Raw genomic sequence first — 57,671 nt, 5'->3', positions numbered from 1 at the left:
TATATTCTGCGCCTGGTGTTACAAGTGGTCCAATCGCTGGAGGAAGATCTGAAATTACAGGTTCTTTTGATGTAGCTGAAACGAAAGATTTAGCAAACGTATTGAATGCAGGTAAATTACCAGCTTCTGCTGATATTATTCAATCAACAGTTGTTGGTCCATCTTTAGGACAAGCTGCTATTGATGCAGGTACAATTTCTTCTGTATTAGGATTCTTATTAGTTTGTGTTTGGATGGTATTCTATTATGGTAAAGCGGGTTGGTATGCAAACCTTGCATTATTATTGAACTTACTATTCTTATTCGGAATTATGGCAAGTTTTGGTTTCGTATTAACATTGCCAGGTATTGCAGGTATCGTATTAACATTAGGTACTGCCGTAGATGCGAACATTATTATCTACGAAAGAGCAAAAGAGGAATTGCGTGAAGGAAAATCACTTTCTGAGGCAGTTCAAGCTTCTTACGGATGGCATGGTGCAATGCGTTCTATTATTGATGCTAACGTTACTCACGTTTTGACTGGAGCTATCTTGTTTATTTTTGGTACAGGTCCAATCAAAGGTTTCGCATTAACATTATTAATTGGTATCGTAACTTCGTTGTTTACTTCTATCTTTATTGCTAGAATTTTCATCGACAGAAATATTTTAGGAAAAGCAGATTTGACTTTCTCTACAAACATTACTAAAAACTGGTTTACTAATTTCCACTTTGACTTTATTAAAGTTAAAAAATTCACTTATATCTTCTCTTCTATTGTAACAGTAGTAAGTTTAGTTTCTATCTTCTTCGTTAACGGATTAGATGAAGGTGTGGATTTTGTTGGAGGTAGAACTTTCCAGGTTAAATTTGAAAAAGCTGTTGATGCTACTGCAGTTTCAGATGAATTATCTGCTGCTTTCGGTACTCCAGTTGAAGCTAAAATTTTAGGTGATGATGATCAATTGAAAATCACAACTAAATATAAAATTAAAGAAGATGGTGTAGCTATTGACGAAGAAGTGAATCAGAAATTATATACTGCTTTGCAGAAATATTTCCCAAATACTTCTTATGATAAATTCATTAACTCTTACAACGGTAAAACGGTTGGGGTATTACAAGCTTCTAAAGTTGGAGCTTCTATCTCTGAAGATATCAAAACTAACTCATACTGGGCAGTTCTTGGAGCAATGGCAGTTATTTTCTTATACTTAATGGTATCTTTCCGTAAATGGCAGTATTCATTAGGTGCGATTGCAGCTGTTGCGCACGACGTAGTATTCGTATTAGGAGTTTATTCATTATGTTATAAATTCATGCCTTTCCACATGGAAATGGATCAGCACTTTATCGCTGCTATCTTAACTGTAATTGGTTATTCTATGAACGATACGGTAATTGTATTTGACAGGGTGAGAGAATTTATCATCGGAAACCGTAAAGGAAGTTTCGAAGATATCGTAAACGCTTCTATTAATACTACATTATCTAGAACATTGAATACTTCATTAATGATGATTATTGTATTGTTAACAATGTTTATCTTCGGTGGAGAGTCAATTAGAGGATTTATCTTCGCGATGTTAATCGGTATTATTGTAGGTACTTACTCTTCATTATTTATCGCTACGCCAGTATTGGTAGATACGATTTCAAATGATGAGAAACACACAATTGAAGACAAACACAATAAGGCATAATTATAAACCTTGTTTTTAATACTAAAAAGATCCAGTGAAAACTGGATCTTTTTTTTATGTTTGTATTACCTCAAAAGCGATTTATGATTCCAAAACGAATATTCTTTATTCTTCTTTTGTCTACAGTCTTTCAGCTTCAAGCACAAGAGAAAAATGATAACTACAGATTAGGTATCAGTTATGGTTTTGGAAGTGAATTTAATAATACAGATTATACTTTTACAAACCATTTTTATAAAGCGCAATTCTATTGGAAAATTAAAGAAACCAAAAATTTCCATTATGAAATTTTAATTGAGCCCGAGATTAATTTTGGTAAACATCAGCTTTTGAATTTGTATTTTGTAAAACCCGAAACGCCTAATTTTGAACAGAAACGTATAGAGTATATGCGGTTAAAAAATATACATGAATATGTTCTTAATTTTGGTTTTATAGTTAGAAAGCCAATTGGAAAGATTTGTTCTTGTTATGTCTTAGGAAGTATTGGTCCGATGATTACGGACACTGAAACCGAAAGAATGTCAAAAGGGTTTTCTTTTGCAGATGTTTTTGCGCTTGGGTTTACAATAGATTATAATAAGTTTCGTTTTGATGTCCGTCCGAATGTAAGGCATGTTTCTAATGCAGGCTTGGGAAGTTCAAACGCAGGTTACAATACAAGAAATATTGAATTTGGTATCTCGTGTCGGTTATAAAAAGAAAACGCCCAATATTAAAGATAGTGGGCGTTTTTATATGTTGTAAAGAATTTTTATGATTCTGCTAAAGGATTTCTTTGTGCTCTAATGATGAAGAATAATCCGATGATGATAAATGGTATGCTCAACCATTGTCCTGTAGAGAAATAACCTAAATTCTCTTCGATACCGCCTTGACTTTGTTTTACAAATTCGACAATAAAGCGTACTACGAATAAAAGAACTAAGAATAATCCAAATAAATAGCCTGATTTAAGTCTGGTGTTTGTTTTCCAGTATAAAAAGTATAAAATAGCAAATACAAAAATATAAGAGAATGCCTCATACAATTGTGCAGGATGTCTCGCTGGAACTTCTGCTAATAAATTTGCAAATTTTGGATTAGTAGCAATGGCATTATAAGCTTCTTTTGGATCTGCAATTCCAGTTTTTTGTACCGCTTCGTTTTTGCTGAATGCATCATGTAAAAAACGAATTCCAAATGATGATGTTGTTTCGTTTCCAATAATTTCTGAATTAAAGAAATTCCCTAAACGCACAAAAATAGCACCGCTGGCAACCGGAATAACAATACGGTCTAGAATCCATAAAAGAGGACGCTTTAAGATCTTTTTACTGTAGTAATACATTGCAACAATGATAGAAATTGCCGCTCCGTGGCTTGCTAATCCTTGGAATCCAGTAAACTCAAATTTTGGTTCAAATCGAAATGGAAGGAAGATTTCTAATAAATGATTTCTGAAATATTCCCAATCGTAAAAGAAAACATGACCTAAACGTGCGCCAATTAAAGTGGCAAGAACTGTCCATACAAATAAAGAATCGAGTTTTTCAAGTGATTCATTTTCTCTCTGGAAAATCTTTTTCATCAAAAACCATCCTAAAAGAAAAGCAATTACAAACATTAAGCTGTAAAAACGAATCATAAAAAATCCTAAATTGATTCCTTCTGAAGGATTCCAAACAAAATTTAAGGCGTGTGTCATGTAAAATGTTTTATATATTGTAAAAATAAATATTTAATGTAAAGTACCGTTTTATAAAAGGTTAATGTTTATGATTGCATTTCTTTTCCGGCACAGGATCATAACCGCTTCTTCCCCAAGGATGACAACTCAAAATACGTTTAATTCCCAAAAATCCGCCATAAAACAATCCATGCGTTTGTAAAGCCTGAATCATGTAACTAGAGCAGGTAGGTTCAAACCTGCAAGACGCCGGTGTAAACGGAGAAATTGCGGTTTGATAAAAACGCACTAAGAGTACAAAAGGGTATATTAGAATCTTGGATAGCTTCATTAAATAGTTGTTTGATTTTTCAAACTCTTTATTTGTTGTATAGAAATGAATTCTGTTACATCCAAAATTTTATTTTCTTATTGGATGCTAAACGAAGTCCCTTCTTTTCCGTCTTTAAGCTGAATTCCTAAAGCAATTAATTGATCTCTAATTTGATCAGAAAGAGCAAAGTTTTTATCTGCTCTGGCTTGATTTCTCATTCCAATTAGCATATTGACTACACCTTCTAATTTATCATTGTCGCCATCAGCGCTTTTTTCATCGCTAAGACCTAAAACATCAAATACAAAAGCGTTTACAGATTTTGTAAAATCTGCTAGATCAGCCGGTGAAATAGTTTCTTTGCCATCTTTTAATAAATTGATGTAACGAACGGCTTCAAATAATTGTGCAATTAAAATCGGCGTATTGAAATCATCATTCATTGCATCGTAGCAAAGTTGTTTCCATGCGGCAAAGTCAATAGAACTTGTATTTCCAGCTGTAATGTTTGGTAAAGCATCAACAGCTTCCATTAATCTTTTGTATCCTTTTTCGGCAGCAACAATAGCATCATCAGAAAAATCCAAAATACTTCTGTAATGTGCTTGAAGCATAAAGAAACGAGTTACAGAAGCAGAAAATGGTTTACTTAAGATGTTGTTGTCGCCACTAAGAATTTCGCCTGGAAGAATATTGTTTCCAGTCGATTTAGCCATTTTCTTTCCGTTTAAAGTCAGCATATTGGCATGCATCCAGTAATTTACAGGAGCCTGACCCGTGCAAGCTTCATTTTGAGCGATTTCACATTCGTGGTGAGGGAATTTTAGATCCATTCCGCCTCCATGAATGTCAAAATGATTGCCAAGATATTTGGTGCTCATAGCAGTACATTCTAAGTGCCAGCCTGGAAAACCGTCGCTCCAAGGTGAAGGCCATCTCATAATATGTTCTGGTTCTGCTTTTTTCCAAAGAGCAAAATCCTGCGGATTTCTTTTGTCAGATTGTCCATCAAGATCACGAGTATTCGCCAGCATATCGTCAATGTTTCGACCGCTTAAAATACCGTAATTATTGGTTTCGTTATATTTTACAACATCAAAATAAACGGATCCGTTGGCAACATATCCGATACCTTTATCAATTATTTTTTTGATGATTTCGATTTGTTCAATTATATGTCCGGTCGCAGTCGGTTCTATACTTGGCGGTAAAAAGTTGAAAGCTTTTAGAATATTATGAAAATCTACAGTATAACGCTGTACTACTTCCATAGGTTCCAATTGCTCTAAACGTGCTTTTTTAGCAATTTTATCTTCACCTTCATCCACATCATCCACGATATGTCCTACGTCGGTAATATTACGAACGTAACGAACTTTATAATCCAAATGAAGAAAATACCTGAAGATTACGTCAAAAGACATAAAAGTTCTCACATTTCCTAAGTGAACATTACTATATACTGTAGGTCCACAAACATACATTCCAACATTTCCATCATGGATGGGTTTGAAATCTTCTTTTTCACCAGATAGTGAATTGTATATTTTTAAGGGTTGACTGCTATATAGTGGCATATTTTTAACTTAAATGTTTGTTGTTTATGGTTTGTTGTTTATTGTTTTTGGTTGAAAATGTTATTTAAACTTTAATCCTTTGATTTCGCAATTATTAAGGTAGTTCATCATTGCTCCAATTTTGTTTTTTACTAGTTCAACACTTTCATTTAGTTTTAAATGTTGTTCTTCAGAGATCAGTTTTTTGTCAAAAGCTCTGTAAGATTGCGATTTAACCTCGCCAGCGGAACCTTTTGCCATACTTAAAAAATTGATGAATTCTCTATTTCCATTTCGTTCAAAACCCTCAGCAATATTATCCATAACTGAACCTGAACTTCTGTCGATTTGATCTTTTAGAGAATAGTTTGTTTTTAAGTTCGTATTTTGAATTAAAAATTCGATTTGCTGACAGATTTCTCGTGCCAGTCTCCAAATTTCCAAATCTTCAAATCTTTCTATTTTCGCCATCAGAACAATAAACTATTAACAAAAAACAATAAACTTTTTAAAATTGAGTATCTAGTTTAATGTAATCAAGAAATTCTCTTTTTGTTTGTGGATCTTTGAATTTTCCGCCGAATTCAGAAGTTACCGTACTGCTTTCAATATCTTTAATTCCGCGTGAATTTACGCAAAGGTGTTTTGCATCGATAACGCAGGCAACATCTTCTGTTCCTAAAGCTTTTTGAAGTTCCTGAACAATTTGCATTGTTAAACGCTCTTGTACTTGAGGTCTTTTTGCATAATATTCAACAATACGGTTCATTTTTGATAAACCAATAACTCTTCCGCTTGAAATATAAGCAACATGAGCGCGACCAATAATTGGCAATAAGTGGTGTTCGCAAGTAGAATAAACGGTAATGTTTTTCTCTACCAGCATTTCGCCATATTTGTAGTTGTTGTCAAAAGTAGAAGCTTTTGGCTGTTTTGCAGGATTTAATCCTCCAAAAATCTCTTTTACAAACATTTTAGCAACTCTGTTTGGAGTTCCTTTAATACTATCATCAGTCAAATCCATTCCAAGAGTTTGAAGAATGTTTTCGACATCTTTTTTTATTTTTTCTATTTTTTCTTCGTCAGTGATATCAAAAGCATCTGCTCTTAAAGGGTTTTTCGCATTACTGCTGAAGTGACTGTCACCAATTTCGTCTAAAAAATCTTCGTTATTTATCATTAAAAACTGCTATTATAATGGGTATATCTTTTTAAGGCGGTAAAGATAATTAATAAATGGGAAACCTTTTCTATGGTTTTTACGATTTAATTGTTCCTTTTTGGATATAATTTAAAATTGTTTCAAAATACAAAAGACAATAACGAAAATGATTATTGTCTTTTGAGTGTTTAAGTTTTATTGTTTTTTATCTGTTGTTGTAAACTTGTAAAGCTTCTTTTAAAATATTTACAGCAGTAACCAGATCTTTTTTATTCAGTACATAAGCAATACGAACCTGATTTAATCCCATTCCAGGTGTTGAGTAAAAACCTTTTGCAGGAGCAATCATTACCGTTTCGCCGTTTAGATTATAACTTTCTAAAAGCCATTGTGCAAAATCATCAGAATCTTCTATCGGAAGCTGTGCAATACAGTAAAAAGCTCCTTTTGGTTTTGTTACAATAACTCCGTCAATTTTATTAAGTTCAGCAATTAGAGTGTCGCGTCGCTCTTTATATTCAGAAATCACTTCGTCAAAATAACTTTGAGGCGTATCGATTGCAGCTTCGCAGGCAATTTGTTCAATTGTCGGCGGGCTCAAACGTGCCTGAGCAAATTTCATTACAGTTGCTAGAACTTCTTTGTTTTTAGTTACCAAACAGCCAATTCTAGCTCCGCACATACTGTAACGTTTAGAAACAGAATCGACCATGATTACGTTTTGCTGTACATCTTCCAGATTCATAACAGAAAAATGCACTTCATCTCCGTCGTATAAAAATTCACGATATACTTCGTCAGCGATTAAATATAAATCGTGTTTTTTAATTAAACTCGCTAATTGTTTAATTTCGGCTTCAGAATATAAATATCCAGTCGGATTTCCAGGATTGCAAATCAGAATGGCTTTTGTTTTTGGTGTAATTAGTTTTTCAACTTCTTCAATGCTTGGCAGTGCAAATGCAGTTTCAATAGACGAAACTAAAGGAACTACTGTCGCACTTGTAGAAGATGCAAACGCATGATAATTAGCATAAAAAGGTTCAGGGATAATGATTTCATCTCCAGGGTCTGTAATTGTGGCCAGCGCAAATAGTAAGGCTTCAGAACCACCAGTAGTTACAATGATGTCTTCTGTGTTAACGTTTACGTTTTGACGCTGGTAAAAATGAGCTAATTTTTTTCTATAGCTTTCATATCCGGCAGACGGACTGTATTCTATAAGAGTTAAATCAATACTTTTTACCGCCTCGATGGCCACTTCCGGTGTCTTGATATCCGGTTGACCAATGTTTAAGTGATACACCTTGTGTCCTTTTTGTTTTGCTAAATCAGCAAAAGGAGCCAGCTTGCGTATCGGAGATTCGGGCATGTTTCTTCCCTTGTGTGAAATTGTCGGCATGAGTATAAATTATTGAAGTGCAAATTTGCATTTTTTTTTCGAATTTAATGTAAACAATACGGGCACTTAGAGAAATGTAACAATTATCGAAATATTTACTAATTTTATAATAAAATATTGTCAATGAAAAAATATCTAGTGTTGTTTTTTGGGTTATTCTTACCTTTTTTGCTTTTTGGACAAGGCGATTTTTTATTAGAGAACAATGCAACAAAGGCTGTAGTGCCTTTTAAACTGATTAATAATCTCATTTTTATTCCTATAAAAGTAAACGGAATTGAACTTAATTTTCTGTTGGATTCGGGTGTCGAAGAAACCATTTTATTCAGCATGGAAGAAAAACAGGAAGTAAGTTTTAACAATGTGCAAAAAATTAAACTTCGGGGATTGGGCAGTGAAGAAGAAATAGAAGGATTAAAGTCGACAAAAAATATTTTAGAAACGCATGGTCTGAAATCTAATGACCATCTTGTTTATATTATTTTAGACCAAAACTTTAATCTGTCTTCTCATATTGGAATTCCTGTAAACGGAATTATTGGACATAAATTCTTTAAGAATAATTTGGTGGAAATTAATTATCAGAAAAAGAAAATAATAGTGCATGTTCCGAATAAAAAGTTTCAAGAAAAGCTGGATAGGAAGTTTAAGAAAATTCCAATAACTATTGAAAGATCGAAACCTTATTTGGTAACTACTGCCACGGTAGATAATGTAGAAATTCCGGCGAAACTTCTTATCGACATTGGAAACAGTGATGCTTTTTGGATTTTTAAAAATGACAAAATTCAACTTCCAGAAAGGAATTTTCCAGATTTTTTAGGAAAAGGATTCAGCGGAGATATCGAAGGACACCGTGCTAAAATTGACAAATTTTCCATAGATGAATTTGATTTTAAGAGACCCATAGTCTCATTTCCAGATTCGCTTTCGATTCGAAATGTAAGGATGGTTCCAGGACGTATAGGTTCTGTAGGAGGTGAGGTTCTTAAAAGATTTACTTTGGTTATCAACTATCAAGATAAAGAGCTGTATTTAAGGAAAAATGGAAGATTTTCTGAACCTTTTACGTATAATAAAAGTGGTATTACAATTCAGCACAACGGATTACAGTGGGTTCAGGAAACGGTTCATTTAGAAACGGTACAGGTTGCCTCGTCAATGGGAGAACTTAGCAGCAGGGAAAACGATAACAATTTTAGATATAAGTTTGCTCTTAAGCCTGTTTATGAAATTGTCAATGTGCGTAAAAATTCTGCAGCGGAAAAAGCAGGTTTACTCAAAGGAGACATTATTGTCAGCATAAATAAAAAACGTCCTTACGTATATACACTGGAACAAATTAATAATCTTTTAAAATCTGAAGAAGATATTTGGATAGATTTAGAAGTGGAACGCAACAGTTTAGTTTTGAAATACAGAGTAAAATTGGTGGATGAGCTTCAAAATCTTAAATAATTAGAAATATTCTTTTGGGTTATAATTTATTACTTTTAGATATTTTTTTGTGAAAAAATGTTTGTTAAAACTGGTTTTGTACTTAGATATTTTACTATGTTTAATAAAAATTTAATCTATGGTAAAAAACTACATTAATTTCTTACAAATTTTATTTGTTTTTATTTTTTTATTGATTTTACCCACAAAAGTGACTGCTCAATGCGCAGGAACTAATGGACAATTGGATTTGTGTACCACTATTACAAATCCGGCAAATCAGTCTATTTCTTTGTTTTCTTTGTTGGGCGGATCTCCCGTACCAGGAGGAACTTGGACAGGAACTACTTCTCGAGGTTTGGATGCCGTAAACGGAAAGTTGAATGCCCAGCTCATAAACAGCGGTGGAACTTATGTATATACTTATACCGCTCCCACTACAGCTGGCTGTACAAACAATACGGCAAGAGTAACCATAACTATTGGTCCGTATGCAGGTGTTCCTGCTCCTTATGCAACGGTATGTAGTGACGAAGGTTATTTTAATCTTTTTACAGCTTTTAATGGTACAGTCATGGCACCACATACAAATGGAACATGGTATGATGTTGATGGATTGCCTTTAACTATGTCCTCAATTCCTGTAAGTGATAAAGATGGAATTTATGAATATACTTATACTGTACCGCCTGTATCAGGTTGTGCTGTGCCTTCTCAATCAGTAAAGGTCATTATTACAGTAGTTAAAGCACCAAAGGAAGGAACTCCCAGCGATTTATTAATTTGTGCCGAAACTCAAATTTCACAATACACAGCTTTAGATTTAAATACGAGACTTTCCGGACAAGATAAAGGAGGCGAATGGTCTGGTCCAGGCTTGGCAACTGCATCTGATTCTATTGTAAATTTAGAAGAATTATATAAACAGCGTGGGCCAGGGGAGTATAAATACAGTTATACTGTTTCTGTTCCAAATGATAGAGTATGTCCTGATAAAACAGCAGTTGTAAAGGTTACCATAGAAAAACAACTTGATTTTACTGGCGCAAAAGTTGATGTAATTAAAGATATCTGCGAACCAGAGATAGCAACTGCAACCTATGCTGCCACATTAACTCAGGGAACACAAGCGATACCAAACGGCGAATACGAAGTAACCTTTAATGTATCTGGACCAAATGGAGGAACAGAAAGTGTGACATCTAGTTTTGTAAATGGAGTTTTTAATTTTCCAGTTTCTTCCTCTTATTTTAGACAAGTTGGAAAATTTACGTTGACGATTATAAAAATCAAAGCAACTTCAAGCAAAGGAGCCTGTGCAAATATTATAAATAATTTATTTGATGTACTGGAAATACATGCAATTCCAAGACTTGATGGTGCCGCTTTAAACTTAGATCCGACCTGCCAGAACAAAGATGCCCAAGCACATTTGACAAATGCCACTTTATTGCCAGATGGTAATTATACTATTACTTATAATGTTACAGGAGATAATTTTGCATTAGGACAAAGTCAGAATATTACAGTTTCGGGAGGAAAATCAGATTTTGTAATTGCAGGAAATTTAAATAGAAATAGCGGTGCATCAACTATTGTAATTACGAGTATTACAAATACGGTAACAGGATGTACAAATTCAGCCAATGTAAGAGGAAATTTAATTATAAATCCTCTTCCAAATGCAGCAACTGTTAGTGTTGTGGTAAATGATAGATGTCTTAATGATCCTGTTACAGCAGTAATTTCTGGATTGGGTAATCTTACGGATATAACAATTGCATATATGCTTTTAGGGGATAATTTAGCTTCCGAAATAATAAATCTTACGGCAGCTGGAGGAAAAGCTGAATTTCAAATTCCAGCAAATCTGCTTTTAAATACGGGATCAACGATTATTTCCTTAGCCAATTTAAAAAATAATAGTACTGGGTGCGATGTCAGTTTGACTAATGTATTGGATAGTTTTATTATAAATCCAATTCCAGCATCGCCAACTGTAAATCCACAATCATTCTGTAAAGTAGGCGAAGCAACAGTTGGCAATTTAGTTCCAAATGGAAATCAGTATAAATGGTATAATTCTGAAACAGCAACAACTCCAATTGCAAGTACAGTATTGTTACAATCAGGCAATTATTATGTGAGAGAAACTTCTGCTGCAGGCTGTACTTCAGAACCCGCATTGGCTGTCGTTACCATACACGATTCGCCAGTTCCTATATTAAATTCAGATGGACAAAATTTCTGTGGACTAAATAATCCAACTATTGCCGATTTGTCCAATAATACCAATATACCTTCAACTGTAGTCTGGTATGATGCTCCTAATGGAAACCTCTTATCAGCAACAACTCAATTAATTGAACAAGGAAAATATTACGGATTTAATTTCCCAAGTACAGATTGCTTTTCGTCAGAATATGTCGAAGTCATAGTAACCCTAACATCCTGCGATAATACACCAAATGACTTTTTTGTTCCCGATGGATTTTCGCCAAATGGAGATGGTGTAAATGATTCGTTTGTGATAAAAGATATTGAATTTTTATACCCAAATTATACTCTTGAAATTTATAACAGATACGGAAACGGAATGTATAAAGGAGATAAAAATAAACCAGCCTGGGATGGTATGAATTACGAAAGGAGCGGTATCGCCGGCGGAATTGCACCCAATGGAGTTTATTTTTATGTATTGCATTTTAATAAAGACAACAAACCGCCAAAACAAGGCCGTCTTTATTTGAGCCGCTAAATCTCTTTATTATATTTTAATATAATTTTAAATGAAAAAAATACTACTCTTTATAAATTTCCTTTTCTACTTATCAGTTGCTGCACAGCAAGATCCGGAGTACACGCATTATATGTATAACATGAGCATAGTCAATCCAGCATATGCAACAGGAGTACCTGCCATGATGAATTTTGGAGGACTATACAGAACACAATGGGTAGGAGCTTATGGAGCTCCAAAAACCTTTACCTTTTTTGGACATAGTGCCATTACAGAAAAAATAGAAGCCGGAATCTCTTTTATCTCAGACGATATCGGTGATGGAGCTAAAAAAGAAAACAATGTCTACGCCGATTTTGCTTATGTTTTAAAATTAGGAGGACAAAATAAGCTTTCATTAGGGTTAAAAGCAGGATTCTCCTCTATGACGAGTAATTTTAATGGCTTTCGTTTTACAGATCCACAGACTGATTTTGCTTTTTCAGAAAATATAAATGCGACCAAACCTAATATTGGAGTCGGAGCTTATTATTTTAGAGATAATCTGTATGTTGGATTATCAGTTCCGAATTTACTGAAATCGAAATACATTCAAGAAAAATCAGGTGTTAATGCTTTTGGCTCAGAAGAAATACATACTTTTTTAACTGCAGGTTATGTTTTTCAACTGAATGATATGTTGAAATTGAAGCCTGCCTTTATGTCAAAATTTGTCAAAGGAGCTCCCATAACTTTAGATGTTACAACCAATGTTTTATACAACGAAAAGTTTGAATTTGGTGCAGGATATAGAATTGACGATTCTGTAAGTGCTATGTTCAATATCAATGTAACGCCTACTTTGAGAGTGGGTTATGCTTATGATTACACGCTGACAAATTTTGGTCAGTTTAATTCAGGAACACATGAAATTATGTTGTTGTTTGATTTGGATCTATTAGGAAAAGGCTTTGATAAATCACCAAGATTCTTCTAAAATGAAAAATATGAAAAAACTACTCGTTATTATATTCGTATTTTCAATACAGTTTATAAATGCTCAGAATCAAGATTTAGCTAGAGCAAAGAAATTCTTTGATAGAACTTATTATACAGAAGCAATTGTTTTATACGAAAGACTTGCAGAAGAAAAACCTTCGCAGGAAGTAATAAAAAACTTAGCAGATTCTTACTTCTATACCAATAATTTGGTTAAAGCACAGCGCTACTATCGACTTTTGGTTAATAGTTACAGCAATAATTTAGAGCGAGAATATTATTTTAGATATGCACAAACTTTAAAAGCAACCAACAGCTATGATGATGCCAACACTGCTTTAAAGGAATATTACTCAAAATCATCTAATTCAGAAGATCTTATCAATTTTGAAAAAGATTTAAAAACACTGGAAAATGTTTCGGCAATCGGAAAGCGTTTTGAGATTAAAAACCTTGCGATAAATACACCAAATTCTGAATTTGGTGCAGTAAAATACAATGATAATTTGGTTTTTGCGGGAGTTAAATTGAAACCAAATTTGTTTGATAAAAAGTACAAATGGGATAATGCTACTTATTTAAATTTAGTTACAATTCCACTGAAAAATAGTAATTCTTCAGATTCGATTGTACATTATTTTGCTAATGAATTAAAAACTGGAATGCATGAATCGAATGCTGTTTTTACAAAAGATGGCAAAACGATGTATTTTACCCGCAACAATTCTAAAAACGGAAGAAAAAAGAGAGACGATAAGAAAATCTCAAACCTTCAAATTTTTAAAGCAGAATTGGTAAATGGTAAATGGACAAATGTCACATCATTGCCATTCAATAGTCCGAATTATTCAACGGAACATCCAGCTTTGAGCGCTGACGAAAGAATCTTGTATTTTGCTTCAGATATGCCGGGTTCTTTAGGATCTTTTGATATTTATTCAGTCAATATCAATAGGGGAGCGTTTGATACGCCAAAGAATCTAGGTCCAGAAATTAATACAACTAAAAGAGAGCAGTTTCCTTTTGTTTCTGCAGATAATAAACTTTATTTTTCTTCGGACGGACATTTAGGCTATGGATCTTTGGATGTTTTTGTTTCTGAAATAAACGGAAATGAGTATTCAAAACCAGTAAATATTGGATTGCCTTTAAACTCTAATTCAGACGATTTTGCTTTTAATATTGATTTGAATACGAAAGAAGGTTTTTTTGCATCCAACAGAGAAGGAGGGAAAGGAAGCGATGATATTTATCAATTCAAAGAAATCAAAGACTTAATTGTAGAAGATTGTAAACAATTTATTGCAGGAACGATTACCGATGTTGATACCAAACTGGCACTAGAAAATGCAACTGTAATTCTGCAAGATTCAGAAAATAAAACACTGCATACCATTACAACTGCTGCCGATGGAAAATTCAGTTTTACTGTTGCCTGCGAAGCTTCTTATAAAGTTTCGGCTTTTAAAGAAAAATATACAAATGAGTCAAAAGCGCTAACTTTAGATAAAACAAGAGATAAAATAAATGATGCTTCATTGGCTTTAAAATCTTTAGAAGCTATCAAACTGGAAGAGAAGGAAAAAGCGGAAAAGAGAAGACAGCAGGAAATTATTATAGAAGAAGAAAATAAGAAAAAAGCCGAGCTTGTTGCAATCGAATTGAAGCAGAAAGAGAAAAAAGCTAAAGAGCAAGAAATTGCTGCTGCAGAGGTTAAAAAACAGGAAAAAGTAAAAGAGATTTTAGCACAGGAAAAAGATGTGATAAAAGATAAAGACAGATTAATTATCAAAACAGATCCAATTTATTTTGATTATAATATGTGGTACATCCGTAAAGAATCAAAAGTGGTTCTGGGAAGAGTAGTGGAGTTGATGAAGAAATATCCGGGAATGGTAATCGAAATTGGGTCGCACACTGATTCGAGAGGAAACGCTAAATTCAATGAAGATTTATCTCAAAAAAGAGCCAATTCAACTCGAGAGTTTATTATTCAATCCGGAATAGAGGCTAAAAGAGTTACTGCAAAAGGATACGGAGAATCGGTTCCAATTATAAAATGCAAAACGGATGAGGCTTGTTCTGAAGAAGATCATGAGTTAAACAGAAGATCCGAATTTGTAATTAAGAATTTATAATTTTTCAAGAACACCCGATAGGTTTTAAAAAACTGTCGGGTTTCATTTTTTTTTAGGAAAATTTTGCTAAAATCTTTTCGTTGATTTCTTTTTTCTTTAATTTTATAGAATAACCTTGAAACATAAATAACGAAAATATGAAAAATCTAGTTTTGCCTTGTCTTCTTGTAATCTGCATCGGATTTCAAAGTTGTAAAAATGAAGAAAAACAAAAAGAAGCCGCTGCTGCAAAAGCGGAAGAAGAAACGGTTGTAAGCACGGAATGCTACAAAGCGATATACGAACAAGATACAATCGATTTAAAACTGAATACTTTAAAGAATGGTAAAGTGTCAGGACAAATGGTGATGAAAGTAGCTCCTGTAACTGTTAGAACTGGTGAGGTAGCAGGCGAGTTTCGTGGAGATACCTTATTTGTCGATTATACTTTTACAGATTCTGCCAGTAAAGACAAAACTTTTAAAAATCCAATGGCACTGTTAAAACGTGATAAGCAACTTATTTTAGGAAACGGAACCATGCAGACTACAATGGGAGTTACCTATTTGGTAAAAGACAAACCAATCGATTTTGATCGTGTGAAATATAAGTTTGACTTAGCACAATGTGGAACAGGAACTAAATAAACTTGATATTAAAATAAAAAGCCGTTTCTAATTAAAGAAACGGCTTTTGTAATTTATAAATTTAAGTTTTTTATAAAACTTCACCTTTAATTTTAAGAGCTACACGCCCATCAGGATAGTTAACTGCATTGGTTTCAACAGTAATGGTTTTACGAATTGGTCCTGAAGCCATATTGTATTTAACATCGATTTTTCCTTTTTTGCCCGGCTGAATTGCTGCCGATGGTTTTGTAACCACAATAGAACTTACAGTTGATTCTGCGCCTGTAATTAATAAAGGAGCGTCTCCAGTGTTAGTAAATTCAAAGGAACGCAGTCCGTTATCAGTTTTAGAAATTTTTCCATAATCAATTGTATTGTCTGGGGCTGCAAATTCAATTTTTGGGCCATTTTGTGCATAACTTATTGCGCTAAACAATAAGACTGCAATAAAAGAGGCTGCATTTTTCATATGAAATCGTTTTTTAATTGTAAGTAAATATACATTCTTTTAATTAACACACAAATTATTATTTCTCTTTTTATAGTCTACTTAATTATTTACTTTTGCTGTCAATTATAATTACAAAAATTGAACCAAATTTTTGTTTAACTGTTTGATCGTTTATTTGTTTAATCGTTGAGATTGAAATTGTAAATGATGTTTTAAAATAGAAAAACAATTAAATAATTCAATTTTACATTCTAATCATCAAAACCAATTAAAAGGTTAAAACAAATAAACGATTAAACATATATAAATGACAATTCCAGCACAATTTGACGCTAAAGCGATCGAGAACAAATGGTATGATTACTGGATGAAAAATAACTATTTTCATTCAGAACCTGATCATAGAACACCTTATACAATTGTAATCCCGCCGCCAAACGTCACTGGAGTCCTTCACATGGGACATATGTTGAATAATACGATTCAGGATGTTTTAATTCGTCGTGCTCGTCTTAAAGGATTCAACGCTTGTTGGGTTCCAGGAACAGACCACGCATCGATTGCCACAGAAGCAAAAGTGGTAGCGAAGTTAAAAGCAGAAGGAATCAATAAAAATGATTTGACCCGCGAAGAATTCCTAAAACATGCTTGGGAATGGACAGATAAATACGGTGGAACAATCCTGGAACAGCTTAAGAAATTAGGAGCTTCATGCGATTGGGAACGTACTAAATTTACTATGGATCCGGATATGTCAGCATCAGTAATTAAATCGTTTGTTGATTTGTACAACAAAGGATTAATTTACAGAGGATACCGTATGGTAAACTGGGATCCGGAAGCAAAAACTACGCTTTCTGACGAAGAAGTAATTTACGAAGAACAGCAAGGAAAATTATTTTTCTTAAAATATAAAATTGAGGGAACTGAGGAATTTTTGACCATTGCCACAACGCGTCCAGAAACTATTTTTGGAGATACTGCTATCTGTATCAATCCGAATGATGAGCGTTTTACACATTTAAAAGGTAAAAAAGCGATTGTTCCAATTTGCGGTAGAGTAATTCCAATTATCGAAGACGAATATGTAGATGTTGAATTCGGAACAGGATGTTTGAAAGTAACGCCTGCACATGATATGAACGATAAAACGTTGGGTGAAAAACACAACTTAGAAATCGTTGATATTTTTAACGAAGATGCGACTTTAAACAGCTTCGGATTGCACTATCAAGGAAAAGATCGTTTTGTAGTTCGTAAGGAAATTGAAAAAGAACTTCAAGAAATTGGTGCTTTAGATAAAACAGAAACTCACTTAAATAAAGTTGGAACTTCTGAAAGAACAAAAGCCGTAATCGAGCCAAGATTATCGGATCAATGGTTTCTGAAAATGGATGATTTAGTAAAACCAGCTATTAAATCGGTTTTAGAAACTGGAGATATTAAATTGCATCCAAAACGTTTCGAAAACACTTATGCACATTGGTTAAACAATATTCGCGATTGGAATATTTCTCGTCAGTTATGGTGGGGACAACAAATTCCAGCATATTATTACGGAGACGGAAAAGAAGATTTTGTAGTTGCTGAAAATATTGAAGAGGCGCTAAAATTAGCACAAGAAGCAACAAACAATAAACAATTAACAACAAACGACCTTAAACAGGATGTTGATGCATTAGATACTTGGTTCTCATCTTGGTTATGGCCAATGTCAGTTTTTGGTGGAATAATGGATCCAGAAAGTCCAGATTTTAAATATTATTATCCAACAAATGACTTGGTAACAGGTCCGGATATTTTATTTTTCTGGGTTGCGAGAATGATTATCGCAGGTTACGAATATGCAGGTGAAAAACCATTTACAAACGTATATTTAACTGGTTTGGTTCGTGATAAACAACGTCGTAAAATGTCTAAATCATTAGGAAATTCTCCTGATCCTTTAGATTTGATCGAGAAATTCAGTGCAGACGGTGTTCGTGTAGGATTGCTTTTGAGTGCTTCTGCAGGAAACGATATTATGTTTGATGAGGAATTATGCAGTCAAGGAAAAGCGTTTTCAAATAAAATTTGGAATGCCTTCAAATTGATTAAAGGATGGGAAGTTTCAGAAACTATCGCGCAACCTGAATCATCAAAAGTGGCAATCGAATGGTACGAAGCGAAGTTGCAACAAACTTTAGTTGACATTGAAGATAATTTTGAGAAATACAGAATTTCAGATTCATTAATGGCGATTTATAAATTGGTTTGGGATGATTTCTGTTCTTGGTTCTTAGAAATGATCAAGCCGGCATACCAACAGCCAATTGACAGTGTAACTTTCGCGAAAGCGATCGAAATGTTAGAAAGCAACTTGAAATTGCTTCATCCATTTATGCCTTTCTTAACGGAGGAAATCTGGCAGTTAATTGCTGAAAGAACACCAGAGGAAGCTTTAATTGTTTCAACTTGGCCAGAATTAAAGCCATTTGACGCTAAATTAATCGCTGATTTTGAAAATTCTATCGAAGTAATTTCAGGAATCAGAACAATTAGAAAAGACAAAAATATTCCGTTTAAAGATGCTATCGAATTAAAAGGAATCAACAGTGAAAATGTTTCTACTTATTTTGATTCAATTATTACAAAATTAGGAAACGTTTCGGCTTTCGAATATGTTTCTGAAAAAGTAGACGGCGCTTTATCTTTCCGTGTAAAATCAAATGAATATTTCATTCCAATTACTGGAAATATCGATGTTGAAGCTGAAATCGCAAAATTGACAGAGGAATTGAATTACACAAAAGGATTCCTGAAATCTGTTGAAGCAAAACTTTCTAACGAGAAGTTCGTAAACGGAGCTCCAGAGAAAGTTCTTAATTTAGAAAAACAAAAACAAGCTGATGCTTTAGCTAAAATTGCTACAATTGAGCAGAGTTTGGCTGGATTGAAATAAGAGTCAAATCTCTGTTTTAATTATATAATTAAACCCGACAGGTTTCAAAAACCTGTCGGGTTTGTTGTTTTTACGAATGTGATTTTTTCAAAAAAAAAAGTCTTATTATTTGATTTTTGTATTCCAAAAAGATATAATTTTAGTACGATTTTACGTTAAAATAAAAAAACTCTGTGATGAGGAAATGTCTGTTGTTTCTGTTTGTTTCTTTAATCTTTTTGGGGTGTTCCAATAAAGTAGAAAATGTCGAAAAATCTTTTTATTATTGGAAAAGCAATTCTTGGGAATTGTCTGAGCAAGAAAGGGCAACAATGCACGATTTACAGGTTAATAAGCTATATGTCAAATTTTTTGAAGTAGATTATGATGAAAATTATGGAGATTATCCTATTTCAAAAACATCATTACATATTTATGGGCAGGATAATTTGACAATTGTTCCCACAGTATATATAAAAAATGAGGTTTTTAAAAATACGAATGCAAAAAAAATGGATAGTTTGGCAGACAATATTAATTTCTTAATTAATAAATATGCTAAAGACAAATTTTACCAGGTTAATCCTGTTTCAGAATTTCAAATGGATTGTGATTGGACACTAAGCACAAAGGATAATTATTTTTATTTCTTAAAAAAATTAAAGCAGGTTTCTAAAAAACAAATTAGTTGTACATTACGATTGTATCCTTACAAATACCCCGAAAAAATGGGAATTCCTCCAGTAGATAAAGCAACATTGATGTGTTATAATCTTGTAAATCCACTGGAAAATCATTCTAAAAATTCCATTTTAGATCTTAAAGAATTAAATCTTTACCTTAACAAAGAAAGAAAATATCCGTTGCATCTTGATATTGCGTTGCCCACTTATTCCTGGATGCAGGTGTATCAGAATAATAAGTTCTCAAAAGTAATTTATGATAATCAAAAGGAAATTTTAAAGTCATTAAAAAAAATAAAACCATTGTGGTATGAAGTCACAAAAGACCAAATTGCAGGTGATTTTTATTTGAGAGTAGGAGATAAAATTAAATATGAAGTATTGACTCCAGAACAAATAAACCAGGCCATTGAAATTATCAAGAAAAATGTTGTTTTTGATTCTGAAACAACGATAACATTATTTCATTTAGACGAAGAACAATTAAGCAAATATAACGATGAAGCACTTTCTGGTTTTTATAGTAATTTTAGCAAGTAATGCTATTTTTGCCTGCGGATTTTATCCTTATGGCGAAGATGTTCGTTTTTCGTTTTTCAATCCAGAAAACTTCAACTATTACTGGTATTCTGGTTTTGATTATTCTTCAGACTTATTCTGGTCAAATCAAAAACTCGCAGATGGAATAATCAAAATGGATGCTAATGAAAAACTTTGGATGCAATATTGTAAAAATAAAGTTTCTGAAGAAGATGTAAAAGTAGTTTTGTTTGATTTGAGATTAGAAGATATTACAGATAAAAATACCAATGAAATGCTTCGTTATCTCTATAAAGCCAAAGACCTTGATGCTGTCAACTATTTGAAATTTGCCAAAAAATGTGAAGTTTTTAATGTGTTTTATGATGATCCTTGGGAGCAAAATATAACATCACTAAAGGTTGAAAACAGAACAAAACTCATTGATGAAGCTATTTTGCTGTCAAATTCAGTTAAAAACAAAAATCTTAAACAGAGATATACTTTTTTAGCCATACGATTAGCCTATTACAATGGCGACTTTGAAAAGATCAGGACATTATATACAAAAGTTTTTGAAAGTCAAAAACAAGACAATATATTAAAATACTGGAGTTTATATTTCAGAACATTTGCAGAGCCAGACAAGATTGTAGCTAATTTTTATGCTTCGCAGGTTTTTGCAAATGCGCCGGATAAGCGTTTTATGATTTCTCAGTCTTTTGATTCTAAAATTCCATTAGATGACGTTTTAAAATACGCCAAAACAAATAAAGAAAAAGCAAATGTTTATTTATTGGGTGGAATAAAAAAGGCAGACCGTTCACTTGATTACTTGAAACAAGTTTATAAATACAATCCAGAGTTTGACGGACTTTCATTTTTATTACTAAGAGAAATCAATAAAATTGAGGACTGGATTTTTACACCCTATTATTCTCTTTTTAATCCATCTGTATCATCTTATGATGAGAATGAAAAGAATTCGGTCGAAAAAATTATGAAACGTGTCGAAAAAGACCGAATTTATGCTGGCGAAGTTTTAGACTTTATTAAAAATGTTAATTTGAAAAAAGTGCAAAATCCTATTTTTTGGAAAACAAGCAAAGCTTATTTGTCATTTGTAACAAAGGATAATCAGGGATGTTTAAATCAAATTTCGAAATTAAAAAAAAAAATATCTAAAAAAGATTCACTTTATAATCAGATTGAGATTATTAAAGCACTTGCATTAACTGCAAACCAACCAGTTGGAAAAGCTATTATTTTGAATGAGGTAAAACCTGTTTTGCTTAAAAATAAAAACGACAAGAAATTTCTGTTTGCCATTGGAAGAGAATTAGAATTTAAAGGAAATAGAATTGATGCCTCTTTTTTATATTCTAAATTAGAAGAACATTCAGGTTCTGATTATTATAATTTTGCCTATTGGAAAAGTCCTAAGGCAAAAATAGGCTACTACACTGATTATTACTCGGATTATTTTACTTACATCAATGTTTTTTATACTCCGGAACAAGTTCAAGTTATAATTGATGAAACTGTAGAAAGTGAGAAAGATTCAGACAAATTTTCAGTTTGGAAACATAGCTTTATGAAAAATGAAATTGCCAGACTTTATGATTTAATAGGCACAAAATATATTCGTCAGAATAAATTAGAACAGGCTTTGTTTTATTTTGAAAAGGACAACAAATCATATAAAGAAATTAATTATTCTGATTGTTTATGGGAAAAGGAAAATTGTGATGGTAGATTAAAAGATCCTTTTTTAGTTTTAAAATACACGCCAGAATTTGCTGTACAAAAAAAAATATTTAGGTTTAATAAATATGCAATAACCCAAAAATTAATTTCTTACATAAAAATAGCTTCAAATCCTGTAGAGCCAAACAAAGATTACTATAATTTTTTGATTGCCAATTGCTACTATAATATGAGTGTTTATGGAAGCCTTTGGCAAATGAGACGTTATGGACAAGGAGAAACAAGTAATATTAGAGATTTTCCTATTGAAGATAACAATGAGTATTATGAATGTAATCTAGCAAAAAAATATTATGCTTTGGCCTATAAAAATGCAAAAACACCTAAGTTTAAAGCTCTGTGTCTAAGTATGATGGGTAGGTGCGAGGCAAATAAATTGGTACATAAATATCCAAATGATTATAATAATCGAATTGAAAATTATGATGATTTTCTTTTAAGTAAAAATAAATACTATCAGGATTTAAAATCAAAATATGCAGATGATTATGTAGATTTAATGTCGGACTGTAGTTCTTTTGAAGAATATTTTAAAGCGAGACGGTAACAGTTTGTTAGCCAAGAATTCACGAATTTTATTTTAAAATCTATTTGTGAAATAATTTCTAATTATTCTTCTACTTAACGATTATAAAAATAAAATTCGTGAATTCGTGGCTATTATTTCTTCTTCAAAACCCAAAACAAAGGATAAGAAACAATCGTAATTGCAACAATGATTGCAAAGCTTTTTGGATCGCTGTAAATGAATCCTGCCAGTATTGCGATAGAAAAGATAATTGCTATTATAGTTGACCAAGGATACCAAAAAGAACGATAAGGTCTTGGTAAATGTGGTTCAGTAGTTCTCAGTTTTAAAAGCGAATAATAGGCCAGTCCCCAAACGATTATGGAGATAAAAGCGGCGAAAGAAAACAATACTTCAAAAGAACCTATACAGATTAAAAATAAACTGAAAAAGGATGAAACCAAAAGCGCTACAATTGGAGTGCCGCCGTTGTTGACTTGTGTTCCCTGTTTTATAAAAAATCCATCACGGCTTAATCCGTAAAGAATTCTTGGCGGAATCATCATAAAAGCATTCAAAATACTGATTAAAGAAAAAATCGAAATTACTGTTACAATTTTTGCTCCGCTGTCTCCAAAAATAATTTTGGCAACATCGGCTGCAGCCAAATTTGATTTGGCTAAAGTTTCAATTGGTAAAACATGAAAAAAGGCTGCATTTACCAAAATATAAATCGCTACAACAAGTAAAACGCCACTGTATAAAGATTTCGGAATGTTTTTGCTTGGATTATCATTTTCTTCAGCAAAAAAGCAAACAGCATTCCAACCGTTATAAGTTCCAATGATGAGTTGCAATGATTTAAAAAAGCCAAATAAAAGCCCGATTTGAAAAATAGAATTATTCGTTTCGATTTTTGGAACTTCAACTCCAGTATACATAAAACAGGCAATAACTAAAGCAACAAAACAAATGACTTTTAATAGACTAGTAATCTGCTGAATCACACTTCCGTTTTTTACGCCGCTTAAGTGCAATAAGACAAAGGCAACGAGCAATGAAATTGACATTACTGTAGAATAATTAGCCAATTCTGGAAATAAAATAATAGTATATTCACTAATTACAATACAATAAAAAGCTGGCGGAATAGCATTGACAATATAATCGTACCAACCCGAAAGAAAACCAGCATAATCGCCCAAAGCTCTTTTTATATAATTATATGATCCGCCTGCTTTTGGCAGCATTGTCGCTAATTCTGAATATGAATTGGCTCCCAATAAAACATATAAACCTCCAAAAAGCCATGATGCAAGTATAAGCCAGTAATTATTTAGCATTTCTGCAATAGTTCCTGGTGTTCTTAGAATTCCAACTCCAATGGTTCCGCCAATTAATACGGCAATATTAAAACTTAGGCCTAATGTTTTCTTTAATTGGTTTTGTGTGGAATCTGACATATGAACTGAATATTAATTTCAGTAAAAGTAGTATTAATTGAAGTATTATTTTGTTTAAAAAAGAAATCCCAAGATTTTCCTGTTTTTAGAAAATCTTGGGATCAATCAAAAATCTAATTCAATATTTTAGAACTTATAACGCAAACTTGTCATAACCTGACGAGGCGCTATTGGGTTCACACTGTAATTTTCATGAACTGTATAATTTAATTCGTTTGTGATGTTGGATAAACGACATAAGATCGAGAACTTTCTCCATTCATAACCAAGAGAAGCATCTACAGTAACGTATCCTTCTAATGGAATATCACGATCTCTGATAGTTATAGTGTAAGCAGGGTCTGGTTTTGGATTAGTTGGAGTTGGCGTAACAGCAGTCCACAAATAATCATCATTCCATCCTCCAGTACGATTACCAATGTAGTTGCCAATGGCTCCAAAAGATAATCCTTTAAATAAACCGCTAGGTAATTTATAGAAAAAGCTCAAATTGGCAGTATTTCTTGGTGTTCTTGCTAAGACATCTCCCACAACAAGACTTCCATTTGTTCCAGATGATTTGGAAACTTTAGTTTCATTAAAGCTGTAACCTGCCATAATGTTTAATCCTTCAACCGGATTAGCTGTAATATCAATCTCAACACCTTTTCCTTTTGTGGCTCCTACTAATTCTTTGATAGAAGTGTTCGCATTTTGTGTCACACCATCTGCTAAATAAGGGGCAGTTTGTGCTAAATTGTTATTTGTAATTTGATAAACGGTAACGTTCGTACTCAAAAGACCTCTCCAGAAATCTTTTTTCACACCCGCTTCATATTGATCTATAATAGATGGATCTAAAGGTTTTGAATCTACAGTTGTGCCGGTGTTTGGAGTAAAAGAGTTAGAATAACTTGCAAACAATGATAAATCTTTAGTTGGCTGTACAACCAATCCAGCTTTTGGTGAAAAAGCTTTATTTATTGCTTTTGCTCCTGTAACAGGTATTGCATTTTCGTAAGTAGTTGTAATGACATTTACATTATTCTTTTTCTCTATAACTTCCTTTGTAGTGGTAGCTTCGCTTTCTTGCCATGACCAACGTAATCCAGCCAGAACTTTTATGTATTTATTTATTGAAACTAAATCTTGAAAATAAGCTCCAAAACGTTGCGTTTCTGTACTTGTTAATTGAGTAGTTCTTGTTGGATAAGGAATAACGGTACTTTGAGTACTATAATCGTAAGTATATAAGTTTATAGCGGTTGCTTCCGTTGTCAAAAGGTCTGCAGGTTTTCCAGGAGCGTAGAAGCCGAAAGTATAAGTAGGAGCAATAGAATTTTCATAATCAACTCCAGTAAATATCTGGTGTTTGATAGAACCGGTATTAAAAGTTCCTTGTAAACTTAACTGATCTCCAAAAATATTTTCGGCACCATCAGATTTTGTTAAACCGCGTTTCCAGTTTCCATTAGCGTCAATTGTACTTAATTGTGCAGTAGAAGTTTGTGTTCTTCTATAATATTGATAAGAAGAATTAAAATTTAATTTCCAGTTTTTATTAAACTCATGATTAAACAACATAGATGCACTGGAAGATTTGGTATTTGCAGTTGACCAAAGTGCGCCGAAAAATTCATTACGAGGCAGGTCTAAAATAGTCTTTCCATAAATTCCTGTACCAAAATCCGGAGTCCAGTCGGCACTTAGATAATCTCCTTGTAAAGTAATTTGGGTTTTATCTGATAAATGAAATAAAAAGGATGGATTAACATAAATACGTTCATTTTTTACATAATCCCTAAAGCTTTCAGAGTTTTCATAAGATCCTGTAAAACGGTATGCAATAGATTTGTTTAAAGGACCATAAAAGTCAATAGAAGGTTTGTAATAAGAATAGCTTCCTAATTGCATGGAAACTTCGCCACCTTGTGTAAACTTTGGTGTTTTGGTAACTAAATTCATGATGCCGCCTGGAGCAACATTTCCATACAATAAAGCAGAACCACCTTTTAAGAATTCCACTTTTTCTAAGGAAGAAACCTCAGGAATGGAACCCGCATTGTAACGAAACCCGTTTTTGAACATATTATTAGCACTCATATCATAACCTCTTGAAAAGAAAGATTCCTGAGCGCCACCACGAGCAGATCCAACATAAACACCATTAAGGTTTTTTACGACTTCACTTAATCTGATGGCTTGTTGTTGTTCTATAATTTCGCTGCCAACAATTTGAACACTTTGTGGCAAGTCCATTACTTTAATTCCTGAACGGGCTGCTTCAATGGGTTTTTTAGGTTTATTTGCTGTGATTAAGACTTCATTAAGAGTTTCTCCTTTTTTATTTTTTACAGTATCAGTGACTGATGATGTAGTTTCCCTACCTGAATAATCCTGACCGTAAGAGGCAAAGCTCAATAATCCTAGTGCTAATAGTAAATTATATTTCATGGTATTTATTTAGATTCAATAAAAATTATTGAGTGCAAATATAAATACACATCATCTTTAACAGGAAATTATGAGATGCTTTTCTTACTTAAATCTTGCTTAGTTTTTTCTTAAAATTTGCTTAAGTATTTTCTAATGATATTTTAATTTTGTATTAATTTTCAAAAAAAAAACCTTGCTTCACGGCAAGGTTTTTTCAATTGAAATTAAATCTAAGAATATATTTTAATGGAATTATTTTACAACGATTTGGTAAGTAGCCATTTTCCAGATTTCATCGTACTTTTTACCATTATGTTCTCCAGAAGTTTTATCAGTGTGAGCATATTCTACCATGTAGTTTCCAGACCAGATTGGTGTAAAAGAGAATTCTCCTTTATCGTTTGTCCATAATTCTTTTTCCCATCCGTTTGGAGCGATTACTTTAATTTTTGCTTCTTTGGCAATAGCACCTTCGTAAGAAGCTACTCCGGTAACTTTTGTGTCTTTTTTAGCTATATCGGCATTTTCTGAGAAAACCGCAATTTTGTTTGTATTAGCGGTAATATTGTTTCCAGAAGCTTTGTTTCCAACCACTACAGTGGCACTTGAGTTATAATCTAATTTCATTGTGCCATAAACATCTTTTACAGTATGCTGCATTACAATAGTGTAAACTCCATCTTCTGTTGGAGTAAAGAAAGCTTGATATTTATTGTCTAAAGCTTTAGAAGTAAGTTTAGTTTCTTTTTTTGAAGGAGAAATAACTACTAAAGTGAAATCTTTTAAATCTGAAAACCATTTATCGGCTTTTGTAATGTCGTTATCAGAGAATTCTCCAAAGTAAATAGAAATTTCCTGAGCTTTTCCTTTTGTTCCAGTCGCTTTAGTTTCGATCCAAAGTGCGTGAGCAAAGATTTGAGGTGCAGCAAAAAGCATTAAAAATAAAAAAGTTAATGTTTTTAGTGTATTTGATTTCATACGATCAAGTTTAAAATTAGTAGAATGATATTTTTTACAAACATAAGTCTTATTTAGAATAATTAAAAATAAAAAGACAAGAAAAAACCTCGAAATCGCTTAGTACTTATGAATTTCGAGGCTTTTGTAGGAAATAAAAAATAAAGCTACAGTTTATCTTATGATAATATAGATTTAAAATGATAGTTTCTTGGTTAATAATTGCTATTTATTATTAGTTGCCAATGTTTTCTTCTTGTTATTTCTTCCCCACCAAATTAGAAAGCCTGTAATGGGTAAACTAGCGCAAATCAAACTGGCGAAAAAGGCAAGTACTTTACCAGGAAAACCTAATATGCTGCCAACATGCAGATCGTAATTTAGGAATCTGAATTTCTCTCCGTTGCTTTTGTCTTTATATTTTATTGTTCTAAGAGGTTTTGCAGTATATTGATCATAATCTGTAGCGGTATCATCAAATCGGCTTTTGTATCTGATAAAGGTATTGTAAGTTGCAAGTGAATCAGTTTCTTTTGGAAGAAACATATAATAACTTTTGGCGTCAGGATGTGATTGTTTAACAGATGCGTAAATTTTGTCAAGCGGTCTGTTTTTGATGTATTGAGTAGTATCTGAAACTACTTTTTCTCTTTTGAATGTTTTTCCTCCATTAAATAACCATTGAACGCCTTTATCATAAGATTGAAATGCCCAAACCAATCCTGTAAGTGCAATTAGCAAGGCAAAAAACATGGAATAAAACCCAAGAATATTATGTAAATCGTAGTTTTTGCGTTTCCACTTCGTGCTGTCTTTCCATTGAAACCAAAAACGCTGTTTAGCAGCCTGTTTGTTTTTGGGCCACCAAAGAATAAGCCCAGTAATTAAGGAAATGATAAAGATAATGGTAGCCGTTCCTGTAATAGGATCTCCAATTTTGCTGTTAAGGCATAATGTCTGATGCAGCATTCGGACAAAAACAAAAAACTCAAAATTAACATTTTCCTGTTTTTTAACCACTCCGCTGTAAGGATTTACATAGAGATAAGTGCTTTGATATTGGTTCCAATACCAAAAGGCATCTGGATTTAATTCTTCATAAAACCATACAATTACAGTTCGATTATCTTCATTCAGTATTCGACATCCTGAAATAGATTCTTTCGGATTTTTATTGGCTTTTTTTGCAATTTCTATAATCTGGCTCAGAGGCAGTTTTTTTTCTTTTACCTGATCGACGTAATAGTAATCATGAACAATAGGACGTAATTCCTCCTCAAAAGAATACAAACATCCCGTAATACCCAATATAACTACAATTATGCCGGACGCTAATCCCAGCCATAAGTGAATTTTAAGAATGAGTTTTTTAAAAGTCATAAAAGTAATTCTGATTGTTATAATTAAAAGCGCCTCAATTTTATAAATTGAGGCGTCAGTTTAATTGTTTTTAGGTCTTAAAATTTGATTGTCAGGTTAGCTAACAAATTGGCTGGTGCCATTGATGAACCCCAGAAATCCCAGTATTTTTCGTTTGTAATATTATTGAATTTTAAACCTAATCTCCATGTTGGTTTTTCGTAATACACGGTTGCATTATACACAGTATAAGAAGGCATGTAAACTAAATTATTTGCTGTAAAGTAGTTTTTGTCGATATAGTTTGCACCTGCACCAATACCTAGTCCTTTCAATTTATTTTGGAAAGTATAAGTAGTCCAGAAGTTTACGACATTTTCAGGAGAACTTGTTGCTTTTTTTCCTTCAATAGTAGGATCAGACGCTCTTACGATTCGGTTGTCATTATAAGCATATCCACTTACAATGCTAAGTCCGTTAAATGGAGTTGCCATTAATTCAAAATCAACCCCTTTACTTACTTGTTTTCCATCTTGAATAGTATATCCCGCATCAACTCTCGTAGCATTATCAATAGTAATGTTGTAGTAGCTAATAGAACCGCTTAATTTTTTATTAGACGTTTCGGCTTTTAAACCACCTTCATATTGTACCGCATAAATTGGATCTAAAACTAATAAAGTTTGATCGGGCTGTGTTACAGGTGCCATATTCTGGAAACCGTTCATGTAATTTGCAAATACAGAAACTTGACTTTTTACAATTTCATATACTAATCCAAATTTTGGAGAAAGTGCTGTTTGGCTGTAACCTTCGACAGTTCCCACTTTTGCTCTTTCAAAATTATCCAGACGTAAACTTAACATGGCAGAGAATTTGTCTGTAAAATTCACTACGTCGCAGGCATAAGCACTAATTGTTTTTTGGTCAGCAACAGCAGAAGTTGTGAGGTTAAGACCAGCATCAACTGCTTTTCTTCTAATAGGAGCAAAAGGAGTTGTAATATCGATATTATCAAGTGTAAATGTCGATCCACCTGAGAAGTTTGAAGTATAAAGTCTGTAGTTTACACCAGCAAGGAATTTGTGTTTGATGCTTCCAGTTGAAAACTGTCCGTTAATGTTTTCCTGAATATTGGTATAGTTATTAAAGATAGGTCCCCAAAGTCCAACTCTTCTGGCTACTTGTGTTGGAGAACTCCATACAGCATAACTTTGGTAACTGCGCTCTACATCTTCACCAACAAAAGAGAATACAGTTGTAGATTTCCAGTTTTCAGAGATTTGATATTCTGCTTGTCCAAAGAATTTAGTAGCCGTTGATTTGGCATCGTTATCATCATGGAACATAGACTTTTTGTAATCAATTCTTAACTGACTAGGATTTGTTATTCCAGAATTTGCGTCATAAGTATTATAAGTACGTCTGGTGTTGTTTACATTATAAAGTTCCGCATCGAAGTTAAAAGTAAGTTTTTCCGATGCTTTGTAAGTTAAACTTGGAGCAAAAAGAAGCGTATTGTTGAAACCATAATCAAGGAAGCTTTTTTCTCTGTGAACTCCCATATTGATTCTGAATAGAACTGTTTTTTCCTGATTTAAAGGAGTATTAACATCTACAGTTAATCGGTTTAAATTGTAGCTTCCGGTTGTATAAGATACTTCGGCAGCAGGGGTTTCAAAAGGTTTTTTTGTAACAAGATTCACAACACCTCCAAAAGAAGATACGGAAGAACCGAATAAAGTTCCAGAAGGACCTTTTAGGATTTCAATACGTTCTACGTTACCAAGATCAACAGAAGAACGTCCAGAAACAGTTTCCATTCCGTTACGAGCATTCACCCCAATAGAAAATCCTCTAAAAATCATTCCAACTCCACCAGATGGATAACTAATTGATACAACTCCAGGTGCGTTCATAACAGCGCCTTTGATATCTACAGAAATCTGTTGCAGTAAAAGTTCTTTTTGAATTACACTATAAACCTGTGGGTTTTCAATATTGGTTAAAGGCATTCTGGCAACATAATCTGTTTTTTTAGATAAAATGCTTTTTTTGCTGTTTACGACAACTTCTTTTAATTCTTTGTCAGAAACTTTTAGCTGTAGATTAATAGTTGATGTTTCACTTTCTGCTACAATTACTTCGCTTTCTGAAGTCTCATAACCAGTTAAAGAAACTTGTAACGTATAAGTGTTTGGTTTTACTCTGTTGAATTCGAAGTTTCCATTTTCATCGGAAACAGTCCAGTATTTTGAGTTTTTTAAAATCACATTAACTCCAGCTGCTAATTCGCCGTCTGAAGTGGTGATGGTTCCTTTAATTTTTCCATTTTGTTGGGCAGATACGATTAAGAACGAAAAGACAAAACTAATTGTCAATAGAAAACGTAACGTTTTCGGATTAAAATATTTCATTGGTTGTGTATTGGTTTATAAATTATATTTTATTTAGAATAAATAAAAACAGTGCAAATGTATAGATAATATTTTCTTTGGCAAATATTATTTTAAGGATTTGCTAAGCATTTGCTAAGATTATTTTAAGAAAAGAAAGAATATTCTTCAGGTCTTAATTGGAAGAGAGATTCAAGTTTTTGTGAAAAAAGAAGAAAGTAGAATGCTTCCCCCTAAAAAAGCCTTAATTTTGCAATCAGAAACACAATTTCATGATTTTATCTTTCTTTAAAAAAATTCAAAATACACCTAGAGGATATCGTATTGCCAATACAGTCTTTTTCTTTCTTTCAGGTTTTGGATATTCTTCGTGGGTATCGAGAATTCCACATATTCAAGCCCAATTGCATTTATCAGAAGCTCAATTTGGAGCTGTTTTATTTGCCTTTCCAATCGGATTAATGCTGACAATGCCGTTTACAGGAAAGCTTTTAAATAAATACAGCAGTCGTTATATTATGCTGTTGGGAGCAATAATGTTTAATATTGTATTATCGTTGCCTGGATTGGTGGCTTTTGTCTGGCAGTTGGTGATTGTACTTTTAATTTTTGGCGCTTCTCGTAATATTTTCAATTTATCGATTAATGCGCAATCTTTGGAAGTACAGAAATTATATCCAAAATCGATTATTACTCGTTTTCATGCCGTTTGGAGTATTGCGGTTTTTTCAGGAGCTGGTTTAGGTTATGTAATGGTAACACAGAAAATTGCACCCTCTCATCACTTATTAGGAGTGAGTGTTTTTATGCTGGCATTGACAGCATGTTTTTATCCAATGAGTATTCACAATGAACCAGTACCAGTCAAAAAGAAATTCTTTTCGATGCCGGAAAAAAACTTGGTTAAGTTTGCCTTGATTTGTTTTGTTTCTATGGCTTGCGAAAATACAATGTACGATTGGAGCGGTATTTATTTTGAAAATATTTTAAAAGCTTCACCCAAATTAACCAGTGCTGCTTTTGTATTTTTTGCTTCTGCAGTTACATTGGGGCGCATTTTTGGAGATTATGGTGTGATGAAGTTTGGAACTAAAAAAATCCTTCTTTATAGCGGAATTTTAATTACTATAGGTTTCGGAATCTGTTTTATTCTGCCTTATGCTTATCCCACTATTTTCGGCTATGTACTAATCGGATTTGGGGTTTCTTGTGTGGTTCCGTTAGTGTTTAGTATTGCCGGAAGATCTTCCAAGTTAAGCAGCGGTTCTGCTTTAACTTCTATTTCGACTATTGGTTATCTCGGATTTTTATTAGTACCACCAATGGTTGGTTTTATCTCCGAATATCTGAGTATGAAATGGGCATTTTTAATTATGGCTCTTTTGGGTACACTTATGATTTTTATGGTGAATAAGATTGGGGAGAATGAGTAGTTTTTAAGGTACTAAGGTGCTGAAATGCTGAGATACTAAGTTTTTTTGCCGCTAAGTCGCTAAGACACAAAGTTTTTTAAGGTTAAGTACCATTAGGAATGAATTATTTTGTAGCAACGGATTTCAATCCGTTGAAATCGATTTGTGAAAAGCTAATAGTTCCGTAGGAACGATTCATATTAAAATTTTTTTCGCCATTAGGATCATCGCTTTTTCATGACAAATCGTTCTGTATTGGGTTTGCCTTTTTTTAAACCTGAAATTTCAGCAATTAATGAATCTTTCGCTACAAGATTGTAAATGATTTTGTTTGGATAATCGTGTTGTGGATTTTCAAAAACAATTTGATTTTCGGTTGCAGAGGTCATTTCAAAACTTACAGGCAATTCTTGATTCTGTCCAGGAACTGTTACAGTGTAAGATAATTTTCCGTTAGTTTCTTCCAAACGAACCTGTTCTGCAAAAACAGTATCATTTTGACCAACGACAAAATAGGATTCGCCAAGATAAACGGAATCATTTTCTTTTTTCCAGCGTTCGGTAAGTTCGCCTTCGGCCGATTTATTTCCCCATTCCCCAATAAACCATTCTGCTTTGGCAAGATTTGGATATGTTTTTACAGAAGCTTCGGTTTTGATTTCTTTTTTACAAGAAGATAAAACTACTAAAGTTAAAATCGAGGAAAATAGAATACCTTTTGTTTTCATGATTTGTTTATTAGAAAAAATCAAAATGATATCAAATTTATGATAAATATTTGGTTTTTAGTTTTTTGAATTGTTTTATAATAAATCAAACAAAATATTTGAAATCTTGATCTATGCCATATATTTATCGAACCTACGGCTCTTTTGAAAACAACTTCGCAAATTAACTGGACTAAAGTCCAGCCCTACAAAATTGGTCGAACCTATGGTTCTTTTTTCAAGATTTAAAATTCCGTAGGAATGAATTATTTTGTAGCAACGGATTTCAATCCGTTGAAGAATAGACGTACGGGGAAGCAAAAGTTCCGTAGGAACGGCACATTTATATAACTACTTCTTCGTCATCACAAATTTCTCCGAACTCGGTTTCCCATTCAAATTTCCTGAAATCTCAGCTGTCAAAGTATTATTAGCGCCTTTTGTGTACGTAATTTTTTGCGGATAATCGTGTTTAGCATTTTCGAAAACCAATTGTTTATCTGATTCAGAAGTTGCAGGGAAGAAAACAGGTTTATCGTCGTTTTGTCCTTTTACGGTTGCTTTGTAAGTTAATTTTTCGCCAAGCTGTGCTAGGATTATAGTTTCAAAATGAAGTGTGTCTTTACCTTTTATAAAATAAGAAGAAGCACTAAAAGTACTATCATTTAGTTTTTGCCAGTTTTCACTTAAAACGCCTTCTGGAGAAGTATTTTCCCAGTTTCCGATTAACCAGTCGGCTAGTTTTATTTTATCTTTTTCTACAGATTCTTTTTTCTGGCAGGAAACGAAAGCTATGATAAGTGCAATAAGAGTAATTTTCTGAAACATATTTTGTAAGGTTTTGATTGTACTAATGTATGAAAAAAATGTTTGCCACAAATTACACGAATTTCCACGAATTTTTCTTTGAAAATTGGAACGATATTTATGCCACTCTCGATAGCGATCGGGATTATAAAGATTATAATGATTTTATTTCACGCAGATTTTGGAGATTCTAGCAGATTAAATTTGGATTTAAATTATATAAATCTGCGAATATCTGCTTACATCTGCAAAATCTGCGTGAAATAAATTTGTGGCTAAATAACTTAAACACTTTCCTGTAAAATAGAATACACCAATTCCTTTGTAGGTTTTTGATCCTGAAGTTTGGCTCTGACTTCGTCAAAAGTCACTTTAAAATCACAGCCCGATTTGTATTCAGCACAGCCGTAAGCTGTTTTGCCTTTTAAAATCGTTCCTTTATTACATTTTGGACATACTAAAGAATCTGAAGTTTCTTCTTTTGTGGCTGTTTTTGGTGCAGTTTTCTTGGGTTCTAATTTAAGTCTGTAGTTTTCTTCAAAACGAATCAAACCTTCAACTGTTCCTGCATCTGTTTTAAAGCCTTTAATGTTTACGGTTGAGCCTTTTTGAAGTAATCGTAAATATTGAGGTTCTGTAATTTTTTTATCATGAAAAACATACGGAAGTACAAAGTCACAACCCGATTTATATTCGCTGCAACCAAAAGCCGATTTTCCTTTTATAAAATTCCCTTTTTGGCATTTTGGACAAGTTTCAGCCAAAATTCCAGAAGCTTTCTTTTTTTCTGCTTTAACAACAGGTTTCTGAACCGATGCTGCGTAAGAAATATTAGCGCGAGTAGTCTCGCTTCGAACTTCATAAACCAAAGCTTCCACCATTTTTTTCATGTTTCGAATAAAAGCAGCAGCAGTAAAAGTACCTTTTTCAATGTCTTTTAACTGTTTTTCCCAAGAACCCGTGAGTTCAGCCGACTTAATCAATTCATTTTGAATCGTATCAATTAGCTGAATTCCTGCAATGGTTGGTAAAATCTGTTTTTTATTACGAACAATATATTGACGCTTAAAAAGCGTTTCGATAATATTAGCACGAGTTGACGGACGACCAATTCCGTTTTCTTTCATCAATTCACGTAAATCCTCGTCATCGACTTGTTTTCCTGCCGTTTCCATTGCTCTAAGCAAAGTTGCTTCGGTATAATAATTCGGTGGTTTGGTTTCTTTTTGAAGAAATGAAGGTTCATGCGGCCCTTTTTCGCCAACAACAAAACTCGGTAATAAATCGGGTTCTTTTTCCTTTGCATTTGGATCTTCAAAAACGACTCTAAAACCTTTTTTAAGGATTTCTTTTCCTGTGGCTTTAAAAGTTACATCGGCTGCTTTTCCTATTACTGTTGTATTGGCAACAAGGCAATCATCATAAAATACGGCAATAAAGCGTTTTACAATTATATCATAAACCTGCTGCTGATTATGAGGTAGATTGATTTCAATTCCTGTTGGAATAATCGCGTGGTGATCGGTTACTTTTTTATCGTTGAAAACCTTGGGTGATTTTTTGATTTTCTTTCCTAAAAGCGGTTCTGTTAAATGAGAATAATTCGTCAGTTTTTGCAGAATTCCAGGTACTTTTGGATAAATATCTCCAGGTAAGAAAGTCGTATCAACTCTTGGATATGTAATCGCTTTTTGTTCGTATAATGTTTGTGCAATTTTAAGCGTTTCTTCTGCCGAGAACCCAAACTTTTGATTGCAATAAACCTGTAAACCTGTTAAATCAAATAGCTTTGGAGCGTATTCGTTTCCGTTCTTTTTATCAACAGAAACAATTTCAAAATCACTTTCTTTAACTTTTTCAGCCAGAATTTCACCATCTTCTTTTTTTAGAAAACGACCTTCTTCGTAGCTAAAAAGTGTTTCTCTGTACAAAGTCTGCAATTCCCAATAGGGTTGAGGTTTAAAGTTTTCAATTTCTTTAAATCGGTCCACAACCATTGCGAGTGTTGGTGTCTGCACGCGTCCAATAGACAAAACCTGTTTGTAACCACCATGTTTTACAGTGTACAAACGGGTAGCGTTCATTCCTAAAAGCCAGTCGCCAATTGCTCTAGAAAATCCAGCGTAGAATAAATTATCATAGTTTTCAGAAGGTTTCAGATTGTCAAAACCTTCTTTAATAGCTTCGGTAGTTAGAGACGAAATCCATAAACGTTTGATTTCGCCTTTATAATGTGCTTCGTTCATTACCCAGCGCTGGATCAATTCTCCTTCCTGCCCGGCATCCCCGCAGTTAATGACCATTTCGGCTTTTTCGAAAAGGGTTTTTATGATTTTAAACTGTTTTTGGATTCCGGAATTCTGAACCACTTTGGTTTCGAATTTTTCAGGAAGCATGGGCAGGTTATTCAAATCCCAGCTTTTCCAGTGCGGTTTATAATCGTTGGGTTCTTTTAAGGTGCATAAATGCCCAAAAGTGTAGGTCACGGCATAACCGTTGCCTTCATAATAGCCGTCATGTTTGGTATTGGCGCCCAAAACGGATGCTATTTCGCGTGCTACACTTGGTTTCTCAGCAATACAGACCTTCATTTTTTCCTTTTCTTATTGAGGAGCGAAGTTAGGATTTTTATGAGAAAGTTGCTAAGGTTCTGAGACGCTAAGATGCTAAGTTTTTTTATCTCTTAGTAAAATTAGGTTTCTACGGAGTTGTTGAGTTTAATTTGTCAAGAAGCGAAAAAATATAAGATATTGCTTTAAAATGTTGATTTTTAAAGGATTAAAATAAGTATATTCGTTTAACCAAAAACGATTAAAATGAGTGTAAGACAAGCATCTACGATAAATGAGGTTATTCAGATATTGGATGAAATCATTGAAACCTCAAAATTGGAGCAAAGTCCAGTTGGTTTATTTGCCATGTTATATCGTGAAGTCACGGTAAGAATAAAACAGGGAATTGCGGATGGTTCTTTTCAAAACGGAGAACGAATGGAAAAACTGGATGTTATTTTTGCCAATCGTTACATTGAAGCTTATTATCTGTATAAAGCCAAAGAAAAACCTTCGGAATGCTGGGCATTTTCTTTTGAACAGGCAGAAAAATTCTGGCCAATTGTAATACAGCATTTACTGCTTGGAATGAATGCACATATCAATCTGGATTTGGGAATCGCGGCTGCTGAGGTGAGTACAGCAGAAAATATTGGAGACTTAAAAGCCGATTTTGACAAAATAAATTCAATACTCAGCAGTTTGGTAAAAGGCGTAGAAAAATGCTTAATCAAAATCTGGCCCACTCTTACTGTTTTACTAAAATTAGCAGGCAAAGCCGATAATTTCTTTATTGATTTTAGTATGGAAACCGCTAGAAATGGTGCTTGGCAATTTGCAAATGAATTTGTGGCACTTCCTGAAAATCAAACTCAAGCTTGTATACAAGAAAGAGATAAAAGAATTACAGAAATTGCACGTTTGGTTTCAAATCCTGGATATTATGTTAGTGCAATTTTTAAATTCATTCGGTTATTTGAAAAAGGAACTGTTGCTCAAAAAATAATCGATTTGCGAATTATGGAAGAAAATAATATGAAGTGTGTTACGGTTTAGAAAAACAGAATCAGTCAAAATGCCATTTTGTTGGGAAAGTTAAATCAAATTCTGGATTTTTGATCGCTAATTCAATACATTTCTTTTCAAATCCGGTTTTATTGAAAGGACCAAAAATAGGTTTATCCTGAAAACCGCTTTCCGTTCTTTCGATAATGTAATAATTGATTACATCTCGATTTATTTTATCAGTTGCGTTTTTTACAAGTGGATGCTGTTTCGAGTAAATATACTTCGAATCATAGCCAACAGCAAAAACATAGGCGGGAACTAAAATTTCTCCTTTTTTTAAAGATCGAGATTCATAAATATCGACCCACAGTGTTTCATAATCGTCTACAATGGCATCACTGCCGTAATCATATAAACCAAAACAAGATGATACTAAAATGGATACTAAGACTATAAAAATGATTTTTTTCATGAGTTTAAATTCTCTTTTTCAGTTTAATTAGAAGATTTAAAAACAGATTTGGGTAATTATTTATACAGTATTATTTTTTTATATTTTAAAAACATCAATTCTCTTCATCCAAAAAATTCCTGATTCTAAAAATTGTAGTTTGGTTTGAACTACTTTATCGCTTTTGTCTCTTGGGTTTTTTGTTACAAATCGTGCAGTAGAATTATTAAAATCCAACGTATATTTTTCATTCAGATCTTCTTTTTTGTCCGATGAAAAAGTAATTAGATTGTCTTTTGAGCTCCATTTTCCTTTTCCATATTTATTATTTTCTGGCGGGATTCCACCTTGCATTTTGGAATACGAATGAAATTCAAATGTGCCATCTTGATTTAAAGTTAGTTTGTATTCAATTATATGTTTTTTTTCAGTATCTGAAAGTGAACGTGTGTAATCGCCTGCAAACGAATTGGATTGAGCAAACGATGTTATAAGATTGAAAATTAGAAGTAAAACGGTTAATATAAGTTTCATTGGTTTTGGTTTTTGGTCTTTTTTGAAAACTTTTTTCAAAAGTAACTTCTTTAGAATCAATATCCTTACGTGAAACCGTATTTATTAAATTTTTAATTAAAAGTTTTAGATTAAAAAAAGTCTGTCTTGAATTTCTGCAAAACTAAAGCCATTTATCTTGGTGAGAATAATCTTAATTTTTAGCTAAATTTAATTTTTACTAAAAAAATAGCTGTATCTTGCCCAAAGATTACAGATATTACAATAATGGAAACTGCCAATTTATTTTTAGTAAACAGCTGTTTGATGTGCTTAATGTACACCTTATTGTATCTGCATGACGATGCTTTCTTAAAAAGCTCAAAGGACTTTATTCCTTTTGCCCTGTCAAAACTCTAGACAGGGATTCTTCCATTTACAGTTCGTTTTTATTTTTAATCTTCAATTTTCATTCAGGATCAGGTATCATTGAATTAGATAGGACTGCGAGATATTCAGTGAAGAGTTTTATATCATAATTCGGTGAAAAGTGAAGCAAACAAGAAAGTCATGTCACAAAATATTATTTTAACTACAGGAACATACGATTTAATTAAAGATCACGTAAGAAGAAAAAAAGTAACCCCGCACGAAGAAGAACTTTTATTGAATCAGCTAAAACACGCTACTCAGGTGTTAAGAAGAAATCTACCTGAAGATATAGTTTCAGTAAACCGAAAAGTAACTTATAAAGACCATATCAAAAATGAAGAAAAAACAATTCTTTTGGTTGGTCCCGAAAAAGTTAAAGTGAGCAAAAACAAAATTTCTGTACTCTCAGATGAAGGTATTGCAATGATTGGTTACAAAGTAGGCGATGTTGTTGAATGGCCGGCAAAAAAAGGAAATTTGAAACTCGAAATTTTGAGGGTAGAAGTAGAGGCTTAAATATTGGTTTCTTTTTTAGTTTAGTAACATCCCAAAAAATGTTTTTTGGGATGTTTTATTGAAAATATTTAAATGTCGATTTAAAATGCTAGAGAGCTTATTAATATTTTTTCCATTCAAAACTTTTGAAACCACTTTCAGTTGACCATTTTTTCCAAACGGCTTGAAGAATTTCATTGTCTCTTTGTCCTTTAGGATATTTATACATTGCTAATTTGTCATCTTTATCACGTTCATGAGTTTCTAATATATGTAAGTTAATATATTTGTTTTTATTGCTTTTCTGAAAAGGAAGTCCCAATAAATTGTTAGTGGCGAGTGCTTTTGATACATCTATTTGATTTTTTGCAGAGAACTGCCTTACTTTTTCAATCTCAGAATTACTAAAATAAAATTGACTATTTCCTTGTTTATTGTAATATTCCAAATAACCATCTGTAAAAACATATATATGATTCTCATATTTTATGGAAATTGTATCTACCCCATTAATTAGCATTGTATCTTTTTTTATAATAGATTCATTTTCGATTTTTTCAATCAAAAGACTAATTAGATCCAAACCATTATTTCTGGTATTTTGATATTTATTTTTGATTTTGTTTTCAAAAATATCTAATTGCTCTTTTAATCCATTATTTTTAAATTTCCCAGTTGAATTTATAAAAGATTGTTTTTCCTCCAAGCTTTTATATTTTTCCAAATCAATAGAAGCAATTGTTTTTTCTGAAAATGGCGAAAATGAAATAGATGATTTATCACCGATTTTCTCGCCTGGTTTAACACAATCAATTTTGAAAAAATTAACTAGTTCATGAATTTTATCTAAGTCCTTCAATTTTTTATTATCTATCCTGCTAGACATATCTGATATAATTACAATGTTTTGGTATGTCAAAGATCTGTTTTGAGGCTCGGGTGCACATCCAATCAATAAAGATGATATACAGCAAAAGATTAAAATAAATTTCATTTTAGACGCTAAATTAAATTAATACTTGTTCTATTTCTCTAACTCGAACGGCTACTTCATTTGTGGCGTAGTACTTTGGAAGATGTTCTATAAAACCTGATTTATAAGCAGTAATAATACTATCAAAGATTACATCAGTAAAAATTTTACCACTTGTTATTTTAGCAATAAACTCATCAAATATGATTTTTGTTTGTTTTTGCAAATCAGAATATTTACTATTGATTTGATTCTCGTAATTATTAATTTCTGTTTCCAGATTTAAAATCTTAGAATTGTTTTCATTAATCAAAGCTTCATTTTCTTTAATTCTATTGCTTAATGCTTCTTTTAGTATATTTAACTCAAGAATTTCCTCATCCAAGAATTGAATATTTTTGTTTTTTTCAGCATCAACCATTTCAGGTTTAGATTTTTTATAAGCATTTACCACATAATCAATTAAAAAATGAGTTAGAATTAAAGGAAACATTCCAAACGTAAAAATTAAATAGAATTCACCATGTTTTACAACTTCCCAAATCTGCATAGTAGATTTTTTTCCAGCTAATAAAGATTTTATTTCATCGGTATTGATTGCAACCATACTTGAAACCACAATGTCAAATATTAATAATCCTACCCAAAACATAACATTATTTAAGTGTTTATTTTCACTGCCAAGAATTTTGAGATTTGATAATAAAACAGGTATTAAAAAGAAAAGCGCTGCTATAATACCAAATAAAGTTCCCTGTTGTTTAAAAATTTTTATTATTGCATTTGCATCAACAAGCTGAGGAATTCCAGGGTTAATTCCTGCTTGTAATGACATCAGTATGGCATTCCCTTCAAAAAAGACTTTATAAATTGCTGATGCAAAAAATATAGATAGATAAAAGACAAAAATCCCTAAAGCTATTAAAATTAGAACAGTTCCAATTGTCCAAAACTTTTTTACTACAAAAGATTGTTCTAAAGATCTTCTTTCTAATTTATTTTTTTCAATTTCTTTATTGATTTGAAGTAATCCTTTTTCCCCTGTGTTTTGATTACCGGATTCAAAAATAGATTTCTCTTGTTTTAATTCAATTATTTTATCTTTAATCTGTTTTGTTTCTAATTCATTATTCTTTTTTTCAATTGTTATTTTTTCCTGTTTTTCATTTTCTAAATTTGTTTTCATGCTTTCAAAAGCTTTTGAAATATTAGAAATTAAAATGTTCTTTTTACTACCTAAACCTTCGTCGGTTGCATAGGTTTTAATTTCTTCTTTTATATGATCATATTCTGTTCTGAAAATTTCAATACTACCGTGATTATCTTTTGATTTTTCGTAGCCTTTCTTTTTATATTCTTCAGTATTAATTTGAGCTGCAGAATAAACAAGATTGTGTAATTGTTGCGAAAAAGTTTCAATAATGTTTATAGGTTGAGGCTGTTCTATTTTAACTTCTTGAGATGTAATACTGGAAGATACAGTTGTATTTACTCCAATGTTGTGATCAATATTATATCTTAGACGTTCGAATTCTGATAAAAATTGAGAATAAATTCTAAAGTCATCCGAAACCTGAACATTTTCAACATTATTAAAACTTGCATTTATTGAGTAATTGTATGAACCATTAATTGTAAGTCTGTTATCAATAAGGCAGAATTTATGATGCATTATTCCTCTTGTATCTCCTGTTTCGAAAGCATGGACATTTATACCAGCTCCTTTAAGCATTAATTTAACAGTCTCATTTTGAACATTTGAAGAAAGAATAATATCAATAGTTAAATCTCTATTTTTTGCTTCGATGATAGCCATTGCAATATCTCTATCAGTAAACCAAGCCATTGCAATGTAGATAAGTTGTTTAGCATTGTTTATTTCAGAGATAATCCTTTGTTTAATTTCTGTTCCGTTTGTTATAAGATCGTTCATGATTATGTGATATTTGTTTTGGTGAATTTGATTTGTTCTTACTTAAGAGTATTGAGAATTTCTTATTCAAAACTAAAAGCTTTACAACTAGTGGTTTTACGGAAATCCGTAAATGAGGGAAATAAGTACGGATTTCCTTTTGAGTAGAATAGAAAAAAAATGCGTGAAAGTTTTTAGGCTTTCACGCATTTTAAGATTTTATATTTTAAAAAATATTTAATTATTAATCATAGGATTCAAATTCTCATCCTTATTACGTAAATCCAACCCACCTTCGTAAACCGATTTTAAATTGGTCAAATAAAAATGCCAGCCGTTGGAACAGCCGAGTCTAATGTATTGTTTAGACGAATCATCTGTTGGAATATTATGATGACGAAGTTCAACTATCGTATAACCATTTGTTTCACTCAATTTTATATCAACCAAACAATTTCCTTCAAACGTAAACTGTAAAAAGTCTTTTCCATTTGTAGAAGTAATTTTTCCTTTCATCGAATCATCATACAAATACCAAAGCCATTCGTAAGAACCGTTTTCTGTAACGTTTTGGTTTTTGTCAATTGGTTCCTGATTGGCATCAAAAAAAGAAACCTTTTCCAGAAACCATTTTTCCAGTTCATTCGCGATTGTCCAGGCGTTATAGATTTCGCTGATTTTAGCTTTAACGGCTATTTTTTTGCTGAAAGAAGTCCAGTCGAAGTTTTCCATTTTTAATTTTTTAATTGTTCAGAACTAAATTTTAATGAAATACCATTTTTAGAATATGTTATTATATCCCATCAGATTTCCAATCGAAATATACGTAAAAATCAAACCAATGATGATTAAAAAAATAAGACCACAGCCGTTGGAATTATCTTTTAAAATAAATTTTTCAGGGTTCTTTGGATCATAAACTATTTTTATAGGTTTATCTATATTTCCTCGATAAGATCTAAATTTATCTAAATCGGAAGAGGTGTGAAAAGAAGGCTTTCCTGTAATTAATGTTTCTTCAGCAGTTTTAAACTCAATAACAGGCGTTTTATAGCCTTCGTTGTCTGATTCGTAAGACACGATTTTACCCGTAATTCCTATTCCGTTTTTACTGATATTATTTAAGAAAAAAATGCTGTTAACCGCATATATTAATGCAAGCATACCCATCATTAAGCAACAAATAACAGGTTTATAAAACATAAAGAAAACAAAAAAGATAACAATTGGTATTCCATATTTTTTATTAAATTCCATTTGTATTCTGGTTTTATTTAGGTTTTGAATTGGTCTTTTTATAATAAGGAAAAACCCAAAAGTCATATCCATCAGGGACATAGGTGTCGCAATATTCTGTTTTACAGATAGTAAAGGAACGAATCACATTTTCGTAAGTGGTCTTTTTACTAAACTTTAAATGAATTCCTTGATTTGGATTTTGTTTTTTTTTATTTCTTGAATTTCTAGCTGAAAAAGGTTTAAAATGCTATCATCATACTTTTCGTTTCCATTAAGTTCTAATGAAATTATAGATTTTGTTTTTAAATAATCTTCCAGATTATATCCTAGTTTCTTTTCTATGTCTTTATCTCGATAACCAATATAGGTTGCTTTTTCAGTAAATGTGTTGTTTCTAATCATCCATAAAAAACAGGAAACAATAAAAATGATTAAGAAAATGCTAATAATATAAAATGGTTTTTGTTTCATCAGATTATCATTGAAGAATGTAACGTTTTAAAAGAGATGCTTATCAGAGTGTAGTTTTAAATACATCCATGTATGAGTAAATATTTATTTTGAAATCTAGTCTTTATACGATAAAAGTCAATTTCCATTAATCTGTTAAAGAGCGTATCAGATATATTGCCATCGTAATTGGAAGCATCAAAACGTAGATACAATTCATGTTTCTCATTAAATGAATCACGAAGCTTAACAATCTTATCTCTTTCCTTAAATTTAAGTTTTTCAAAAGATTTTTCATATTCGAGAAAAATTCTTTTTCTGTCTCCAATCATGTTTTTGTACGCTTTATCATTTTCTAAACGAATATCGATATATTGATCTAAGGCTGTTGAATTCGTTTTTAATTCATCCCTATAGTTTAGGAGTTGTTTATACATAAGTTTTTGACTTTCACTGTTTTCTTTACAGGATGAAAATAAAGCCATGAAAAGAAGGAAGATTATTTTTTTCAATTGAAGAATATTTAAGATTTCTAAATTGGTTTTAAAAGTTTACAGACTAGAGCTATTGGGATTACCTTCTCGTCTGCGACCATTTTTTTAATTTTCTTTTGTACCAAAACATATTCCATTGATAGCTAATGCCCCCTAATTCCCAATTTACATCAAATTTGTCATCATCATTTTTGCGATACGGTGGTAGTGCAATTTTGCAATGAAGCATCGACGGATTATTAATTACAGTTTTTAAATAATCAGGATCAAGATTATTTTTCAGAAAATATCGAATATCTATTATAGTTTGATTTTTTTCAGCTTTGTAAATATGTAAATTGATGTCATAAATCAAATCGTAAATTTCTTTAAAATCTGTAATAGCTTCACTAAAGCTTTTTGGTGTTTTACTCTTGTTGAGTTTATTTCTGTTGATTCGCTGAGTAAAAAAGTTTTCACCTTCTATTTCCGAAATATTAGATAAAAGAAACACGACATTGTTCGAAATAAAATTCCAACATTTTAACCTTGCCAATTCGAGTAATTGGGTTGTTAGATTTTGGATGTCTTTTTCAATACTATTTTTCATCTTTAATATACGTAGGTGTATTTGCCTTCAGAAAAGACATTTCCTGTAACCGCATCAATTTGTATAAACGGACACTGATTACATTTTTTTGAGATGTCCCAGTAATACAATTTTCGTTTTCCTTTTTGATATCCTAAAGTGCTTTTTGCATAAATGTAAGTTTGAAAAGATATCTCAATACTATCTCCTGTAATGCCGTATCTCTTGGCAATTTGGAGTGCCTGTTTTTCTGTGATTTTGACTTCATCCTTGTTTTTTTCTTTGCACGAAGTAAAACAAATAGAAATTCCAATAAAAAGGACAATTAGGGCAGATGTAATATTCTTTTTCATAAACTACTTCTTCTTAAACTTATATTCCCGTTTATTACTTTTCGGATTAAGATCTACAAACTCGTAGTCTTCAAAATCTGCGAAACGGGTTTTAAAGAAATCGCTGGCTTTTTCTACCGACCAAGTTTTTGGATAATGAAAACCATCGAATTCGACGTTTTGAAGATGCAGTTTAAAATCATATCTAAATTCGTCGTCGCCGACATAAGTCAAAGCGATTTTTCCAGACCAGTCAATATCAAATTGGTTGAAAGCTGTTGGAGTAATTTGAATACAATGATTGGCACAGCTGTCGTGTCCTAATAAATAGATTCCGAAAGCGACATCGTCATAATCATAATCGTCATCAAGCGGAAAAGGGTCTGCCAGTAAAACGTCTTTTATAAGATCATTAAAAACGACTTTTTCAGATGGTGTGCTGATTTTAATTCCGTTATCGCCCCAAAAAGTCGAAGACATGGTGCAGCGATGGAAATTTCCCCAGACTACTTTAGAATCCCAGTCGCTATCAACGTCTTCTTCCTCTTCTTCGTCATCAAGGTCTGTGTCGTCTTCAGCGTAATAATTTTCGGTTTTTAAATGAAAATCAAACCAAATCGTTTCGTCTTCTTCAATTCTGCCGCTCCATTCAAATTCTTCTAAAGCGTGACCGTTTGGATACGGATTTTCTAAAAAATAGATTCTGTTGGGGTTATTCATGTCTTTTGATTTTCTAAAGACTAAAGATAGAAACAAAACGTATTCTTACAAATTTTTCTGGAATCTTCTAGTTTTTTTGCCTTCAGTTGGATTGTTTGAGTTAGAGGGATTTTATAAGAGCTCTTTGTGGAGTAAAGTAAATAAAAAACAAAAGCTACATGTTTTTATGTAGCTTTTGTTTTAATGATTTGTATTGTGTTAAACTGTTGCAGGCACGGATTACAAATCCGCGCTATCGGGTGCAATCGGGTAACCTTATTTCAGGACGAGATAGGCTTTACGTTGCTTCGGTTTTTTTATTAAGTCAATCTTATCATTCAACAATAACACGAATTGCAAATCTGGAAAATACAACACCTATTACAACAATTGCATTTAACTATTTCAATAAGCCATTTACAGTTTTTTCCAATTTGGTCATGCGGTCTTTCAAGTCTTTTATTTCAGATTCTTTGCCCGCTAATTCTTTTTTCTGATTTTCGATTTCTGTTTGTTGTGTTTTTACGGCTTCAATTAAAACTGGAATAAAACCTTGATAATTTACCGCTTTATAACCATCGATTCCAGTTGTTACTAAATCCGGTAATATTTTTTCTACCTCCTGTGCAATAACACCATATTGTTTTCCTTCTGAAAAACCTTTATCAGGAAATTGCTTTGTATTCATAAAGTATGATGTCCCACGAAGACGATTTACTATTTCTAATGGTTTTTGTAGTGTTTCGATATTAGTTTTATAACGAGCATCTGATACAATTAATGCAGTTGTTGATTTAATTGATCCATTTACATCCAGCTTTTGAGCTGGATTAATTGTGCCAATACCTACATTCCCATTTTCATCAATCGTCATTCTCGTAGCATTAGAAGTCATAAAACGCAAATCTGATAGGGAACCACTTTGATAATAAGATGTTATAGCAGATAAAGAAGTAAAACTTCCGCCTACCATACCTCTAAAACCAAATGTCCCAAGTTTGTCCCCTGCAACAATATTTTCAGGAACGGCCACCGTGCCTCTGGATTTATCTGCATAAAATTGAGGCCCCGCACTAGCACTTGCCGTATATTGATCAGAAACTATACTAGCCCCATTTATCCCCCTACCATCACTTATATCACTTACCATATGAAATCCATATGCAGGACTTGTTGTTCCAAGCGCTAAATATCCATTTTCATTTAATGTCATTTGCGCTTTACTTGATCTATTTAAAAAAAAATAAAACGCAGATAAATCGGTCCCTCGATAAGCAGATACAATACGGCTAAGTTCCGTTGCACCTAAAACAGGAACCTCAGTATTAAAAGACATAACCCCCATTGGAGTACCAACAACTGAAGTTGGACGCACAAATGTTAAAGTTGAACCATCACTTGCACCACTTTCAAATATAACATTATTACCAAATCGATCATCAGATTTTAAATGAATTCCAGCTAAAGGCGTATCTGTACCAATTCCCAGAAAACCAGAAGATGTCAATCGCATTTTCTCTGTATTATTGGTAATAAAAGGAAGATCAAAATTGTCTTTTGTCCCTATTGTTTTTAATGCTCCATTAGTATTTCCATCTAGTAACCACTCATTTGCTACATCTGTAGAAGAAGATACACGAACCCATTTTGCACCATCATTATAATATTCACCCGGTATAACTGCATTTGTTCCAGTTGTGGTTGCAGTGTTCCAAACATGCATTCCTGCCACATGTGCAGTCATAGGAGTGAAATTATTGGTTCCTGTTAATGCTACTTTTGTTAATAAAAGACCTTTGTTGCTAGTGCCATCGGTTCTGTTTAAATCTAAAACAGCATCTTTATTTGGGTTGTTGGTTGGCATTCCTACTTGTGCATTGGCATAAGTTAAGGACAGCCCTAAGCAGAGAAGGGCTAATTTAAAAGACATTTTCATTTTTCTCTCTTTGTTTAAGTTTGTTTTAATTTTTTTATTAATTCCGAAAAGCTGGTAAGGCGGATAAACTTTAAAGGGCAGGATGCAGGGAATTGCAAATGAAAATTTGTAATTTTAAAAATCTATTTTGCACAACTATTGTGGTATTGCTGTGTTAATTTTAAATAGATTTGTTTTGGAAAGTTTAATTTTACAAAACGATTGCAAAGCAAGTAAAAGATTACAAAGTGTCGAACTAAACCAACTTGTATCTTACCAAGAGATTTTGTTTTTTACCAGAGCGCTTTCCGCATTAAGAATTTTAAATACCTTTGATCAATGAATACAACAGCAAAAACAAAACATATCGGAAGAAATATTAACCGTATTAGAGAACTAAAAGGCATGAAACAGGAAGCCTTGGCACTCGCCATTGGTGTAAGTCAGCAAACGATTTCTAACTTGGAAGCAAGTGAAAACATTGACGAAGAAAAACTGCTTGAAATTGCTAAAGCGCTTGAAGTGAGTATTGAAGCCATTAAAAATTTTTCGGAAGAAAACGTGATTAACTACTTTAATAACATATATGATAACGGTGCTTTTAACAAGCATTATGAGAATTGTACTTTCAATCCTTTAGATAAAGTCGTAGAGCTTTACGAGCGTTTGATTCAGGCAGAGAAGGAGAAGAATGAATATTTGGAGAAGTTATTGGGAGGAAAGTAGTTCCTTTTTTATGATATAAATGGAAATGCGCAAAGGTTTTTTGGAAGGCTTTTGCGTATTTTTTTGTTTTTGTGCCAGCAAGGAGTGAAATTACTTTGTCATAGCAAATATAATCACAAAAAAAATACAAAAAAAGCGTATTTTTTTTGCAAATTCTTGATATAGGTTATAATAACTTTGCTATAAAATCAGTTTATCCACGCAGTATTGTCATTTCGACGTAAGGAGAAATCTCCGCAAGTAGCTCCGCAAAGATTGGCGACATGCTTTGCGGAGTTTCTAGTGCGATTTCTCCTTTCAGTCGAAATGACAAAACGCCGTCAGTTCGCCCAGTATGTCATTTCGGAACGAGACCCGAGCGATAGCGAATAGGCAAAGCAAATCACACTCGTTTATCTACAAAGATTGGCAAGTATACTTTGCGTCCGGATGCTTTGGAGCTGTAAAAATGTTTTTTAGTTTAGTACTTAAATTTTAGTCAAATTTTCTGCCCCATAACCACAACTAGGACAATATATCGCTCGTGAAGTTCTAAAAGGTTTGCTGCAATTAGGACAATCTTTTCCAAAATGACTGCTTCGATGGTGTAAAATAGCTAAGGGATTTGATTCGTATTCTCCTGTTATTATGCGATACATTTCGAGAAGATAGCGGTATTTTTCAAAAGTTTCAATTTTCTCTAGCCAAACAAAATCTTTGATATTTCTTCTTTCTAATTCTTTTTCAACTACTTTTTTTCCATGCATAAATGCTTCCATGCATAATTTAAATTCTTCGTCATTTAGCATTTTGACTCTTGTATCACAACGCCAGCAGAATCTTTCTTCCATTTTTTTTCTTTTTATTGTAAATTATTCACAAATTAAAGTATCAAAATCTACATGAAGCTGAGTAGTTTCTTTGTCAACATTAACCCAATTAAAGTTTTTTAAAACATAGGCATTTCCTCCATCAATTTTAACCCATTCATCTATTCCTTTGGCAGCATTCATTAAATCGTTTTTTGGTGTCATTCCAATAGGAGCAACGAAACTCCTGCCTTTTGTTAAAAATTTACAATTGCTTGTTTCGATTTCTGATTGTGTAATGTATTTTGATTTTGTTAAAGTTGGAAGAGAATTATGCACTTGAAGTGGAGACATCGAAGTACAAGAAGTCAAAAATAAAATCACACCAATAAGGTTTAGCTTGAGTAGTTTATTCATTTTAGATAGATTTAGTTTTATAAAATAAGATATTTCGTCTAGCTTTTTTGATCTCAAATAATTTGCCAATTGTGTCTTTTATCAATAAAAAATCTCCAGCTAGTGCGAGCGTCTCGTTTGTGCCAGCGGGAAATAATATTTAAAAAACCGCTGTCACTAAATAATTTCTTCAAGTTTGTAAACTTCTCCCCATCTATTTAGCGTGCGACTATCATAAATGTTAAAAGGAATAATTGAACTATCTTTTTCGGTAGACAATCCGGTAAATGTCCAAAACAAATCCTCAAACGTACAAACCAAATATCCTCTATCATTAAAGGAGTAGTCTCCAACAATCTTATAATTTTGTAAATGCTTAACTTCATGCTCATCCATAGGGCGAAAGGCATCAACGACCTTTTTTGTTAGCTCAACTTTACCATTCTCAAAAAACTCTAGTTGATTTTGGTAGATTATACAAAAAAACAAACCACCAGCATGAAGATCAGTATTGGCGATTAAACTTGACTGGTATTTTTTATTAATTTCTATTTTCATTAGTACATTATTAATGAGTGTATTCAACTGGCTAGAGCGGGGACAAGATTCGAGAAAAATATTCTATTTTTCTAATTCAGCTTTTAGTTTTTCAACTATTTCCTTTTCAAATTCTCTTTTCAGCATTATATTTTGAAACAAACCCAATTCCTGATTAACTAACTGCCAACCCGTTTTTCTGTTTTTGTGTACAGCCACTAGGGCGAAGTCTGTTCCGTCATCAATACTAGGTCTTGTCCATGCTTCTATTCTTTTTCCTTCTAAATCAAAATAAATGTTATGCCAATAGTCAGCTGTATTTTCATCTTTTAAATCAAGATTTGTTAGATGCATTTTTTCCAATGCCTCCAGAATTTTCTTTTCAGGACTTTTGATGTAATAAGTTTCTGCATAAGGATATTTTCCTGCAGCATAAATATGAAATGTAGAAAAAAACGAAATTAATTTATACGAAATGAAAAGTACTATCGCGATAAGTATAATCAGTTTTAGCTTGGATTTGGCCATTTTAAGGTATAAATTTTTAATTGCGTTTTGTTTGTGTTAGGGATGGAGAAAGTTTTTTCGTGTTTTTTAATCTATTATATTTATTACTTACGCTAGTCACAATCATTATGAAGATTCGTTATTACGTTTAGTTCTATTTTTTTCAATATTCCAGACTCAAATAATGCGTTAATTTTAGATTTATAGAATCCAAAAGAGCTGTTCCATATACCTTTTTGTTTCAAGGTTAATCCATATTTAGGAGATGAAGTTGGAAAAAAACCAGATTTAATTTGTTCAAAATTTTGCCTAGCTGTAGGACTTCTTAACAGAATCTTATTGTATATCCTGTCGTCCATGAAACAGATGGAAGGTAAGTTGTTTAAATTTTCTAAAGACATTTTAATTTTTTCGATTCTTCCATGCTTTATGTTTATAATTTTAGGCAACATGCAAATTAATACATATTTATAATTATAGTGACTCGCTTGTGTTCTCGCTAAAATATGGTCAACATGATAATTCGTAGGAATCTCATTTATGAATCTTAAGAATAGTTTTCTGTAGTTCCGATATTTAGCATTTACATATAAATAAAAAATATCTTTTTTATCAGAGAGTAAAAATGCATTGTTAATGTTTATTTTTCCAATCTTATATGCAGTAAGATTCATTGCTTGCTTAATTTCAAAAATATCGTTTCCAGCGATTGCTGTTTCTTGAGGATTTTTGCCATTAAAATTTTGACCTAATCCTCTTAGTGAATCATTCGTAATAATCTTTTCTACAGATAATTTCAGCATTTTAAAAATTGTATATTGTTGCTTGATCAAAGAAAATTTCTCCTGCTAGCGCGAGTGTCCTGCTCGTGCCTACCGATATAGCTCGGATTTGTAATACCGTGCCCACAAAGATTGGTTTGTTCTTTTTGTAAATATAAAACAAAAGCTATATGTTTCTTTGTAGCTTTTGTTTTAATGATTTTTATTGTGTTAAACTGTTATAGGGACGGATTGTCACGCAATCGAGTAATAAAATTATTCAATAGTTTTAGCCTTAATGATTCTTAAAGATTCTACATTTTGTCCATAAAACCTGCCCATAATTGATGTTATTTCATCATTATTATCAGTCAACCTATTTTCTATAATTTCAAATTGCAAATTTCTACCTAATAAGGCTTCCTCTTCTAAATCACCAAACATAGGATTAGATTGCATTGGAGCCATGAAAGTTCCTGCAGCGCAATCAAATTCTATATATGTTGGTCTTACATTATTTGTAAAATGCGTTTCTATACTTTCTAGATCTGTTGATGTTGATAGATATTCTTGATTACGATAAATATTATCCTCAATGAAAGGTAAAACTAAGTTTTCAACTGTCGCTCGATGTAAAATAATACGTTCTTCATTTTGATATTTATTTATAATTCCGTCAAGAATTTCTATATCTATTATTTGTTCTCTATTTGGTGTTTTATTGCGTAAATTATCATTTAAATTATAGCAAAATCTGTCAGTATTTGATTTGTATTTGTTAAAAACGATTTTCTCATCTTCATTTAACTCATCATAAAAATTTTGTTCATTCATAAGTTTATAGGTTGTATGGATTTGTAGTTTTATATTCCTTTTTCTGGCCAAGTAAGGAGACTTAGCATAACAGATTGTCTTTCTTAGATAGAATGATGCTAAGAGTGGGCTTAAGGTACGAGCTTGAAAGTCATTATGTCTTTTTTTTTTAATCAACTTTTATCCATATATCCCCTCTGCTAGTGCGAGCGTCCCGCTCGTGCCTGCAAAGTTTTTAAAATTGGTTTGGATAGTTAGTCTTCACGAGCGATGCGAAGATTATTTATCATAATTACTTGTCCCATATAAATATATACTTTTCGTATCTTTTCTAATTGCTTCTGGTAAAAGATTGAAAAGGATATTTACAAAAGATTTTTTACCTGTATTTCCAATCAATTTTAGACTCATTTCTTTTGTTGGATTATCACTGGTTATTGTTTCTGATATATTAAAAATTTTTTCAAATATTTCTCCAACACTATATATTAATTGTTCATTTTTTGCCTTTATTAAATCAATTGAAAGTGAATCCGAAAAATCAAATTTTACATCATCTTCATAATCATCTAAATATGCATTAAATAAAACTAACTCCACACTACCAGAGTATTTCCATTTCGTTCTTTTTTCAATTTCAATTCTTAATTCATTAAAGTTGTCAGGACAAAAAGTCCACTTTTCATCTCCTACCTTAGCTATAACAGTAAGATTAGGTCTAAAAGATTGAGGTTGATAACCGATGCAAAAAAAATCAATTGTTTCTCTTGATCTATTATTATAATAATCAACTTTTTTTAATATTTCATCTTCTGTAAAGCTATCTGGTTGGGCAAATAGTAGTCCAACAATTTTTGATTTATTTTTATCATATTTAAAAGAATATCCAATTACTCTTTTTAATTCTTCATAACTGTTTACTATGTGCATATTTTAGTTTTATATATTCATTATATTTGTATTCCATGTATACTTTATTTAAATAAGCTAATGAGATTTAAAAAATAAGAGAAGATACTGAATCCTCTTCCTCTTCCTCTTCCTCGATAATTTCAATTACAGGTTGTTGATAATGTCTTTCAATTCCCCAATTTTGAATTATCCAGTTTGTTAATTCGTCACGTCTTTTGTTGCAGCTTTCAGCGACCCAATCATTATATTCTGCAATTTTTCTTTCTTGTCTTATGTCTGAATTTGAGTAAGAAAAGCCAGTGCCTGCTATTCCTTTTTTTCTTTCAAATTCAAAGTTACTATATCGTGAGTTGTCTTTAGTAAGTACAAGATTAGATATATCATGTGTAAACCTTTCTCGTTCTTCTTTGGTCCATCTGATAAGCCAGTTTGAGTTTGGATCAGGATTTTGTGGTAAAATATGTTCGATTGTTGAGTCTGTCAAATCTTCCCAATTTAATTTTGATGGATTTTTGCCTTGTAGTAAATAGAGCTCATACTCAAAAAGAGTGTATTTCAATAATCTTCTGTGATGATACCATGTAAAAAAATGATCTGTTAAAGATTTTCTGAAATCATTTTCGGGAGAGTACCAGTTAATTGTTCCATAAATCCAGTCTGTAACTGATTTTAGAGAATGCTTAGAATGAAATACGTCATCAGACCATCGGTAGAATTTTGATAAAGCGGCATTGCTTCGTTTTCCTTCCCAAAGAAAAACTCTGTAAGAAAAGATTTCTATTGATTTTAAGAAATCAACATAATCGATATTTTGTACTTCACCATTTTCAGATTTGATTCTGGCAGCCACCAACAAAGGAAGATAGTTTGCAATATTTCCTGCATTCTTAATTTTGGTAAGCAGATTGAATTCACTTTCTTTAAGAGGAATATTGATAGGTTTAATAATTGCTGAATAATGTTTTGAGATTAATGCAAGACCATTTAAAAATTTTAAAAGAAAGTCTTTTACTTCATTTTTACTCTTAATTGAAAAATTTCGTAAAGGAATTACGTCATCAGCTTTAAAACCGCTGTAACCTTCCCAGTTTTTTGGAGTATAGCTTACAAATAATGCCCATGCGATGCGTAAACACTGGCTTTCACTACCACTACATTTTGCTATATTTACATAAACTTCTTTCCAGGTTTTATTTATTAATTTAGTATAGTCTTCTTTTTCTGATGCATCTGGAATGTTTCTATATACCCAATACATAAGATAATTTTTGAGTAGTTCCATTGAGGATAAATCTTTTCCTCTAGAATTCATAAGCTCAAAGGTCATTCCTATTTCGCTTTCTACTTCAATAGGATAAAATGAAAAGTTTAATTTTCGAATAATAGCATCAAATAAATCTCTTAAATAATTTTCTCCTTTTTCTGCTCTTATTTCCAGCTGTTCTTCAATATGTCTTTTCAAAAAAGAATATGCATCGTAAACTCTTTGTTGATGAATAGAATTTGGTTCCAAATTGCTCACTCCTTTTGATATTAAATCATAGTAGAAATCGGCTGTATCATTATTTAAGCGTAGTTTACTTTTGCTTCCAGAAAAAAGATAAATTGGAACTTCAGAATTAAAATCATCAGATATTTTAATAAGTTCTTTTAGAATAATTGATAAATATATGCTACAAGTTGTTAACCGTTGTTGTCCGTCAACTATATCTACTATTTCAAGTTTTTTTGTACCATAATTTTCTGTTGGTTTATAAATCGGCTGGTAAATAACAATAGTTCCTGTGTAGTGATTAATTATTTTATCATCTATCAAAGCATCAATATCCTGAACAAAATCTTTCCATTGTTTTATCTCCCAAGCATATCCTCTTTGGTAATCAGGTATTTGAAAAATCTTTCCTTCCAGAATATTTGATAAAGTTTTTTTCTCCATAAATTTCTTGTGTATGCTTTGTAATGGTTGTTATAATAATGTTTATTGCGAAGATAAAAAGAAACAAACATCGTATTTTATTTAAACAAACTTCTGAGTAAAAACACCTGATTTTATAATTATCGAAGGTAAAATTGTGCTATTATAAATTTGATTTATTTAATTGCTTTCAACATAGTAAGTAATTCTGGAATCTTACTTACCTGCGATTCTGTCCAGAAATAGTGTCTATAATCTGTAATGCCATTGTCTTTAAGATATATTGATATTCTTCTAGAGGTATTTTGAATATAAAAACTAAATGTTATTTCTTTAGAATTAAATGTATATGTTGTTGATTGATTCTTTTCGGTTTTGTCTTTTAGATTTGGAATAACATATTGTTCAATAAATAAAATAAATTCGTCAACTTCATTTAAATCAATCCAAGATGATTTAAAATAATTGTCGGTTAATGCCATTTCTACCTGCAAAGCTTTTATCTTATTGTTTGATTTTAAGTTAATTGCTTCAACAGGAAAGAAAACTAATACCTCTTTCAATCCAGTAGTAAATTCAGCTTTTACATTCCAATCCTTATTTATTTTCATTATTTCGGCATTTTCGATAAACTGGCGTGTTTCAGAATTCTTATTTTGTGAATAATTTTGGGTGATTATAAAAAGAAACAAAAATGTGGTGAATAGTTTTTTCATTTTAAAATTTATGGTTATTAGTTTAGTATGGTTTTCAAAACTAAGAACATAAAATCTAAATACATTACGGAAAACCGTAAACGCATTGTGAAAACCGATTGCCCTAGCCCTGATAGCAGCGGCATCCTTTTTAGGCAAACGAAAATAATTTTATTAAAACCGTCAACCTTCTGCCTAAAAAGATATAGCGGATAGCAGGAACTTGCTCCTAAAAACAATCCAAATTCCACTAAATAGTCAACATAAATCCCTCAAAAAATAACCACTAGAATTTTCCACAAAAATTTTGTAATTTTGCCGTCCAATAAAAGGAATTAGAAAATGTTAGATAGACTTCAATATGTAAAGCAGCGTTTTGATGAGATTTCGGATTTGATTATTCAGCCGGATGTTATTTCTGATCAAAAACGTTACAAACAGCTTAACCAGGAATACAAAGGGATAAAAGCGCTGGTTGAAAAGAGAGAAGAGTACATCATAGTTTTGGCCAACATCGACGAAGCAAACGAAATTATTGCTGACGGAAGTGATGCTGAAATGGTGGAAATGGCCAAAATGCAGTTGGATGAAGCAAAAGAACGCCTGCCAGAATTGGAGGAAGAAATCAAATTCATGCTGATTCCTAAAGATCCTGAAGATGCGAAAAACGTTATGGTGGAGATCCGTGCCGGAACGGGTGGGGACGAAGCGAGTATTTTTGCAGGAGATTTATTCAGAATGTACACGAAATACTGTGAAACACAAGGATGGAGAACTTCTGTTGTAGATATGAACGAAGGAACTTCAGGAGGTTTCAAAGAGATCATTTTTGAAGTTACAGGAGAAGATGTTTACGGAACTTTGAAGTTTGAAGCTGGTGTTCACCGTGTACAGCGTGTGCCACAAACCGAAACTCAGGGACGTGTACATACATCGGCTGCAACAGTTATGGTATTACCAGAAGCTGAGGAGTTTGATGTACAAGTAGATATGAACGATGTTCGTGTGGATTTCTTCTGTTCGTCTGGACCTGGTGGACAGTCGGTAAATACTACGAAATCGGCTGTACGTTTAACGCACATTCCAACAGGATTGGTAGCGCAATGTCAGGATGAGAAATCACAGCACAAGAATAAAGATAAAGCTTTGATGGTATTACGTTCTCGTTTGTACGAAATGGAATTGGCCAAAAAGCAGGAAGAAGATGCTAAAAAACGTAGCTCTCAGGTAAGTTCTGGAGACCGTTCGGCTAAGATTCGTACGTACAACTACGCACAAGGTCGTGTAACGGATCACCGTGTTGGTTTAACGCTTTACGATTTAGGAAATATCATGAATGGTGATATTCAGAAAATCGTTTCTGAGCTTCAGTTGGTTAACAATATGGAGAAATTGAAGGAAGCTTCGGAAGTTTACTAACGTAAACTTCTTAGATGCTAAGATACTAAGATTCTAAGGGACTAAGTTTTTCTCTTTGAACATAAATTTAAGCCGAACTTTTGTTCGGCTTTTTTTGTGGAAAAAAACTCAGAATCTCAGTGTCTTAGCTTCTTAGCA

General features: G+C 32.4%; 51 protein-coding genes (1 of these 51 running past the window's edge). 15 read left to right on the top strand and 36 right to left on the bottom strand.

All coding sequences use genetic code 11. The annotated features are described in order from the left end of the window. Together secDF and BM289_RS17490 are read left to right on the top strand one after the other, a co-directional pair. Positions 1–1,685, top strand: the 3' portion of a protein-coding gene (gene secDF, locus BM289_RS17495) for a protein translocase subunit SecDF (protein ID WP_091495944.1). 1,309 nt of this gene lie to the left of the window's left edge; 1,685 of the gene's 2,994 nt are visible here — the last part of the coding sequence; the start codon falls outside the window, past its left edge; its stop codon occupies positions 1,683–1,685. An 83-nt stretch (positions 1,686–1,768) separates the two neighbouring features. Then, positions 1,769–2,383: an acyloxyacyl hydrolase gene (locus tag BM289_RS17490; protein WP_091495942.1), complete on the top strand. Its 615-nt coding sequence runs from the start codon at positions 1,769–1,771 to the stop codon at positions 2,381–2,383. Between the two features lie 56 nt (positions 2,384–2,439). Here the strand turns inward: BM289_RS17490 and lgt are convergent, their stop codons facing one another. The 6 genes from lgt to BM289_RS17460 all read right to left on the bottom strand — a co-directional run bounded on the left by lgt (position 2,440) and on the right by BM289_RS17460 (position 7,787). Continuing rightward, complete coding sequence (gene lgt, locus BM289_RS17485; RefSeq protein WP_091495940.1) at positions 2,440–3,372, bottom strand: prolipoprotein diacylglyceryl transferase; 933 nt, start codon at positions 3,370–3,372, stop codon at positions 2,440–2,442. A 61-nt stretch (positions 3,373–3,433) separates the two neighbouring features. Then, the gene (yidD, locus tag BM289_RS17480; protein ID WP_091495938.1) at positions 3,434–3,685 is read right to left on the bottom strand and encodes a membrane protein insertion efficiency factor YidD; all 252 of its coding nucleotides are present in this window, start codon (positions 3,683–3,685) and stop codon (positions 3,434–3,436) included. Positions 3,686–3,762: 77 nt separating this feature from the next. Continuing rightward, positions 3,763–5,244 carry a cysteine--tRNA ligase gene (gene cysS / locus BM289_RS17475; protein WP_091495936.1) on the bottom strand — a complete coding sequence of 494 codons (1,482 nt, stop codon included), beginning with the start codon at positions 5,242–5,244 and terminating at the stop codon, positions 3,763–3,765. A gap of 60 nt (positions 5,245–5,304) precedes the next feature. Next, complete coding sequence (locus BM289_RS17470; RefSeq protein ID WP_091495934.1) at positions 5,305–5,694, bottom strand: four helix bundle protein; 390 nt, start codon at positions 5,692–5,694, stop codon at positions 5,305–5,307. A gap of 37 nt (positions 5,695–5,731) precedes the next feature. After that, a complete protein-coding gene (gene folE / locus BM289_RS17465) occupies positions 5,732–6,403 on the bottom strand; it encodes a GTP cyclohydrolase I FolE (RefSeq protein ID WP_091495932.1) in 672 nt (223 codons plus the stop codon). Between the two features lie 187 nt (positions 6,404–6,590). Then, positions 6,591–7,787, bottom strand: a complete 1,197-nt coding sequence (locus BM289_RS17460) for a pyridoxal phosphate-dependent aminotransferase (protein WP_091495930.1) — start codon at positions 7,785–7,787, stop codon at positions 6,591–6,593. A gap of 123 nt (positions 7,788–7,910) precedes the next feature. On the opposite strand from BM289_RS17460, the gene BM289_RS17455 reads away from it, so the two are divergent. The 5 genes from BM289_RS17455 to BM289_RS17435 all read left to right on the top strand — a co-directional run bounded on the left by BM289_RS17455 (position 7,911) and on the right by BM289_RS17435 (position 15,706). After that, on the top strand, positions 7,911–9,245 hold the full coding sequence (locus tag BM289_RS17455) for a PDZ domain-containing protein (RefSeq protein WP_091495928.1): 1,335 nt from the start codon (positions 7,911–7,913) through the stop codon (positions 9,243–9,245). Positions 9,246–9,363: 118 nt separating this feature from the next. Then, positions 9,364–11,982: a T9SS type B sorting domain-containing protein gene (locus BM289_RS17450; RefSeq protein WP_091495926.1), complete on the top strand. Its 2,619-nt coding sequence runs from the start codon at positions 9,364–9,366 to the stop codon at positions 11,980–11,982. A 31-nt stretch (positions 11,983–12,013) separates the two neighbouring features. Next, on the top strand, positions 12,014–12,940 hold the full coding sequence (locus BM289_RS17445) for a PorP/SprF family type IX secretion system membrane protein (protein ID WP_091495924.1): 927 nt from the start codon (positions 12,014–12,016) through the stop codon (positions 12,938–12,940). 10 nt (positions 12,941–12,950) lie between these two features. Continuing rightward, a complete protein-coding gene (locus tag BM289_RS17440) occupies positions 12,951–15,080 on the top strand; it encodes an OmpA family protein (RefSeq protein ID WP_167365454.1) in 2,130 nt (709 codons plus the stop codon). 137 nt (positions 15,081–15,217) lie between these two features. Further along, positions 15,218–15,706 (top strand): hypothetical protein, encoded by a 489-nt coding sequence (locus BM289_RS17435; RefSeq protein WP_091495919.1) that lies wholly within the window; start codon positions 15,218–15,220, stop codon positions 15,704–15,706. A gap of 70 nt (positions 15,707–15,776) precedes the next feature. Here the strand turns inward: BM289_RS17435 and BM289_RS17430 are convergent, their stop codons facing one another. Next, positions 15,777–16,157, bottom strand: coding sequence for a DUF1573 domain-containing protein (locus tag BM289_RS17430; RefSeq protein WP_091495917.1), 381 nt, complete (start codon positions 16,155–16,157; stop codon positions 15,777–15,779). A 289-nt stretch (positions 16,158–16,446) separates the two neighbouring features. Between BM289_RS17430 and BM289_RS17425 the strand changes: the two genes are divergently transcribed. The 3 genes from BM289_RS17425 to BM289_RS17415 all read left to right on the top strand — a co-directional run bounded on the left by BM289_RS17425 (position 16,447) and on the right by BM289_RS17415 (position 22,575). Next, positions 16,447–19,080, top strand: coding sequence for a valine--tRNA ligase (locus BM289_RS17425; protein WP_091495915.1), 2,634 nt, complete (start codon positions 16,447–16,449; stop codon positions 19,078–19,080). A gap of 176 nt (positions 19,081–19,256) precedes the next feature. Beyond that, on the top strand, positions 19,257–20,282 hold the full coding sequence (locus BM289_RS17420; RefSeq protein WP_091495913.1) for a hypothetical protein: 1,026 nt from the start codon (positions 19,257–19,259) through the stop codon (positions 20,280–20,282). Continuing rightward, positions 20,242–22,575, top strand: a complete 2,334-nt coding sequence (locus tag BM289_RS17415) for a hypothetical protein (RefSeq protein WP_091495911.1) — start codon at positions 20,242–20,244, stop codon at positions 22,573–22,575. Before BM289_RS17420 ends, BM289_RS17415 begins: the two co-directional genes overlap by 41 nt. 113 nt (positions 22,576–22,688) lie before the next feature. On the opposite strand, the gene BM289_RS17410 is transcribed toward BM289_RS17415, so the two are convergent. The 5 genes from BM289_RS17410 to BM289_RS17390 all read right to left on the bottom strand — a co-directional run bounded on the left by BM289_RS17410 (position 22,689) and on the right by BM289_RS17390 (position 31,147). Beyond that, positions 22,689–23,999: an APC family permease gene (locus tag BM289_RS17410; RefSeq protein ID WP_091495909.1), complete on the bottom strand. Its 1,311-nt coding sequence runs from the start codon at positions 23,997–23,999 to the stop codon at positions 22,689–22,691. A 126-nt stretch (positions 24,000–24,125) separates the two neighbouring features. Then, on the bottom strand, positions 24,126–26,432 hold the full coding sequence (locus tag BM289_RS17405) for a TonB-dependent siderophore receptor (protein ID WP_091495907.1): 2,307 nt from the start codon (positions 26,430–26,432) through the stop codon (positions 24,126–24,128). A gap of 234 nt (positions 26,433–26,666) precedes the next feature. Then, positions 26,667–27,392: a DUF4198 domain-containing protein gene (locus BM289_RS17400; RefSeq protein WP_091495905.1), complete on the bottom strand. Its 726-nt coding sequence runs from the start codon at positions 27,390–27,392 to the stop codon at positions 26,667–26,669. Between the two features lie 204 nt (positions 27,393–27,596). Beyond that, a complete protein-coding gene (locus tag BM289_RS17395; RefSeq protein WP_091495903.1) occupies positions 27,597–28,751 on the bottom strand; it encodes a PepSY-associated TM helix domain-containing protein in 1,155 nt (384 codons plus the stop codon). A gap of 77 nt (positions 28,752–28,828) precedes the next feature. Then, complete coding sequence (locus BM289_RS17390; RefSeq protein ID WP_091495901.1) at positions 28,829–31,147, bottom strand: TonB-dependent receptor; 2,319 nt, start codon at positions 31,145–31,147, stop codon at positions 28,829–28,831. Positions 31,148–31,398: 251 nt separating this feature from the next. Between BM289_RS17390 and BM289_RS17385 the strand changes: the two genes are divergently transcribed. Continuing rightward, complete coding sequence (locus BM289_RS17385) at positions 31,399–32,559, top strand: MFS transporter (RefSeq protein ID WP_091495899.1); 1,161 nt, start codon at positions 31,399–31,401, stop codon at positions 32,557–32,559. Between the two features lie 203 nt (positions 32,560–32,762). On the opposite strand, the gene BM289_RS17380 is transcribed toward BM289_RS17385, so the two are convergent. The 3 genes from BM289_RS17380 to BM289_RS17370 form a co-directional block, all read right to left on the bottom strand. Continuing rightward, positions 32,763–33,266 carry a DUF6265 family protein gene (locus BM289_RS17380; RefSeq protein ID WP_091495897.1) on the bottom strand — a complete coding sequence of 168 codons (504 nt, stop codon included), beginning with the start codon at positions 33,264–33,266 and terminating at the stop codon, positions 32,763–32,765. 330 nt (positions 33,267–33,596) lie between these two features. Then, positions 33,597–34,073 (bottom strand): DUF6265 family protein, encoded by a 477-nt coding sequence (locus tag BM289_RS17375; protein WP_091495895.1) that lies wholly within the window; start codon positions 34,071–34,073, stop codon positions 33,597–33,599. Between the two features lie 263 nt (positions 34,074–34,336). Continuing rightward, positions 34,337–36,643: a type IA DNA topoisomerase gene (locus BM289_RS17370; protein WP_091495893.1), complete on the bottom strand. Its 2,307-nt coding sequence runs from the start codon at positions 36,641–36,643 to the stop codon at positions 34,337–34,339. 225 nt (positions 36,644–36,868) lie between these two features. Here BM289_RS17370 and BM289_RS17365 point away from each other — a divergent pair, with 225 nt between their 5' ends. Next, positions 36,869–37,660, top strand: coding sequence for a DUF5995 family protein (locus tag BM289_RS17365; RefSeq protein WP_091495890.1), 792 nt, complete (start codon positions 36,869–36,871; stop codon positions 37,658–37,660). Between the two features lie 10 nt (positions 37,661–37,670). Here the strand turns inward: BM289_RS17365 and BM289_RS17360 are convergent, their stop codons facing one another. Continuing rightward, positions 37,671–38,084 carry a DUF3997 domain-containing protein gene (locus BM289_RS17360; RefSeq protein ID WP_091495888.1) on the bottom strand — a complete coding sequence of 138 codons (414 nt, stop codon included), beginning with the start codon at positions 38,082–38,084 and terminating at the stop codon, positions 37,671–37,673. Between the two features lie 78 nt (positions 38,085–38,162). Beyond that, on the bottom strand, positions 38,163–38,597 hold the full coding sequence (locus BM289_RS17355) for a copper resistance protein NlpE N-terminal domain-containing protein (protein ID WP_143102101.1): 435 nt from the start codon (positions 38,595–38,597) through the stop codon (positions 38,163–38,165). Positions 38,598–39,125: 528 nt separating this feature from the next. On the opposite strand from BM289_RS17355, the gene BM289_RS17350 reads away from it, so the two are divergent. Further along, positions 39,126–39,503, top strand: a complete 378-nt coding sequence (locus BM289_RS17350; protein WP_091496309.1) for a GreA/GreB family elongation factor — start codon at positions 39,126–39,128, stop codon at positions 39,501–39,503. 100 nt (positions 39,504–39,603) lie between these two features. Here BM289_RS17350 and BM289_RS17345 read toward each other — a convergent pair whose 3' ends face one another. The 10 genes from BM289_RS17345 to BM289_RS17300 all read right to left on the bottom strand — a co-directional run bounded on the left by BM289_RS17345 (position 39,604) and on the right by BM289_RS17300 (position 48,085). After that, positions 39,604–40,476: a hypothetical protein gene (locus tag BM289_RS17345; RefSeq protein ID WP_091495885.1), complete on the bottom strand. Its 873-nt coding sequence runs from the start codon at positions 40,474–40,476 to the stop codon at positions 39,604–39,606. Between the two features lie 13 nt (positions 40,477–40,489). Next, positions 40,490–42,388: a phospholipase D-like domain-containing protein gene (locus BM289_RS17340; RefSeq protein ID WP_091495883.1), complete on the bottom strand. Its 1,899-nt coding sequence runs from the start codon at positions 42,386–42,388 to the stop codon at positions 40,490–40,492. Between the two features lie 216 nt (positions 42,389–42,604). Further along, a complete protein-coding gene (locus tag BM289_RS17335; protein ID WP_091495882.1) occupies positions 42,605–43,099 on the bottom strand; it encodes an SRPBCC family protein in 495 nt (164 codons plus the stop codon). Positions 43,100–43,147: 48 nt separating this feature from the next. After that, positions 43,148–43,624 carry a DUF3592 domain-containing protein gene (locus BM289_RS17330; protein WP_167365453.1) on the bottom strand — a complete coding sequence of 159 codons (477 nt, stop codon included), beginning with the start codon at positions 43,622–43,624 and terminating at the stop codon, positions 43,148–43,150. Between the two features lie 156 nt (positions 43,625–43,780). Then, a complete protein-coding gene (locus BM289_RS17325; protein WP_091495878.1) occupies positions 43,781–44,077 on the bottom strand; it encodes a hypothetical protein in 297 nt (98 codons plus the stop codon). 56 nt (positions 44,078–44,133) lie between these two features. Further along, positions 44,134–44,493: a hypothetical protein gene (locus BM289_RS17320; RefSeq protein ID WP_143102099.1), complete on the bottom strand. Its 360-nt coding sequence runs from the start codon at positions 44,491–44,493 to the stop codon at positions 44,134–44,136. Positions 44,494–44,629: 136 nt separating this feature from the next. Beyond that, complete coding sequence (locus tag BM289_RS17315) at positions 44,630–45,139, bottom strand: hypothetical protein (protein ID WP_091495875.1); 510 nt, start codon at positions 45,137–45,139, stop codon at positions 44,630–44,632. A 2-nt stretch (positions 45,140–45,141) separates the two neighbouring features. Further along, complete coding sequence (locus BM289_RS17310) at positions 45,142–45,471, bottom strand: hypothetical protein (RefSeq protein WP_091495873.1); 330 nt, start codon at positions 45,469–45,471, stop codon at positions 45,142–45,144. 3 nt (positions 45,472–45,474) lie between these two features. Continuing rightward, positions 45,475–46,170, bottom strand: coding sequence for a hypothetical protein (locus BM289_RS17305; protein ID WP_091495871.1), 696 nt, complete (start codon positions 46,168–46,170; stop codon positions 45,475–45,477). A 379-nt stretch (positions 46,171–46,549) separates the two neighbouring features. Next, positions 46,550–48,085, bottom strand: coding sequence for a tail fiber domain-containing protein (locus BM289_RS17300; protein ID WP_091495869.1), 1,536 nt, complete (start codon positions 48,083–48,085; stop codon positions 46,550–46,552). 318 nt (positions 48,086–48,403) lie between these two features. Here BM289_RS17300 and BM289_RS17295 point away from each other — a divergent pair, with 318 nt between their 5' ends. Beyond that, positions 48,404–48,790, top strand: a complete 387-nt coding sequence (locus BM289_RS17295) for a helix-turn-helix domain-containing protein (protein ID WP_091495867.1) — start codon at positions 48,404–48,406, stop codon at positions 48,788–48,790. Positions 48,791–49,257: 467 nt separating this feature from the next. On the opposite strand, the gene BM289_RS17290 is transcribed toward BM289_RS17295, so the two are convergent. The 9 genes from BM289_RS17290 to BM289_RS17250 all read right to left on the bottom strand — a co-directional run bounded on the left by BM289_RS17290 (position 49,258) and on the right by BM289_RS17250 (position 56,135). Next, the gene (locus BM289_RS17290) at positions 49,258–49,620 is read right to left on the bottom strand and encodes a hypothetical protein (RefSeq protein WP_091495865.1); all 363 of its coding nucleotides are present in this window, start codon (positions 49,618–49,620) and stop codon (positions 49,258–49,260) included. A gap of 21 nt (positions 49,621–49,641) precedes the next feature. Next, positions 49,642–49,995 carry a hypothetical protein gene (locus tag BM289_RS17285; protein ID WP_091495862.1) on the bottom strand — a complete coding sequence of 118 codons (354 nt, stop codon included), beginning with the start codon at positions 49,993–49,995 and terminating at the stop codon, positions 49,642–49,644. A gap of 156 nt (positions 49,996–50,151) precedes the next feature. Then, positions 50,152–50,532 carry a hypothetical protein gene (locus tag BM289_RS17280; protein WP_143102098.1) on the bottom strand — a complete coding sequence of 127 codons (381 nt, stop codon included), beginning with the start codon at positions 50,530–50,532 and terminating at the stop codon, positions 50,152–50,154. Between the two features lie 63 nt (positions 50,533–50,595). Further along, the gene (locus BM289_RS17275) at positions 50,596–51,039 is read right to left on the bottom strand and encodes a hypothetical protein (RefSeq protein ID WP_091495858.1); all 444 of its coding nucleotides are present in this window, start codon (positions 51,037–51,039) and stop codon (positions 50,596–50,598) included. Between the two features lie 92 nt (positions 51,040–51,131). Beyond that, entirely contained in the window at positions 51,132–51,821 is a 690-nt protein-coding gene (locus BM289_RS17270; RefSeq protein ID WP_091495856.1) for a hypothetical protein, read from the bottom strand. 234 nt (positions 51,822–52,055) lie between these two features. Then, complete coding sequence (locus BM289_RS17265) at positions 52,056–52,613, bottom strand: hypothetical protein (RefSeq protein WP_143102097.1); 558 nt, start codon at positions 52,611–52,613, stop codon at positions 52,056–52,058. Positions 52,614–52,871: 258 nt separating this feature from the next. Next, on the bottom strand, positions 52,872–53,522 hold the full coding sequence (locus tag BM289_RS17260; protein ID WP_091495852.1) for a hypothetical protein: 651 nt from the start codon (positions 53,520–53,522) through the stop codon (positions 52,872–52,874). Between the two features lie 67 nt (positions 53,523–53,589). Beyond that, positions 53,590–55,440: a DUF262 domain-containing protein gene (locus BM289_RS17255; protein ID WP_091495850.1), complete on the bottom strand. Its 1,851-nt coding sequence runs from the start codon at positions 55,438–55,440 to the stop codon at positions 53,590–53,592. 155 nt (positions 55,441–55,595) lie between these two features. Next, positions 55,596–56,135: a hypothetical protein gene (locus tag BM289_RS17250; protein ID WP_091495848.1), complete on the bottom strand. Its 540-nt coding sequence runs from the start codon at positions 56,133–56,135 to the stop codon at positions 55,596–55,598. A 321-nt stretch (positions 56,136–56,456) separates the two neighbouring features. On the opposite strand from BM289_RS17250, the gene prfA reads away from it, so the two are divergent. After that, entirely contained in the window at positions 56,457–57,533 is a 1,077-nt protein-coding gene (prfA, locus tag BM289_RS17245) for a peptide chain release factor 1 (protein ID WP_091495846.1), read from the top strand. Positions 57,534–57,671: the final 138 nt, after the last annotated feature.

This window comes from Flavobacterium phragmitis (assembly GCF_900112575.1).
Taxonomy (GTDB): Bacteria; Bacteroidota; Bacteroidia; order Flavobacteriales; family Flavobacteriaceae; genus Flavobacterium; species Flavobacterium phragmitis.
The sequence above is the reverse complement of the archived record's forward strand: the minus strand, read 5'-3'. Positions and strand labels throughout refer to the sequence as shown.

What these genes read in the sequence shown, in the direction of transcription:
- BM289_RS17490 (WP_091495942.1), top strand. Translation starts at nt 1,769, where the DNA reads ATGATTCCAAAACGAATATTCTTTATTCTTCTTTTGTCTACAGTCTTT.
- lgt (WP_091495940.1), bottom strand. Translation starts at nt 3,372, where the DNA reads ATGACACACGCCTTAAATTTTGTTTGGAATCCTTCAGAAGGAATCAAT.
- yidD (WP_091495938.1), bottom strand. Translation starts at nt 3,685, where the DNA reads ATGAAGCTATCCAAGATTCTAATATACCCTTTTGTACTCTTAGTGCGT.
- cysS (WP_091495936.1), bottom strand. Translation starts at nt 5,244, where the DNA reads ATGCCACTATATAGCAGTCAACCCTTAAAAATATACAATTCACTATCT.
- BM289_RS17470 (WP_091495934.1), bottom strand. Translation starts at nt 5,694, where the DNA reads ATGGCGAAAATAGAAAGATTTGAAGATTTGGAAATTTGGAGACTGGCA.
- folE (WP_091495932.1), bottom strand. Translation starts at nt 6,403, where the DNA reads ATGATAAATAACGAAGATTTTTTAGACGAAATTGGTGACAGTCACTTC.
- BM289_RS17460 (WP_091495930.1), bottom strand. Translation starts at nt 7,787, where the DNA reads ATGCCGACAATTTCACACAAGGGAAGAAACATGCCCGAATCTCCGATA.
- BM289_RS17455 (WP_091495928.1), top strand. Translation starts at nt 7,911, where the DNA reads ATGAAAAAATATCTAGTGTTGTTTTTTGGGTTATTCTTACCTTTTTTG.
- BM289_RS17450 (WP_091495926.1), top strand. Translation starts at nt 9,364, where the DNA reads ATGGTAAAAAACTACATTAATTTCTTACAAATTTTATTTGTTTTTATT.
- BM289_RS17445 (WP_091495924.1), top strand. Translation starts at nt 12,014, where the DNA reads ATGAAAAAAATACTACTCTTTATAAATTTCCTTTTCTACTTATCAGTT.
- BM289_RS17440 (WP_167365454.1), top strand. Translation starts at nt 12,951, where the DNA reads ATGAAAAAACTACTCGTTATTATATTCGTATTTTCAATACAGTTTATA.
- BM289_RS17435 (WP_091495919.1), top strand. Translation starts at nt 15,218, where the DNA reads ATGAAAAATCTAGTTTTGCCTTGTCTTCTTGTAATCTGCATCGGATTT.
- BM289_RS17430 (WP_091495917.1), bottom strand. Translation starts at nt 16,157, where the DNA reads ATGAAAAATGCAGCCTCTTTTATTGCAGTCTTATTGTTTAGCGCAATA.
- BM289_RS17425 (WP_091495915.1), top strand. Translation starts at nt 16,447, where the DNA reads ATGACAATTCCAGCACAATTTGACGCTAAAGCGATCGAGAACAAATGG.
- BM289_RS17420 (WP_091495913.1), top strand. Translation starts at nt 19,257, where the DNA reads ATGAGGAAATGTCTGTTGTTTCTGTTTGTTTCTTTAATCTTTTTGGGG.
- BM289_RS17415 (WP_091495911.1), top strand. Translation starts at nt 20,242, where the DNA reads ATGAAGCACTTTCTGGTTTTTATAGTAATTTTAGCAAGTAATGCTATT.
- BM289_RS17410 (WP_091495909.1), bottom strand. Translation starts at nt 23,999, where the DNA reads ATGTCAGATTCCACACAAAACCAATTAAAGAAAACATTAGGCCTAAGT.
- BM289_RS17405 (WP_091495907.1), bottom strand. Translation starts at nt 26,432, where the DNA reads ATGAAATATAATTTACTATTAGCACTAGGATTATTGAGCTTTGCCTCT.
- BM289_RS17400 (WP_091495905.1), bottom strand. Translation starts at nt 27,392, where the DNA reads ATGAAATCAAATACACTAAAAACATTAACTTTTTTATTTTTAATGCTT.
- BM289_RS17395 (WP_091495903.1), bottom strand. Translation starts at nt 28,751, where the DNA reads ATGACTTTTAAAAAACTCATTCTTAAAATTCACTTATGGCTGGGATTA.
- BM289_RS17390 (WP_091495901.1), bottom strand. Translation starts at nt 31,147, where the DNA reads ATGAAATATTTTAATCCGAAAACGTTACGTTTTCTATTGACAATTAGT.
- BM289_RS17385 (WP_091495899.1), top strand. Translation starts at nt 31,399, where the DNA reads ATGATTTTATCTTTCTTTAAAAAAATTCAAAATACACCTAGAGGATAT.
- BM289_RS17380 (WP_091495897.1), bottom strand. Translation starts at nt 33,266, where the DNA reads ATGAAAACAAAAGGTATTCTATTTTCCTCGATTTTAACTTTAGTAGTT.
- BM289_RS17375 (WP_091495895.1), bottom strand. Translation starts at nt 34,073, where the DNA reads ATGTTTCAGAAAATTACTCTTATTGCACTTATCATAGCTTTCGTTTCC.
- BM289_RS17370 (WP_091495893.1), bottom strand. Translation starts at nt 36,643, where the DNA reads ATGAAGGTCTGTATTGCTGAGAAACCAAGTGTAGCACGCGAAATAGCA.
- BM289_RS17365 (WP_091495890.1), top strand. Translation starts at nt 36,869, where the DNA reads ATGAGTGTAAGACAAGCATCTACGATAAATGAGGTTATTCAGATATTG.
- BM289_RS17360 (WP_091495888.1), bottom strand. Translation starts at nt 38,084, where the DNA reads ATGAAAAAAATCATTTTTATAGTCTTAGTATCCATTTTAGTATCATCT.
- BM289_RS17355 (WP_143102101.1), bottom strand. Translation starts at nt 38,597, where the DNA reads ATGAAACTTATATTAACCGTTTTACTTCTAATTTTCAATCTTATAACA.
- BM289_RS17350 (WP_091496309.1), top strand. Translation starts at nt 39,126, where the DNA reads ATGTCACAAAATATTATTTTAACTACAGGAACATACGATTTAATTAAA.
- BM289_RS17345 (WP_091495885.1), bottom strand. Translation starts at nt 40,476, where the DNA reads ATGAAATTTATTTTAATCTTTTGCTGTATATCATCTTTATTGATTGGA.
- BM289_RS17340 (WP_091495883.1), bottom strand. Translation starts at nt 42,388, where the DNA reads ATGAACGATCTTATAACAAACGGAACAGAAATTAAACAAAGGATTATC.
- BM289_RS17335 (WP_091495882.1), bottom strand. Translation starts at nt 43,099, where the DNA reads ATGGAAAACTTCGACTGGACTTCTTTCAGCAAAAAAATAGCCGTTAAA.
- BM289_RS17330 (WP_167365453.1), bottom strand. Translation starts at nt 43,624, where the DNA reads ATGGAATTTAATAAAAAATATGGAATACCAATTGTTATCTTTTTTGTT.
- BM289_RS17325 (WP_091495878.1), bottom strand. Translation starts at nt 44,077, where the DNA reads ATGAAACAAAAACCATTTTATATTATTAGCATTTTCTTAATCATTTTT.
- BM289_RS17320 (WP_143102099.1), bottom strand. Translation starts at nt 44,493, where the DNA reads ATGTATAAACAACTCCTAAACTATAGGGATGAATTAAAAACGAATTCA.
- BM289_RS17315 (WP_091495875.1), bottom strand. Translation starts at nt 45,139, where the DNA reads ATGAAAAATAGTATTGAAAAAGACATCCAAAATCTAACAACCCAATTA.
- BM289_RS17310 (WP_091495873.1), bottom strand. Translation starts at nt 45,471, where the DNA reads ATGAAAAAGAATATTACATCTGCCCTAATTGTCCTTTTTATTGGAATT.
- BM289_RS17305 (WP_091495871.1), bottom strand. Translation starts at nt 46,170, where the DNA reads ATGAATAACCCCAACAGAATCTATTTTTTAGAAAATCCGTATCCAAAC.
- BM289_RS17300 (WP_091495869.1), bottom strand. Translation starts at nt 48,085, where the DNA reads ATGAAAATGTCTTTTAAATTAGCCCTTCTCTGCTTAGGGCTGTCCTTA.
- BM289_RS17295 (WP_091495867.1), top strand. Translation starts at nt 48,404, where the DNA reads ATGAATACAACAGCAAAAACAAAACATATCGGAAGAAATATTAACCGT.
- BM289_RS17290 (WP_091495865.1), bottom strand. Translation starts at nt 49,620, where the DNA reads ATGGAAGAAAGATTCTGCTGGCGTTGTGATACAAGAGTCAAAATGCTA.
- BM289_RS17285 (WP_091495862.1), bottom strand. Translation starts at nt 49,995, where the DNA reads ATGAATAAACTACTCAAGCTAAACCTTATTGGTGTGATTTTATTTTTG.
- BM289_RS17280 (WP_143102098.1), bottom strand. Translation starts at nt 50,532, where the DNA reads ATGAAAATAGAAATTAATAAAAAATACCAGTCAAGTTTAATCGCCAAT.
- BM289_RS17275 (WP_091495858.1), bottom strand. Translation starts at nt 51,039, where the DNA reads ATGGCCAAATCCAAGCTAAAACTGATTATACTTATCGCGATAGTACTT.
- BM289_RS17270 (WP_091495856.1), bottom strand. Translation starts at nt 51,821, where the DNA reads ATGCTGAAATTATCTGTAGAAAAGATTATTACGAATGATTCACTAAGA.
- BM289_RS17265 (WP_143102097.1), bottom strand. Translation starts at nt 52,613, where the DNA reads ATGAATGAACAAAATTTTTATGATGAGTTAAATGAAGATGAGAAAATC.
- BM289_RS17260 (WP_091495852.1), bottom strand. Translation starts at nt 53,522, where the DNA reads ATGCACATAGTAAACAGTTATGAAGAATTAAAAAGAGTAATTGGATAT.
- BM289_RS17255 (WP_091495850.1), bottom strand. Translation starts at nt 55,440, where the DNA reads ATGGAGAAAAAAACTTTATCAAATATTCTGGAAGGAAAGATTTTTCAA.
- BM289_RS17250 (WP_091495848.1), bottom strand. Translation starts at nt 56,135, where the DNA reads ATGAAAAAACTATTCACCACATTTTTGTTTCTTTTTATAATCACCCAA.
- prfA (WP_091495846.1), top strand. Translation starts at nt 56,457, where the DNA reads ATGTTAGATAGACTTCAATATGTAAAGCAGCGTTTTGATGAGATTTCG.